Annotated in this window: 24 protein-coding genes and 1 pseudogene (2 of these 25 running past the window's edge); 21 read left to right on the top strand and 4 right to left on the bottom strand. The window is 42.7% G+C overall.

Annotation, left to right across the window (positions count from 1 at the left end):
- From PSM36_RS04700 to PSM36_RS04685, 4 genes are all read left to right on the top strand, one after another.
- On the top strand, nt 1–1,011 hold the end of the coding sequence (locus tag PSM36_RS04700) for a SusC/RagA family TonB-linked outer membrane protein (protein WP_232001517.1). 2,028 nt of this gene lie to the left of the window's left edge; the window shows 1,011 of its 3,039 coding nt (coding positions 2,029–3,039); the start codon falls outside the window, past its left edge; it ends in the stop codon at nt 1,009–1,011.
- Nucleotides 1,012–1,039: 28 nt separating this feature from the next.
- The gene (locus PSM36_RS04695) at nt 1,040–2,722 is read left to right on the top strand and encodes a RagB/SusD family nutrient uptake outer membrane protein (RefSeq protein WP_019537802.1); all 1,683 of its coding nucleotides are present in this window, start codon (nt 1,040–1,042) and stop codon (nt 2,720–2,722) included.
- A gap of 614 nt (nt 2,723–3,336) precedes the next feature.
- Nucleotides 3,337–4,497 (top strand): glycoside hydrolase family 88/105 protein, encoded by a 1,161-nt coding sequence (locus tag PSM36_RS04690; protein ID WP_076929301.1) that lies wholly within the window; start codon nt 3,337–3,339, stop codon nt 4,495–4,497.
- Between the two features lie 7 nt (nt 4,498–4,504).
- Nucleotides 4,505–5,770 (top strand): DUF2264 domain-containing protein, encoded by a 1,266-nt coding sequence (locus PSM36_RS04685; protein ID WP_076929300.1) that lies wholly within the window; start codon nt 4,505–4,507, stop codon nt 5,768–5,770.
- Between the two features lie 18 nt (nt 5,771–5,788).
- On the opposite strand, the gene PSM36_RS04680 is transcribed toward PSM36_RS04685, so the two are convergent.
- Together PSM36_RS04680 and PSM36_RS04675 are read right to left on the bottom strand one after the other, a co-directional pair.
- Nucleotides 5,789–8,896 carry a glycoside hydrolase family 2 TIM barrel-domain containing protein gene (locus PSM36_RS04680; protein ID WP_076929298.1) on the bottom strand — a complete coding sequence of 1,036 codons (3,108 nt, stop codon included), beginning with the start codon at nt 8,894–8,896 and terminating at the stop codon, nt 5,789–5,791.
- A gap of 107 nt (nt 8,897–9,003) precedes the next feature.
- Nucleotides 9,004–13,047: a hybrid sensor histidine kinase/response regulator transcription factor gene (locus PSM36_RS04675; RefSeq protein WP_076929296.1), complete on the bottom strand. Its 4,044-nt coding sequence runs from the start codon at nt 13,045–13,047 to the stop codon at nt 9,004–9,006.
- Nucleotides 13,048–13,470: 423 nt separating this feature from the next.
- Here PSM36_RS04675 and PSM36_RS04670 point away from each other — a divergent pair, with 423 nt between their 5' ends.
- The 6 genes from PSM36_RS04670 to PSM36_RS04645 all read left to right on the top strand — a co-directional run bounded on the left by PSM36_RS04670 (nt 13,471) and on the right by PSM36_RS04645 (nt 26,374).
- Nucleotides 13,471–16,524 (top strand): SusC/RagA family TonB-linked outer membrane protein, encoded by a 3,054-nt coding sequence (locus tag PSM36_RS04670; RefSeq protein WP_076929294.1) that lies wholly within the window; start codon nt 13,471–13,473, stop codon nt 16,522–16,524.
- Between the two features lie 39 nt (nt 16,525–16,563).
- Nucleotides 16,564–18,471 carry a RagB/SusD family nutrient uptake outer membrane protein gene (locus PSM36_RS04665; RefSeq protein WP_076929292.1) on the top strand — a complete coding sequence of 636 codons (1,908 nt, stop codon included), beginning with the start codon at nt 16,564–16,566 and terminating at the stop codon, nt 18,469–18,471.
- A gap of 116 nt (nt 18,472–18,587) precedes the next feature.
- Nucleotides 18,588–21,587 (top strand): SusC/RagA family TonB-linked outer membrane protein, encoded by a 3,000-nt coding sequence (locus tag PSM36_RS04660; RefSeq protein ID WP_076929290.1) that lies wholly within the window; start codon nt 18,588–18,590, stop codon nt 21,585–21,587.
- A 26-nt stretch (nt 21,588–21,613) separates the two neighbouring features.
- Complete coding sequence (locus tag PSM36_RS04655; protein ID WP_076929288.1) at nt 21,614–23,308, top strand: RagB/SusD family nutrient uptake outer membrane protein; 1,695 nt, start codon at nt 21,614–21,616, stop codon at nt 23,306–23,308.
- A gap of 124 nt (nt 23,309–23,432) precedes the next feature.
- Nucleotides 23,433–24,320 (top strand): discoidin domain-containing protein, encoded by an 888-nt coding sequence (locus PSM36_RS04650; protein ID WP_076929286.1) that lies wholly within the window; start codon nt 23,433–23,435, stop codon nt 24,318–24,320.
- Nucleotides 24,321–24,400: 80 nt separating this feature from the next.
- Complete coding sequence (locus PSM36_RS04645) at nt 24,401–26,374, top strand: family 43 glycosylhydrolase (protein WP_076929284.1); 1,974 nt, start codon at nt 24,401–24,403, stop codon at nt 26,372–26,374.
- Nucleotides 26,375–26,456: 82 nt separating this feature from the next.
- Here the strand turns inward: PSM36_RS04645 and PSM36_RS04640 are convergent, their stop codons facing one another.
- Nucleotides 26,457–30,527, bottom strand: coding sequence for a hybrid sensor histidine kinase/response regulator transcription factor (locus tag PSM36_RS04640; RefSeq protein WP_076929282.1), 4,071 nt, complete (start codon nt 30,525–30,527; stop codon nt 26,457–26,459).
- A gap of 375 nt (nt 30,528–30,902) precedes the next feature.
- Between PSM36_RS04640 and PSM36_RS04635 the strand changes: the two genes are divergently transcribed.
- From PSM36_RS04635 to PSM36_RS04605, 7 genes are all read left to right on the top strand, one after another.
- A complete protein-coding gene (locus PSM36_RS04635; protein WP_076929279.1) occupies nt 30,903–32,408 on the top strand; it encodes a hypothetical protein in 1,506 nt (501 codons plus the stop codon).
- 16 nt (nt 32,409–32,424) lie between these two features.
- Complete coding sequence (locus PSM36_RS04630) at nt 32,425–35,457, top strand: SusC/RagA family TonB-linked outer membrane protein (protein WP_076929277.1); 3,033 nt, start codon at nt 32,425–32,427, stop codon at nt 35,455–35,457.
- Nucleotides 35,458–35,462: 5 nt separating this feature from the next.
- Nucleotides 35,463–37,091 carry a RagB/SusD family nutrient uptake outer membrane protein gene (locus PSM36_RS04625; RefSeq protein WP_076932051.1) on the top strand — a complete coding sequence of 543 codons (1,629 nt, stop codon included), beginning with the start codon at nt 35,463–35,465 and terminating at the stop codon, nt 37,089–37,091.
- 82 nt (nt 37,092–37,173) lie between these two features.
- A complete protein-coding gene (locus PSM36_RS04620) occupies nt 37,174–38,757 on the top strand; it encodes a glycoside hydrolase (protein WP_076929275.1) in 1,584 nt (527 codons plus the stop codon).
- 19 nt (nt 38,758–38,776) lie between these two features.
- Nucleotides 38,777–41,272 (top strand): sugar-binding domain-containing protein, encoded by a 2,496-nt coding sequence (locus tag PSM36_RS04615; RefSeq protein WP_076929273.1) that lies wholly within the window; start codon nt 38,777–38,779, stop codon nt 41,270–41,272.
- Between the two features lie 190 nt (nt 41,273–41,462).
- A complete protein-coding gene (locus PSM36_RS04610; protein ID WP_076929270.1) occupies nt 41,463–42,464 on the top strand; it encodes a glycoside hydrolase family 43 protein in 1,002 nt (333 codons plus the stop codon).
- Between the two features lie 21 nt (nt 42,465–42,485).
- Complete coding sequence (locus PSM36_RS04605) at nt 42,486–44,384, top strand: BNR-4 repeat-containing protein (RefSeq protein WP_076929268.1); 1,899 nt, start codon at nt 42,486–42,488, stop codon at nt 44,382–44,384.
- Here the strand turns inward: PSM36_RS04605 and PSM36_RS04600 are convergent, their stop codons facing one another.
- A complete protein-coding gene (locus PSM36_RS04600; protein ID WP_076929265.1) occupies nt 44,385–46,769 on the bottom strand; it encodes a TonB-dependent receptor in 2,385 nt (794 codons plus the stop codon). It lies immediately after the preceding gene.
- Between the two features lie 397 nt (nt 46,770–47,166).
- Here PSM36_RS04600 and PSM36_RS04595 point away from each other — a divergent pair.
- From PSM36_RS04595 to PSM36_RS04580, 4 genes and pseudogenes are all read left to right on the top strand, one after another.
- Nucleotides 47,167–48,015: pseudogene (locus tag PSM36_RS04595) on the top strand (glycoside hydrolase family 43 protein); the annotation flags it as partial.
- 71 nt (nt 48,016–48,086) lie between these two features.
- A complete protein-coding gene (locus tag PSM36_RS04590; protein ID WP_076932049.1) occupies nt 48,087–52,370 on the top strand; it encodes a two-component regulator propeller domain-containing protein in 4,284 nt (1,427 codons plus the stop codon).
- Between the two features lie 366 nt (nt 52,371–52,736).
- Nucleotides 52,737–55,583: a glycoside hydrolase family 2 protein gene (locus PSM36_RS04585; RefSeq protein WP_076929261.1), complete on the top strand. Its 2,847-nt coding sequence runs from the start codon at nt 52,737–52,739 to the stop codon at nt 55,581–55,583.
- 767 nt (nt 55,584–56,350) lie between these two features.
- On the top strand, nt 56,351–57,671 hold the 5' portion of the coding sequence (locus PSM36_RS04580; RefSeq protein WP_083710929.1) for a SusC/RagA family TonB-linked outer membrane protein. It continues 1,811 nt past the right edge of the window; 1,321 of the gene's 3,132 nt are visible here — the first part of the coding sequence; its start codon is at nt 56,351–56,353; its stop codon lies beyond the right edge, outside the window.

Genomic DNA, 57,671 nt, shown 5'->3' with positions numbered 1-57,671 from the left:
AACATCGCTGCCGACTTCGGTCTCTGGAGCAACCGCCTCAATGGTACCATCGAGTGGTACGACCGTACGACCGATGGTGTATTGCTGCTTCAAAGCCTGAACACCATTTCCGGTTTTGCCGATGTATGGGACAATATTGGTGTGCTGAACAATAAAGGGATAGAACTTACCCTGAACTCCACCAATATTGATACGAAAGACTTCCGTTGGAACACCACACTTGTGTTCGCAAAGAATACCAGCAAGTGGGTGGATGTATATGGAAACGGCAAGAGTGATCTTGGTAACCGCTGGTTTATCGGGAAACCGTACGGTGTGATTTATGACTATACGAAGGTCGGTATATGGCAGGAAGATGAGATTGGCAAACCTGTCGCCGAAGGCGGCAACATCGGTTGGGATGATTCAGCTGTCGCCGGCGACCTGAAACTCGCTGATATCGGCAGTCCCGATGCAGACGGCGACGGTCTTCCCGAAGACGGGCCCGACGGCAAGATCGATGATAACGACAGGCGGGTTCTTGGCACAACCCAACCCAAATGGACAGGAGGTCTGACAAACACATTTACCTACAAGAACTTTTCATTGAGCGTCTTCATCCAGACTGTCCAGGGTGTCATGAGCAACAATGGTGTGCTTGCCACGGCTTCCGATGAGCTTGGCCGTCGCAACGGCCCGGCTGAGGTCGGTTTCTGGACACCGGAGAACAAAAGCAATGAATGGCGTTCGCTGGGGAACCACTCCAACTCACACGGTTACGGATTCCCGAGCGATGCCAGCTACACCCGTATCAAGGATGTCACGTTGAGTTACCGTTTGCCGAAGTCCCTGTTGAATAAGGCCGGTTTAGGCGATGTGCAGTTCTATGTAAGCGGGCGCAATCTCTATACGTTTACCAACTGGATCGGTTGGGATCCGGAAGCCAGATATATCACGCGTGGATCGACGAATTGGGACGTGAATTACCCTGTTACGCGCGACATCGTATTTGGCCTTAATGTCACTTTCTAAAGTATTAACCTGATAAAAATGATGTAAAATGAGAAATAAATTATTCATCTTTTCATTGGTTGCCCTGGGCATGACCCTCTTTTCATGTGGCAGCGACTATTTGAAAGAAGATCCGTATAGTTTTGATGCCACCGGTGCGACAGACAATGCCACCGTGGATGCACAGTTGGCGGGCTTGCACCGCATCGTTGCCGAAATCGGCGGTTATTCAAGCAATCAGGGTTATTGGGGCATCTGGCAGATAGGTACTGACGTTTGTTCCGCCGGCGCAACGCAAGGCGTAGAGAATCCATTCTACCAGTATGCCGACCTGAATTCCGAAAATGCGGGTGTTTCCTATCTTTGGGGCAAGCTGTATGAGTTCATTAACAATGCCAACCTGATTATTGAGGCTGTTGATGAAGTGAATCCGGCTGCAAGTGCTGAAGCACGCTTCTTCCGTGCGTATGCCTACGACCAGCTGGTCACCCTTTGGGGTGATGTGCCCCTGTTGAGCGCTCCGGTATCTGTGCCGACATTCAACTTCACCCGCCAGCCGATTGCCGAAGTGGATGCCCTCATCGACGAAGACATCACCTATGCGGTTGCCAATTTGCCTGAAGTGGGCGCCGCGGCCAAGCCAAGCCGTTGCAACAAAGACATGGCGCGTCATTTGGGCGCCCAGGCATATCTGCGCATGGGCATGCGCGACAACAGCTACTATGCCAAGGCGGAACAGATGGCTACCCAGATTATTGACGGCGGCAAGTACAAGCTGATTGAAGCCCGGTACGGCAAGTACCTTGGGGAAGGCGGCGATTATTACCGCGACATGTTCCGTTTCGGGAACCAGCGCCGTTCGGAGGGTAATACCGAAGCCATCTGGACATTTGAGATGGAATATAATGTCAATGTTACGGGCGGGACTATCGACAATCCGCAACAGCGCCGCGTGTGGCAACCCGCACTGCATAAGATTGATATCGGTTATGCCAACTGCGATTCCCTCGGAGGCCGCGGCAACGGACGCCTGCGCCTGAGCAACTTCATGAAGTATTATGCGTGGAGCGGGTTGCAGGGCGACATCCGCAATTCCAACTTCAACATCCGCCGGACAGTTTATTATAACAAACCGGGCTTTACCGGCGCAGATATTGATGTGGATGCCAATGGTTGGCGGGTAGCTTCAGGAACCGGTGTAAGGAAAGTACATGTTGAGTTGGGTGATCCCATCATCTTATACGCTACTGACAGTATAGAAACGATGTACACCTATTGTACCAAGTGGGGCGGTTATGACCCGACGGATGACTTCGGTTATGCTGTCGTAAAAGACTGGCCGATGATGCGTCTGGGCGAAACCTACCTGCTGCGTGCGGAAGCCCGCTTCCGTCAGGGCAACACTGCCGGTGCTGCCGACGATATCAACGTATTGCGCGACCGCGCATTCAAGGAGTACCGTCAGCTTGTACCCGATGCAGGTAAAGTATCAGCTTCGGATATCAATATGGACTTTATATTGGATGAACGCGCCCGCGAACTGATCGGTGAGGAGAATCGCCGTATGACATTGCACCGTACAGGCATGTTGGCTTCACGTATTCCTTTGAACGATGACCTTTATAAACCCATCACCGGTTTTGATGCAAACAAGCATACGCTGCTGCCGATTCCTCTCTCAGAGATCCAGCGTAACAAGGAGGCTGAACTGAAACAGAATCCGGGTTACTAAAAAGACAAAGTTCTGCATAGACGTTTTTGACAAGTTTCAAGGATAGCGGAAGCGGGGCTTGCTTCGGGTTTGGGGCATTGCCCCGCTTCTTTTATTCTTTGCCATCAGTATTGAAAGGTATTATTGATCGATATTGCACCCTTTCTGAAACATTTATAGGGGGTATTTCCTTAAAATAAAATCCTAATGAATAAATCATTAAACACCTAAATATCGACACGATACAATTCTATTGGAATTTATTCAACAATGATTAGGTAAAATCATTTAGTTGAAGTTTATTTGCATCGCTGATAAATCATTTTAATCGTATTATGAAAAAGTGAACGATTTTTGGCAGGGAAATTCTTTCCCCAAAGACCATGCTATAAGATACTGATAACACCCAAGGTTGCTACGGGAGTGGCGGTAAACGATACCCCTAACGGAAAGTTCGAGTGCCTGAGGATCAATTTCATATATATTTGGCTGCCGATGAGATAGACTACATGCAGAATTCGGCTTCAAGAATGATTTTGAATGATAATTAAACGTTTTTGAGTGATAAAATAACCCGATATTGAGAGATAAATGAGATATTTGCACTTTATTTTAACAAACAAACTCTCTGAATTATGAACTACAAGTTTTACGATTTGTCTGTAATGGTATTCTTCTCGGTAATAATTGTCTGCTTTACTGCATGTGCTCCGAATCAGGATAATAATAAAACACATGAAAAAACAGATGTAAAAGAAGTGATTGATATCATTACCAAAGTAAACAACTACTGGCAGGCCAATCACCCGGAACACGGCAATGCATTCTGGCACAGAGCGGCCTATCATACCGGCAATATGGCTGCTTATGAAGTGACCGGAAAAGAGGCGTACAGGGTATATTCCGAAGCCTGGGCAGAACACAACGAATGGAAAGGAGCCAAATCAGACAATAAGGAGAACTGGAAGTATTCATATGGGGAGTCTGACGATTTTGTGCTTTTCGGAGATTGGCAGATCTGTTTCCATGTATATGTTGACCTGTATAATCTGGATGAAACAAAAGACGAAAGAAAGATTGCACGTGCAAAAGAGGTAATGGAGTACCAGATGGCCACACAGCAGAATGATTACTGGTGGTGGGCCGACGGGTTGTATATGGTGATGCCCGTGATGACCAAACTACATAATATAACAGGAAATAAGCTGTACCTGGAAAAACTCTATGAATATTTCTCCTTTGCAAAAGAACTGATGTACGACGAGGAAAGCAATTTGTTTTACAGGGACGCCAAATATATCTATCCTGCTCACAAGACAAACAACGGGAAGAAGGACTTCTGGGCGCGTGGCAACGGATGGGTATTTGCCGGACTGGCTAAAGTGTTGCAGGATCTGCCTGAAAACGATCCTCACAGGGATGAATATATAAGCATATATCGTGATATGGCGAAAGCGCTTGCCGGTTGCCAGCAGGATGAGGGATTCTGGACAAGAAGCCTGTTAGATGCCAACCATGCTTCGGGATACGAAACCAGTGGAACTGCATTCTTCCTTTATGGCTATTTATGGGGAATAAACAATGGTTTCTTTGATAGAAATGAATATGACCCTGTGGTGGAGAAAGCATGGAATTACCTGGCCGATATCGCGTTGCAGGATAACGGTAAAGTAGGCTATGTACAACCTATCGGTGAACGGGCCGATCAACATACTATAAACGCGGAAACCACTGCCGATTTCGGTGTAGGTGCTTTCCTGCTGGCTGCCTCTGAGATGGTGAAACATTTGAAGTAAGAATCATATGAAACGAGCATTATTATTTATAGTATCCTCTCTGTTAATAATTATATCACTTTATTCCGCGGAAACTGTGAATGATTCACCCGTTGCATCGGCAGAGAGTGATCGTGCATACTGGACCGCGTTAGCATACAGGATCGCCGCGCCTGTACTTGAAAATATGAGTAAAGGCGAATTGAAAAAGAATATGCAGGTGGAAGTCAGTCCCACATGGGATGGACGAGATAAAGACGTTACCTATATGGAATGTTTCGGAAGGCTGATGTCGGGTATAGCGCCCTGGCTTAGCCTGCCGGATGATAATACAGCTGAAGGGATACAAAGGAAACAACTCCGGGAATGGGCATTGAAGAGTTACGCGCATGCGGTCGATCCTGAAAGCCCCGACTACCTGTTATGGAGAAATGAAGGGCAGCCGTTGGTGGATGCCGCTTATATCGCCAGTAGTTTTCTGCGTGCCCCCGAACAGTTATGGGAACCTCTTGACGAGGTAACCAAAGAGCGGTATATCAAGGAATTCCAGCAACTCCGCCGTATCGATCCCCCTTACACCAACTGGCTCTTGTTCTCGGCAATGGTCGAAACTTTCCTGATGGAAGCAGGAGCGCAATACGATATGTACCGCATACACAGTGCTATCAGGAAGATCGATGAATGGTACGTGGGCGACGGATGGTATTCCGACGGAGAGCATTTCGCTTTCGACTACTATAACAGCTATGTGATACAACCGATGTATGTGCAGGTTCTTCAGGTACTTGTAGACAGAAAAATACCGTTGAGGGACAAAAACCCGGAATCAGTTCGGAAGGATCTGGATATCGCGAAAAAACGGATGCAACGCTTCGGAATTATATTGGAGCGCTTTATTTCTCCCGAAGGAACCTTTCCGTTGTTCGGACGTTCCATGACCTACCGCCTGGGTGTATTCCAACCTCTATCCATGCTCTCATGGAAGGAACTTCTACCGGAAGAACTGGCCGAAGGGCAGGTCAGAAGTGCACTCACTGCTGTCATGAAACGGATGTTCATGAACGAAGGTAATTTCAATGAAGGAGGATTCCTGCAACTAGGATTTGCCGGCCACCAACCCAATCTTGCCGACTGGTATACCAACAACGGTAGCATGTATCTCACCTCGGAAGTGTTTCTACCACTGGGATTACCTGCGGATCATTCATTCTGGACCTCTGCCGCGGAAGACTGGACAACAAAAAAAGCATGGCACGGGAATTCCTTTCCCAAAGACCATGCTATAAGATACTAATAAGGTTATCTCAACACCTTACAGATCGTTTACGCTAATAGTGTAGCTGTAGGAATATTCCTTATCCATGAACCGGTATTGGTCTAACGGTTTTGCTCCCCACGACTGCAACCCACCTACACCTCGCTGGAACAGGTCTACGCACAGTACAACTTCGTGACGGGGTAATACATCCGACCAGTGCTGTTGTTTCTTGGTCATGCCCGGATCAAGGTCTTCAGGACGGTTGTTCGTGGCACTTACCGATAACGGCTGCGCACCATCGATTCTGACACCTTTACCCTCTTTATTTTTCAAAGTGAGCCAACGTACATCGGTTTTATTTCCTGTTTCCTGAGGGCGATAATAGGGAAAAGCCTGTTTCTCTACCTTTCCGCTCCAGATACCCATAAATGTATCGTGTTTCCGGTCCACATAGTTTTCACGAGGGCCACGGCCGTACCATGTGAAATCGTTGTAATCTTTGGGTAGGGTCATTACCATGCCAAATCGCAGCATTTCAGGCAGGTCATCGGACAATGCGTTGTAATGAGCGGCAGTGGTGAGGCTACCGTCTTTATTTACCGTGTAGGTGATGTCCACTTTGGCTTCAATACCTTTCAGCTTGACTTCATAATTTGCGTTGAATCCTTCTGATGTCTCTTTGGAACCTTTGTAACTGTATATGGTGTTGTGTCCGGCCGATTCCCAGATACGGGTACTATACTGCATCCATTCTCCGAATTCGTTGTCGGTAAGCGCTCTCCAGAAATTAAGACGGGGCAGTTCTCTGAACACATCCTGTCCTTTATTTTTCATACTTAACAAACCACGTCCGTCCTTTGATGAAAATTCATAAGACAGATTACCTGCTTTGACTATGATCTTATCGTCTTGCTTTTCAACGGCAATTTGTCCGTTTACATTTCCGGCAACGAAATAATTGTTGGGGTTAAGTGCAAATTCCTCTTTGGCTACTTCAAATCCGGAAGGAATTAATTCGGTGGCCTGATTGCTGTAAGCATATACCTGGAGAAAATACTCTACGCCTGCTTCTTCAGCCAGAGCGGGCAAATTCAAATGAACGTCTTTTCGGCTATCCGCCGGAACAGATGTGGTAAACGTGCCTTCTTTGAATTCTTCTCCATTTTTCAGGAGTACCCATTTGAAACTGTATTTTTCGGAGGTTAGGTCTGTGAATTTGAAATCATTAATTACGGTAATAATTCCTTTATTCAGATCCTTTGCTTCAAACAGGATATCCTGATATACCTTCTTAACGATATAGGTATGTGGTATATAATTCTGGTCGGGACTAATGATACCGTCCATGCAGAAGTTATCATTGTTCATTTTGTTATAGGCTTTCAGGTCGCCACCATATGCCCAGTAGAAACGTCCCTGCTCATCGTGGGTAGGATATCCATGGTTGTACCATTCCCAGATGAATCCGCCCTGCATATTCTTACTGGAGCGCATCAGGTCCCAGTATTCCTGAAAATTCCCCATACTGTTACCCATGGCATGGGCATATTCGCACATGATATAAGGTTTTCCGAGGTCTTTGGCTGCATCGCGTTTCATGTTTTCCCATGATGGGTACATGTGGCAGATAACATCTGTGTTCCTGTCCCTCTGATAGGCTTGTTCATATTGCACGGGACGGCTGTTGTCACGTGCTTTGGCCCAGTCGTACATATCGAAAAAGGCTTTTCCGTTGCTGGCTTCATTACCCAATGACCAGAAGATGACCGACGCATGATTTTTGTCACGTTCCACAAGCCGGATAATGCGGTCCATATGTTGTCCATGCCATTCGGGGAAGTTCGAAACATTGTCGGGACCGTAACCGAGTCCGTGCGATTCCAGATTGGCTTCATCGACAAGGTAGATGCCATATTCATCACACAGTTTATACCACAAGGGTTGTTGCGGATAATGCGATGTACGGACGGCGTTTATATTGAGTTCCTTCATCAGTTGCAGGTTACGCATCATTTCCTTACGTGTTACCACCTGACCCGTATGGGTATTGAATTCGTGGAGATTCACCCCTTTGAAGAAAACTTTCTTTCCGTTTACAAACAGTTGTCCGTCTGTTATTTCAATTTTACGGAATCCTATTTTGTGCGATGTGGATTCGACAATCCTACCGTTACCGTCTTTCAATGTGATAAGCATTGTATAGAGGTTTGGGGTTTCAGCCGTCCATTTCAACGGATTGGAGACATTCCCTGAAACAGTAATATCAGCGGTTCCATTCGCAGGAATACCCGATTTTTGATTACGGGAAAATATTTTTTTGCCCGATTTGTCTAATAACGAAACTTCTACCGAGTTATTTTGGAGGTTATCGGTATAGTTCTTCAATGTAATATCCACACTGAAAATGCCGTTTTTATAATTTTTATCCAGGTCGGGATGGGCAAAGAAGTCAAAAATACGGGTTTGCGCCGTGCTGTAAAGGTAAACGTTGCGGTTTATTCCCCCAAGCCTCCACATATCCTGGTCCTCGAGATAGGAGCCGTCGCTGAATTTGTGTACCTGGCAAGCCAATGTGTTTTTACCTTTTCTCACGTAATCTGTGATATCGAATTCAGCCGGACTTTTGGAGTTTTGGGTATATCCCACCTTTTGTCCGTTTACCCATACATACATAGAGTTTGTTCCGCCTTCGAAATGGATAAAAATACGTCTGCCGTCCCAACTGTCGGGAATACTGAATTCATGGCGATATGCTCCGGTAGGAGAGTCTTCCCTGTCGATATGCGGCGGTTTTGCCCTGAATCCAAAACCGGTATTCACGTACATGGGTATTCCGTATCCGTTAAATTCCCAGTTTCCCGGTACAGGCATTTCACCCCAACCGCTTATATCGTAGTTCTCTTCATAAAAGCCGGCGGGAACTTCCGATACCCTTGGAACCCAATGGAATTTCCATTTACCGTTCAGAGACTGATAGTAGGGTGATGAATCGTAGTTATCTCCTACGGCCAACTCTTCGGAGGGATAAGGCAACGATGTAGTCCGGGTGTTTTCTTTATTGACTGCGAAAACTTCCGGATCTTCCCAATCGGGAACGTTTTGCGCGAATAAATTCATGCAACCCAGAATTGAAATGAATAAAAAGGAAGATGTCTTTCTCATACGATTATTTTTATGTGCTTTATAATTTTAACAAAAATAGATATATTGGCTCTTAGAATGAAAAGAGAAATTAATCAAAAAAGAGAGATAAATCAATCAAAACAGATTTATTTCATTGATTTTGCATATTCTGAAGGAGCCATACCGTATTCGTCCTTAAAACATTTCCGGAAATAGACCACATCATTGAATCCGGACATATATGCCACTTCCGATACCTGATATGAACCGGCCAGTAGGAGCCGGAGACTATTTTTGAGCCTGATCTTCCGGATAAACTCATTGGGAGATATTCCAGTGAGTCCTTTGACTTTTCTATAGAAGGTAGAATAGCTCATGTTCATCTTTTCTTTGATAAAGGCAATATCAAGGTCTTCCATTTCAATATTATTCTCTACAATCTCGGTGAGTTTATTTAGAAACTCTTCATCCAATTTACTGATCTTTAGAGGTTCTTCCACTAAGTTATTTTCATGCCTTACTGTTCCCTTGGCGAATGTACTGATTTGCTCTGCCAGTTTCCGGCGCGATTCCAGCAAGTTGTCTATCCGGCTCCGTAATAGCCTGGCGCTAAACGGTTTTGTCAAATAGGAATCAGCTCCGCTGTCATACCCTTTTTCCTGATCAGAGAGAGAATCTTTAGCAGTAAGTAAAATAACCGAAACATGGCTGGTACGCATGTCTTCTTTTATCGTACGGCAGAGTTCCATACCGTCCATTTCAGGCATCATAATATCACTGACAATAATATTGGGTATGTGCTTTCTAGCCAGATCCAATCCCTCTTTTCCGTTTGTTGCGGATAGCACATGATAATTGTTTTCCAGAGAGGAGATAATGTATCCCCGGATGTCATTATCATCTTCAACTACCAAAATTACAGGACGGCTGTCAGTATTATCTTCCTTTTGGATGTCCTGTTCTTCTTCAATAGTATCAGTAGCCGATTTTTCTTCCGTATGTATAGCCGAAGGGTAAGTGTTTCCGGTTAATAAACGTAACCTGAACAGGGTTCCTTTACCGACAGTACTTTCCACATGCAAAGTCCCTTCGTGAAGATCGGCTAATGATTTAACGAGGGCAAGTCCTATTCCCGTACCGGACGATTGATGTCTACCTTTTGCCTGGTAATAACGTTCGAATATATGTGATAAAGCGTCGGCCTCTATTCCATAACCAGTATCGGAAACCACTATTTCGGTATAGTGATTGTCTTTCTCCTTGACCGAACGCAGAGAAAGGCGAATTTCACCTTCTGCTGTATATTTTATTGCATTTGACAAGAGGTTATTCAATATGGTAGTGATAACGTCAGCATCAAAATAGAGGATTGTATTTTTCTCGCCTATATCAACATGGATTATAACCTTATCATTCCGGGATAATTCCTTATAGCGTAATCCTGTTTCTGCAACCAGATTTGCCAGATTCCCCTTCGACACGGATAGTTTCCTGTTCTGCGTCTCGGTTTTCCTGAATTCGAGAATCTGGTTGATCAGATTTAAAAGGCGGATGGCGCTGGCGTGAATAATACCTATTTTCTTGCTATGTACTGGTGCTAATCCGGAATCCTGCACCAGATCCTCCAGTGGTCCGAGAATAAGTGTCAACGGAGTCCGGAGTTCATGGGTAATATTCGTATAAAAACGCAGTCGTTCGTCGTTTAGTTCCTGTTTGTTCTGGCTGTTTTTCTTTTCCAGTTCAAGGGATGTTTTCAGGTCGACACTTTTTTTATAGGAACGGAGTGAGAAGAAGATGATTATACAGGCTATTATTACATATAAAAGCTTGGCATACCAGGTAAGCCATAAGGGAGGATGGATGATAAAGTCCAGCGAGGCAATATTTACTTCATCCCATTCCTGATTTTTCAGACGGCTTTTTACTTTAAACGTATACTCTCCCGGGGCTATGTTCCGGAATGCAACCTGGTTTTCATCCTGCGTATTATACCAGGTATTGTCAAGTCCTTCCATCATATAGGCATACTCGACTTGCTGGTTTTGTGAATAGTCAGGACTTGAAAATGAGATCCTGAAAGAGTTTTTATCATATGCCAACTCTATTCTATGCTGTGTTGTAGGAACCAGAATTTCCCTGCTGTAATTTTCTATCTGTTTATTCAATGCCAGACATTCTATAATTTGCACAGGAACAACTTTTCGTTTTTCTTTCGTTAATTCTTCAGGATTAAAATAGCAGACACCATTGAGTGAACCAAAGAAAAGGATACCGTCTTCCCTGAGACTTGCAGCACCATTGGTAAAATCTCCGATAGGGGTTCCATCCTGGTGATTATAGTTATTAAAATTTTCACCATTCCACAAGGAAATACCGGCATTGGTGCTGATCCAGATATTTCCCTGGTTATCCTGTTGAATGGCACGGATATATGAGTTCTCAAGTCCCTGTTTCTCATCATATACTTCATATTGGTCTGTATCCGCAGTATTCTTAAAATAAGCCAATCCATTCCGTGTAGCAACCCATATACCTCCCTTGGAATCCATATAAAGGTGATTGATAGCATTAGAGATAAATCCTTTATCTCTGACTATATTGGCGATCAGATTATCATTATCGTCAAAAATAAATATTCCTTTTCCGAATGTCCCAATCCATAATTTCCCCTCTCTGTCACGCAGAATGCTATATATTGTCTTATCCTCCAGTTGGTCATCGATACGGCTTTCTTTCTCAATATTTCCATTCCGGTAAGAATATAATCCGTTTTCTGCTCCAATCCATATTTTCCCGTCGCTATCCTCATAAAATTCATGTGCATACTCTCCCCTTTTGCCGAAAGAAGTAGTTTTTATCTGATAATTCTCTGGATTGAACCTGAATATATCACCCATAGTTGTTCCTAACCATAGGATTCCATTGCTGTCATTTTTTATTTTGTTGATATATACATTTGAACTTGCTTTTGACAGATAGGGGTGAATATTGATAGTTCTTCTTATTTCATTATTCTGAAGGAGAATAATTTCATTTTCGGCACCGACCCATAATTGTTGGTTTTTATCTATACATATATCCCATATCTGCTTCTCATTCGTGTCTCTGTATTTATCCATAGAATACAAAAGAGTTTGAAAAACAGGGGGTTTATTACCGATAAAATCTATTCCACGACTGTAATGTCCAATCCAGATATTATCGAAAGAATCCTGAAATAACACTCTGACATTTGACGAAGATAAACCGTAATGGTTCTTTGTGATAGATATATTTCTGAACGTAACCATTTTAGGATCAAGCAAAGTAATACTACTGAGATCGAGAATACTGATGCCAGCCATATCAGTACTGATCCACAAAGAGCCATCTTTCATTTCCCTGATATCATAAATATAGTTTTCTCCCAGAGAGTGTGGGTTTGAGGGATCATGCCTGAATATGATAAATTCTTCAGTTTGAGGATTAAACAAAGCTAGTCCGTTATTTGTTCCTACCCAGATATTTCCCAAGTGATCCATATAAATAACACGAACAGTATTTCCGGGAAGACTTTTGGGATTTCCCGGTTCGTGGCGAATATTGCGTGCCGTTTTATTCTTTATATCGATAATGCTTATTCCATCAAAGGCATGTCCGACATACAGATTACCTCTACCATCGTCGAAAGAACACCAGTTTAGAAGTCTCAATCCTTCTATCTCCGAACTTAAAAAGCGGGTTAATTGCCTGGTACTCTTATCATAATATTCTATACCTAAATGATAATGAGTTATCCAGATCCCTCCTTCTGCTGCATGGGAAAGATGTGTCACATCGTTAGTTATCAACCCTTCCATGGTAGTGTAATTAGTAAATGACTGAGAGTTACAGTCAAAAATACTGATCCCATCCCTCTGCGAACCTATCCAAATACTGTTTTGCTCTTCATCGTATAGCAATGTATTGAGTTCATTACTCACTATAGATGAATTATTCTTTGTATATACTGTAAAGTTCTTTCCGTCGAAACGGTTTAATCCCGATTCTGTCGCTGTCCATATAAATCCCTGTCCATCCTGTATTATATCGACAATATAATTATTAGATAATCCATCTTCAACACCGAAATGTTTTAAAGCCTGTGATTGCACCCGTACATTACAATAAATGAATAATAGACAGTATAAAACAATTGCTTTTTTTAACATAATCTACAAGAAGAATCATTGTACATCCTGATACAAATTTAGAAAAATTTCTCATATATATATATATATTCAAGAGTATGCTCTAGTCAAATTTCAAAACCCTCTGAACGATAATGCATATTACTAATATACAGAAAATTATAATCTCACAACAGATAAATCTGTCATTCCTGGAATGGTTATTTTACCCCTTTAGAATGATTGATTCACCATCTGTCATTATTAATAAATGTCAATACTTTTGCCATCTAATTATTCGCACATAGAATAAAAAAATGTTTTTTCCGGAAAGAAATAATAAAAAATCCATTATAAAACATTTTTTAGCGGTATACAAAAGAGGGGGGGGGCTTATAAGAATTAACATTTTAATTCTCTAATTATATATTTAATACTCTATGTTCTAAAAAACATTTATAAATTATGCACAAATTGAAAGTATTTATTGTAGGTATCGTCATCAATGTATGCTGTATTATGACGTATGCCCAGAACCGTGTCACCGGAAATGTGTCTGATGTGAACGGTGAGTCTATCATCGGTGCGAGTATACTGGAGAAAGGCACCACCAATGGTACGGTTACCGATATCGATGGAAATTTCACCTTAAATGTATCGGAAGGTGCCACTCTTCAGATTAGCTATATTGGCTATACAACACAGGAGGTAGTGGTAACTGCTCGGCCATTGACAATCATTCTGGAAGAAGACACTCAAACATTGGATGAGGTAGTGGTGGTTGCATACGGTGCGCAAAAGAAAGTAACAGTAACCGGTGCTATTTCGTCCGTCAGTGGGAATGATCTGATCAAGACGCCTACAGGATCTATTGGTAATGCGTTAGCCGGAAAATTGACGGGGGTCAGTACCGTTCAATATTCCGGAGAACCTGGAGCTGATGCTGCAGAAATTTATGTCCGGGGTGTTACAACGTTAAACAGTTCGAGCCCCTTAGTACAAGTTGATGGGGTTGAAAGAGATTTTACACAGATAGACCCGAATGAAATTGAGAGTATAACTATCCTTAAAGATGCCTCTGCTACTGCTGTCTTTGGGGTTCGTGGCGCCAACGGGGTAATTTTGGTGACAACAAAAAGAGGTAAAGAAGGGAAGGCAAATATTTCGGTAACAGCTTCTACAGGTATTACTGTTCCTACCCGATTGCTTGAGTTTGCCGACAGTTATCAATATGCAAGTTTCTATAATGAAGCTCAAATCAGAGACGGGGTAAATCCAAATAATGTCAAATTTTCACCCGAGATGCTCACTGCATTTCAAACACAGTCAGATCCTTTATTGTATCCCAATATGAACTGGCTTGATTATATTCTTAAAGACTATGCCCAGCAATCGCAACACAATGTGAATATATCCGGGGGGAATAATTTTTTCCGCTATTTTGTTTCAGCGGGGATGTACACGCAGGGTGGATTATTTAAAACATTCGACACCGGTTATGATTTCAATTTTGATTTTAAACGATACAATTACAGGGCAAACCTTGATTTTAACTTGTCAAAATCAACAGAGTTGTCATTAAATATAGGAGGTCGTGTGGAGGATAAAAATACTCCTATCTCAGCCGAGGATCAAAATCAGTTGTTCCGTCATTTATATTGGGCTACACCCTTTTCCGGGGCCGGTATTGTAGATGGAAAGTGGATCAAGACCAATCCTGATGTTATCCCCAATCCCGGATCGGATGGATTAAATCCATATTATGGTAGAGGATATAACAACAAGGTAGGCAATACATTGAATGTAGACGTTCAGTTAAAGCAAAAATTGGATTTCATAACAAAAGGACTGTCTTTCAATGTGAAAGGATCTTATAATAGTAGTTACGCTCAAACAAAATCGAGAAGTTCGTCGAAAGCATATTATGTAGCCGTAAAAAATGATGATGGATCAATGGGTTACCGTAAATACGGAGAAGACGGAACTTTAGGTTATGGAGAATCATTTGACAAGGGACGTAACTGGTATTTCGAAACAAGTTTAAACTATAATACCACTATAAATTCCGCTCATAACCTTGGTGCATTACTGTTATACAACCAATCGAAATACTATTATCCGGGGACATTTACCGACCTCCCCAAAGGATATGTGGGAATGGTAGGGCGCCTTACTTATGATTACCTCTCCAAATACATGATCGAATTCAATATGGGATATAATGGTTCTGAGAATTTTGCTCCTGGAAAGCGATATGGCTTCTTTCCCGCAGGGTCTATAGGATGGGTGATGACAGAAGAACCATTTATGGAGGAAATAAAAAATTATGTCTCCTATCTTAAATTAAGGGCTTCTTACGGAGTAGTAGGAAACGATAACACACAGGACCGAAGATTCATGTATATTGCTGATCCGTTTTACCTTAACGGATCGGGATACAATTTCGGAACAAATGTGAGTGGTAACAGAGGGGGTGCTTATGAAGGAGCAAAATCTAATCCCGATGTAACATGGGAGAAAGCATATAAGCAAAATCTGGGAGTAGACCTTTACTTTTTGAATGACCGTTTAATGACAACGTTCGACATATTCAAAGAACACCGTAGAGATATCCTTGTGGTTCCATCTTCACTTCCCAGTTATATAGGCATGACACTCCCGGTACTAAATAATGGGATAGTCAACAGTCGTGGTTATGAAATTACACTCAGATGGGATGATAAGATCGGAAACGATTTCAGGTATTGGATCAGTCCTAATTTATCATTTGCCAGAAACAAAATTGTAGAGCAAATGGAAGTCAGACCCAATGAAGATTATCTGTGGAGAACAGGAAAGCCTATTAATCAGCCTTTTGGCAGGAAATTCTGGGGTTTCTATGACGAAACCGCCAATGAACGGTATAAAGCCCAATTTGGAAAGGATATTGCTGATCATTCCGTAGTATTAAAGAACGGGGATGCAGTGTATGTAGACATAAATGAAGATGGTGTGATCAATGACGACGATAAGATAGCCATGGGTTATACCAATGTCCCCGAATATGTAGTGGGGGCCAATATGGGATTTGAATGGAAAGGTTTTGATTTGAGTATGCAATGGACAGGTGCGTGGAATACTTCCCGCATGTTGCAGGAGACACTGAGAGAACCGTTGGGAGATACAAATAACAAAGGATTGCTGTTATATCAATATCAAGACAGATGGACTGAGGAAACCGCCTCTACGGCGAAACTTCCCAGGGCAAGTATAACCAGCAAAGCAAATAATATTGTTGATTCCGACTTGTATCTCGTGGATGCCAGATACCTCCGGTTAAAGAGCCTTGAGGTTGGTTACAATTTCAATGCGCCCTTTATGACAAAAATGAGGTTAAACTCTTTACGGGTCTATGCCAATGGGTATAATTTATTAACCTTCGATGTCCTTAAGATTACGGACCCTGAATCGAGAACCAGTGACAGACCTAATTATCCATTAACCAGAGTATTCACAGTAGGATTAAAATTAGGATTCTAAATTAAGGATGAGATTAATCGCTTTAAATAAAACAAACAGATGAAAATAAATATACAATCAACACTTATATCCTTGACTATAGGAATGGCCATATTCTGTTCATCCTGCGTTGATGATTTGAAATTCGGAGATAGTTTCTTAGAGAAAGCTCCCGGAGTGGATGTAACCCTTGACTCTGTTTTTGCCAAGGCTGAAAATGCACGTTATTTTTTGTGGGATACCTATGGCAAGTTATACTACGCTCTACCGGTTTACTGGAATGACGTGGATAACAAGATGAATATGGGTATGTTTGAAACTTTGTCCGATTCATGGCATAGCCATTTAAGTTGGGATGGAGTCAACAGGTCCTATTATAACGGAACTTATAACGCGAACAGGGAGGACACTAGTAATGATACCAAGTTTGGTTTCTCCAAGGAAAATACATGGGAAGCCATAAGAAAAGCCTGGTTGTTTATTGAAAATGTAGACCGGGTGCCTGATATGCAACAATCTGAAAAGGAGAGATTAAAGGCGGAGGCAAAAGTTATTGTGGCTTCCCGTTATTTCGATATGTTCCGGCATTTCGGCGGATTGCCGATCATTGATAAAGCATACGATTTCTCTCTTGATGAATCGTACTATCAAACCCCCAGGGCAACTGTTGAACAAACGGTAGAGTTCATGACTACCCTTCTGGATGACGCTTCTAATGTACTTCCCTGGGCACTTGATGAGGGTGAAATATCTAACTGGGACGGGCGTTTCACGAAAGCGGCCGCGATGGGGCTAAAATGCAAAATATTGCTGTTTGCCGCTAGCCCCCTGTTTAACGATTCAGAGCCTTATTCCAGGGAATCACCTCAGGATGCCGTTACCAACCATAGTGTATGGTACGGAGGATACCAACCGGAGTTATGGGAACAAACGCTGGAAGCTTGTGAAGATTTTTTCAGAGAAGTGAATGCCCAGGGACGTTATGGTTTGGTTCAACCTTCAGCGGCTACCCCCTCAGCCTATAGAGAGGCTTTCAGAAAAGCTTATTATACAAGAGGAAGTGGAGGTGATAATCCGGAGCTATTGATATCGACAAGAGTGCGATATACCTATGGGGATGATTACCAGTGGAATTATTACTTCCCCCAGTCGGTGATGAACGGTGCATTCACTCCTACATTGGAATACGTTGATATGTTTCCGTTATCCGATGGAACTCCTTTTGACTGGAATAACCCGGATCATGTTGATGTGATTTTTTCCGACAGGGATCCCCGTTTGTTTGAAACAATATTGGTCAATAATGCGTCCTACCAGGGGCGTCAGGTTGAACTTTGGATCGGTGGACGCGAGGCGCAACAAGGTCCGAAAACTGAGCAGGGACAGTTTGCAACAGGTTTTGGATTATATAAGTTTATCTTGGATTTTTCTTCAGCACGGAATCGTCCTACATTATGGCCCTACCTGAGGATTGCTGAAATCCATCTGATTTATGCAGAAGCATTGATGATGGCCGGTCGGACAGATGAGGCTATCAATGAAATTGACAAAGTGCGTGGTAGAGTGGGGTTGAATGGTTTGAGAGAATCTAATCCCGGCATTGATTACAGTAATCAATCCTTGCTGCTTGAAGCCGTTTTAAATGAGCGTGCGTGTGAACTTGGGTTTGAGGATGTCAGGTTTTTTGATCTTATAAGGCATAAGAGAGCACAGGATTTCACAAAAGTATTGCATGGATTAAGAATTTATCGTTTGGACGAAAACGGGAATGTGGTAGAGGTGTCATGGTCGGACAAACCCGCCAATGAAAGAGGTCCCCGCCCCACAGAATTTAGATATGAGAAATTTCAACTTGAAAATTCAAGGCGATCCTGGTGGACAAATTTCAATTCCAAATGGTATTTGTCTGCTTTCCCCACCTTGGAGGTGAATAAAGATTACGGATTAACACAAAATCCCGGATGGTAACCAGCTTATAAATTACAAAACGAAGTAAAGATGAAACGAGCATAAAAATGATTTCATCCAGATTCATGAATTATCGCGAGTTACATACACCGAAAAGAAAAAAATAAAATAATCGTATGAAAAATAAAATATTAATGCTTTTGGTTTCAATAGCAGTTTCATTTGTCGCCGTAGGACAAGATACTTCAACACTCAAAGGCAGGGTTGTTGATAGTAAGGGAAATCCTGTTTCCGGCGTTGCGATCTATAATGCAATTAATAATCAGCTTATTGCATCTACCGATTACAATGGGAATTTCGAGGTAAAAACAATAGAAGGTGATCAGTTATTGATTGAAGCTTCAGAAGGATACAGAAAAGAAGTAACAGTAACCGATTTTTCACAGGAATTAACCGTAACGATGGATCTTAGTGCAAGTTTGGTTGACATCGGATTTGGATTTGAACGGGAACTGGCACTTTCTACTGCCGCCGTTTCACGTACCGATATTGAAGATATCGATAAACGTTCAGCGATGAATCTGGCCAATTCATTGTTTGGTAATGTGTTGGGATTAACCTCATTACAGAATTCTGATGTTATCTGGGGTACACCTGCCTGGTTCAGTATCCGTGGGTTGCAGACTTTATCGGACAATAACATTCTGGTGTTGGTTGATGGATTTGAAAGACCCATTAACACACTGACACTCGAGGAAGTCGAGTCTGTTTCTGTGCTTCGCGATGCCGCTGCCGTTGCTCTATATGGATACAAAGGTGTAAATGGAATTCTTTCCGTAAAAACAAAAAGGGGGAAGATAGATAGCAGAGAGGTAAAAGTGAGCTATGATCACGCTTTTACATCACAATCTCGCCTACCTGAGTTTGCGAATGCCTATACGTATGCCAGTGCATTGAATGAAGCATTGGCTAACGACGGACTACCTGACCGCTATAATCAAAACGAGTTGAATGCTTTCAGGGATGGCACATATCCGTATCTCTATGCAGATGTGAATTGGTTGGATGAGGTCTTCCGCAATAATGGCGCCTCGAATATGTATAATATAAGCTTCAGAGGTGGAGGTACGTTTATGCGATATTTCACCGTAGCCACTCTACAGTCTAATAGCGGATTTATCAATGAAAATAATGCTGTAAGTGATTACTCTACCCAGATGAAGTTTTCAAAACTAAATCTCAGAACCAATCTGGATATGGATCTGACCAATACGACAAAAATGCAGGTTAATCTGCAAGGGGTATTAAGTGAATTTAACCGGCCGGGATTAGGTTCTGATAATCTGATGACAAAATTATATACGGTACCTTCTGCTGCATATCCGGTACAGACCCACGATGGTTTTTGGGGTGGAAATTCTATATGGGGTACCAACATGAACCCCGTAGCGTTAATTCAATCGAGAGGTTTTTCAAAAGGACACAACAGAGCTTTATATGCAGACGCCAAACTTACGCAGGATTTATCAGTATTGACGGAAGGATTAAGCGCCTCTGTCAGGGTAGGATATGATAATTTCGCCGCTTATTGGGAAGGTTCTATCAAAGATTACCAATGGGCAAGCGATGCCGTTGATTTATCTTCCGGGATACCTGTGGATACGTCTCGTGTTCAGGGAGGAAATATTGGAAAATTAAATTATAGCAGTTCGCTTGATTACCAGACCCGGCATTTTAATTTTGTCGGGAACATAGATTATAAAAAATCATTTGGTGAACACGACCTTTTCACCTCCTTCATATATTCAACTGATAAAAAGGTGCAGAAGAACCGTTACAATACCAACTTCCGGCAGAACTTTGCTGCATATCTCAATTATATCTATAAAGAGAAGTATATTACGGATATGGCATTGGTCTATTCCGGCTCCAACAGATTGGCTCCCAATCATAAATATGCTTTCTCTCCAACCCTTTCCGCAGCATGGGTAGTTTCGCGCGAAGAATTTATGCAAAATATCGATTTCATTGATTTTCTGAAATTAAGGGCATCAGCCGGATTAATCAATGCTGACTTCATACCTGCAAACGATTACTGGTCTCAAAACTTCGGTGGAGGGAATGGTTATCCGTTAGGGAACAATGCTGCCTGGTATGATGGAACACGGGAGTATTATCTTCCTACGGAAAATATTAAAAACGAAAGGGCGCTAAAATATAATTTCGGGATAGATGCATCCATCTTTAAAGATATCAACCTTTCGGGAGATATATTTTTCGAGAGAAGAGATAATATATTTGTTTCGGGATATTACACGGTTTCAGCCGTATTGGGTAATTATCCATCCTTTGCCAATGAAGGGGTAGTGAACAGTCATGGCTTTGAATTAGGTGCATCCATCAATAAGAAAGTAAGGGATTTCTCTTATAATCTGGGTGGAAAATTCACATTGGCGAAAAGTAAGATCATAGAACAGTTGGAAGAGGAAAAACCTTATGAATACCTGAGAAGTACAGGTAAACCGGTAGGTCAGTTGTTCGGTTTGGAAGCCATAGGTTTCTTTATCGATGAGAATGATATTCTCAATAGCCCCGCACAGGAATTCTCTACCGTACGTCCCGGAGACATCAAGTACAAGGATCAAAATGGAGACGGTGTTATCAATGATTACGATATTGTACCCATCGGCTATAACAGTGCTATCCCCGAAATGTATTTTTCTTTTGATTTAGGTGCAGAATGGAAAGGAATAGGAATCAGTGCCAGTTTCCAGGGCGTAGGTAATTACAGTACGATGCTGATGACACCCAGTGTTTACAAACCTCTGATAGATAATACCACTATTTCCACTCATTATTATGAAAACAGGTGGACACCGGAAACAGCAGGCACAGCAAAATATCCGAGATTGACAACATTGGCTAACGAAAACAATTACCGGAATAATACGGTCTGGTTGGCTGATGCCTCTTATCTGAAACTACGCAACTGCGAGGTTTATTATAAATTCCCCGAACAAGTTATATCAGGAATAAACATAAACAATGCCCGTCTTTATGTCAGAGGTGTAGATTTATTGACTTTTGATAAAATAAAAATTGCTGATCCCGAATCTACCGGAATTGCTTTCCCCCTGACAAGATCAGTACATGTTGGGCTTGCCATAGGTTTTTAATGATAACATATTAATAAGATAAGAACATGAAATCGAAATTTATATATTATATAATTGCAACCGCTTTATTTTTGTTCTTTTCCTGTGAGGACGAGATGAACTACACGGAAACGACAACTAATAGCAAGGAAGAAGTGTTTTCCAGTTTTTCCAGAACGGCCAATTTTGTGACGGATATTTATGGAAGACTGGATTATGATTACGGAAACTATGGTGGCGCAATGTTGGCATCCGCATCCGATGAAGCGGATTATGCATGGTCAAACTCATCCATCCACGATTTTTATAATGGGTCATGGAGCCCCATTAACCCCAAAGCAGGTGTTTGGTATGACAGCTATGCCGGCATACGTGCGGCAAATTTCTATCTGGAAGCATCAGAGGGACAAACATTCGATGGCAACAAATATGATCAGGACTATGAGGAACAGTTTGTCCGCTTTCAGCGCTATCAATATGAAGTTCGTTTTTTACGGGCATATTTTTATTTCAATCTGGTAAGGCAATATGGAGATGTTCCTTTAGTGACAACTGTTTTGACATCAGCCGAAGCAAACAGTGTTACACGTACTCCCGCCGGGCAGATATTTGATTTTATTATTGATGAATGTGATGCTATTGTAAATCATTTGCCTGTCAGATATACCAATCTGGCTGACAGGGCCAACAATGAAACCGGTCGTGTAGGGCGCATTGCCGTGGTTGCCTTAAAAGCAAAAGCTTTACTTTATAGGGCAAGCCCACTGTTTAATACGAATAATGATAATAGTTTATGGAGAGATGCGGCTTTAGCCAGTAAAGCGGTTATTGATAGCTGTGCAGTACATGGTATTTCACTCGGGGCTTATACGGATCTATGGGGCACAGAAAGCTATGTGGCAGGAGAAGGTATTTTTATGAGGCGAATCGGAGATTTGAATTATTTGGAAGCATATAACTATCCAATAGGTGTTGAAGGCGGTGGTTCCGGAAATTGTCCTACGCAAACCCTTGTAGACGCTTATGAAATGAAAGAAACCGGATTGTTATGGAACGAACCCGGCAGTGGATATAGCGACAGTGACCCATATACCGGCCGAGATCCCCGTTTTGCTATGACCATTGTTAAAAATGGAGACGAGAAATGGCCTATTTACAATGAAAATCCTATTGAAACATTTGTAGGAGGCAGAAATGCTTCTCCTTTGGCCGGAGCTACTACTACAGGATACTATCTCCGTAAATATCTTGATCCGTCGGTTGATCTCCGCGTCGGAAATACGAATTCGAAAAGGCACTCCTGGATTATTTTCCGGTTAGGAGAATTTTATCTGAACTATGCAGAAGCATTATTCAATTATCTCGGATCTCCGGATGCTACAGATGATACTTTTACCCTATCAGCCGTAGATGCGGTAAATGTAGTAAGAAACCGACCTGGTGTTGGAATGCCTCCTTTTGCTACAGGAATGGCGAATGAAGCTTTCCTGAAAAAATATAAAAACGAACGAATGGTAGAATTAGCCTTCGAGGGGCATCGTTTTTGGGATGTAAGACGTTGGAAAGATGGTGAAGCCTTAAGGTCTATCACACGTATGGAAATAACAAGAAATCCCAACGGAACATACGATTACAACCGTGTAACTAAACAAAGGAGTTGGGATGATAAAATGTATTTCTTCCCGATTCCGGATAGTGAACGTAGAATTAATTCTAATCTGTACCAAAACGAAGGTTGGTAATATATTGATGTACAAAATATTTCAAAATTCAAATCAGTATGAAACGAGCAGGACAATCATTTTCACACTAGTACATGATTAAAGCGAGTTCCATATACAGAAAAATAAAAAATAAAATAATCGTATGAAAATAAAATCATATATCAGTTATTGTTTAGGAGCAATACTATGTCTATCTTCCATAACAGGCTGTAGTGGAGATTACAACTCTTTTGTCGACTCCGACCAGAAGATAACGGGAAAGCCGTCATCTGTTTCAAATATAACATCAGACGAATTGCCGGGACAGATTAAATTAAACTGGGATATTCCGGCCGATTCGAACTTCTATTTTCTGAAGATAACCTATTTTGATCATTTGACACAAACAGAAAAAACGAAAGTTGCGTCTGTGTACACCAATGAACTTATTATCGATAATACAAGGGCTAAATTTGGAAATTATCAATTCACTTTCCAGACTTTTAACAGCAATAATGAGGGAGGTGATATTACATCGTTAAGTGCAAAATCCGGTATAGCTCCAACAATTGAAACTATAACTTCCAGTAAGTTGAAATTGGACAACAACCAGTTCAGTACCGATAATCAGGAACCAAGTGAGGGTCCCATCAGCAATCTTAACGATGGAAATCCAAATACGTTTTTCCATACACGATGGTCTTCCCCACAGATACCACTTCCACAGTATATACAAATTGACTTATATGAGCCGCTTACCAATTTTTCGTTCTCGTATCAGAACAGAAACGGAGCACAGGTTGGCCCCGAACATCTGAAAGTATTGATAAGCAACGACGGCACTGACTGGACTGAGATAGCCGAATTCACATCGGGTTTACCATCTGCTTCGCAGGCAATCTATAATTCTCCTGTGATCAGGAATTCTACTTCGTTTATATATGTCCGTTTCTTAGTAACAAAAACATACGGTGATAGAAATTACTTTAACTTAGCAGAATTCATGTTATACGATGTACAGATCGATATTTATGATCCGGAATCTGATTAACTCAAACCATAGTATTATCAGTCGAGAAACCAATATGGTTTTTCGACTGATATTGTTAAATATTTAAATGAAATAATTGAATGAAAAAATATCTTGCCCATCTATTTATCTTGTCCTGCATTTTATTTTACAGTTGTGTACAGCAGAGCAAATCTTCACAACCGAAGAATGATGCTCCGGGGGAGTTGATAGTACCCGGAGAACAATGGTTCGATACCGATGGAGACATCATCAATGCCCACGGAGGGGGTATTCTCTATCACGAAGGTAAATACTACTGGTTCGGGGAGCATAAAGGCGAACGGTCCAACGCTGCATTGGTGGGGATAACCTGTTACTCGTCATCCGATTTGTATACATGGAAAAATGAGGGAATAGCCCTGCCAGTGAGTGAAGATCCGGAAAGCCCGATAGTAAGAGGCAGTACCATCGAGCGCCCTAAAGTGATCTATAATGCCAAAACCGGAAAATTCGTGATGTACTTCCATCTTGAACTCAAAGGTAGGGGTTATGATGCTGCTCATGTTGCGGTGGCGGTAAGCGACCAGGTAACAGGTCCTTACAAACTGGTGAAAAACGGCCGGGTAAATGCCGGAAAATGGCCGGAAAATATGATGGAAGCACAGCGGAACTCACCGGTGAAATCAACCGATTTTAAAGAGTGGTGGACACCCGAATGGATGGCAGCCATAAAAGGCGGCCTGTTCGTTCGCCGTGATTTCGAGGGCGGACAAATGTCCCGCGATATGACCCTGTTTGTGGACGACGATAACAAAGCCTACCATATCTATTCGTCTGAAGACAACCTTACATTACACATAGCAGAATTAACCGACGATTATCTGGATTATACCGGAAAATATATCCGCGTAGAACCGGGAGGGCACAACGAAGCGCCGGCTATCTTCAAGAAAGACGGATGCTATTTCATGATCACTTCCGGTTGTACAGGGTGGGATCCCAATGCTGCCCGTTTGCTGACAGCCGACCATATTATGGGGCAATGGACATTACATCCAAATCCCTGCAAGGGAGAAGATGCGCAGCTTACATTCCATTCACAAAGCACCTTCATTCTTCCCGTACAGGGAAAAGAGAATGCCTTTATATTTATGGCAGACCGCTGGAGACCTCAGAACCCTATCGACGGCAGGTATATATGGCTCCCTATTCTTTTCGAGAACGGATTACCGGTGCTGAAATGGTTTGATAAATGGGATCTGGGCATCTTTGATAAGATAAATGCAGATACTTCTGTTCCCAAAGAGGTAGAAGGTTATAAACTTGTGTGGAATGATGAATTTGATAACCCGGGCGCTCCCGACAGGGAAGTGTGGTCTTTTGAGGAAGGCTTTGCCCGTAACCATGAGTTGCAGTGGTATCAGGAAGAAAATGCAGAATGCCGTGATGGCCTTTTGGTGATCTCGGCACGCAGGGAAAAAAGAGAGAACCCGCTATATGAACGAGGCAGTAATGACTGGCGCCGGAGCAGGGAATATATCGAATATACTTCCTCCTCAATAAAAACAGAAGGAAGGAAAGAATTCCAGTACGGTCGTTTCGAGATTCGCGCGAGGATACCGGTTGCCGGTGGCTCGTGGCCTGCCATATGGACGCTTGGTACGGAGATGGAGTGGCCCTCCAACGGGGAGATCGATATCATGGAGTATTACCGGATAGACGATGTACCGCACATCTTGGCGAACGCCGCGTGGGGTACCGACGAGCAATGGAAGGCAAAGTGGGACTCATCGGCCACCCCGTTTACCCACTTTACCGATCGTGATCCGCGTTGGGCCGATAAATTCCATACATGGAGAATGGACTGGGATGAAGACGCGATCCGGTTGTACTTGGATGACGAATTGCTTAACGAGGTAGACCTGTCAGAGACGGTGAACGGATCGTTGGGTGACCACAAGAACCCGTTCCAGCAGCCCCATTACCTGTTGCTGAACCTGGCTATTGGCGGGCAGCACGGGGGCACACCGGATAATTCCGCGTTCCCCTTGCATTACGAGATAGACTACGTGCGCGTATATCAGAAGAAATAATACCCGGGAATTTTAAGAGGATTATATTGAATTGCCCCCAAAAGTTTTTGTCCAACTTTTGGGGGCATTGCATATATATCCTTTATTCCATTTTGATCTTTTTCAGGTATTCCGAAGGAGACAGACCAAATTCTTCTTTAAAGCATTGTCTGAAATAAACAGGACTGTTCATGCCGACTCTAAAGGAAACTTCCGAGATATTGTATTTTCCTGTTAACAGGAGGCGCTCTGCATTATTCATCTTTACTTTGCGTACAAACTCATTGGTGGAAATACCCGTCAGCGCTTTCACTTTTCTGTAAAGGGTGGAATTACTCATAAAGAGTTTACCCGATAAATAACTAATATCGACTTTCTCCGACTGGATATTTTCCTCGATCAGGCGTGTCAGGTTCTCCAGAAACTCATTATCGAGTTTGTTCAGTGACTCTTTAAACAGAGCGCTTTTTTCATCTTTCCCCGAATCGAGCACGAACTGTGTGGCCAGTCTTTTTCGGGTCTCCAGCAGGTTGTTGATGCGGCTGTGAAGAAGAGACGCGCTGAATGGTTTTGTTAAATAAGAATCGGCCCCTGATCTGTAACCCTCTTCTTTATCTTGTAGTGAATCTTTTGCGGTGAGCAGGATAACCGGGATATGGCTGGTTCTTACATCCGCCTTTATCTTCTGACAAAAAGTGATCCCATCCATACCGGGCATCATAATGTCGCTTACAATGATATCAGGAATATGGGCGAAGGCTGCATTGCACCCCTCTTCACCTTCACCTGCAGTAATAACATGGAATGAATCCGATAATGAATCAAGTATATATTCACGGATCTCCGGGTTATCCTCAACAACCAGCAAAATAGGTTTTCCGTTCGACTTTGTCTCCTCCGCAGATTCATTTATACTTTCTGCTGATTCAGGAATCTCTTCTTCCCGGTCATTGTGTAATGCATTCGGATATATATTATGCGTGAGCAATGAAAAATAGAAACTACTGCCTTCGTTTATTTTACTTTCAACCCTGATCTCTCCCTCATGCAGGTCTGCAAGATTTTTCACAAGTGCGAGTCCTATACCCGTACCCGGGACTTGCCGGGTGCCTTTTGCCTGGTAGTATCTGTCAAAAATACGTGTCTGGTCTTCTTTTGATATTCCGTAACCAGTATCCTCCACTTTAATTTCGGTATAGGAAAGATTATTACGCATTGTTGTGTATAAAGATATTTTTATTGATCCTTTGTCAGTATATTTCATTGCATTGGAGATGAGGTTATCCAATATGATATTCACAATCTCTTTATCGAAATAGAGAAACATCTCCTCATCTTCAATATTTATCCCAAATTGGATATTTTGTTTTACATTCAGTTCCATGTATTTAAGTCCGGATTCTTTTACCAGGACAGCCAGATTGGATTTACTTACACAGAGTCTTCTGTTCTGGGTCTCTGCTTTCCTGAATTCAAGTATTTGGTTGATCAGATTCAACAGTTGGAGCGCACTCTGGCGTACAATGGATATCTTCTGCTGCTGTCTGGATAATAATTGACCATCCTTTTGTAAATCTTCCAAAGGGCCTAATATAAGTGTCAACGGCGTACGTAATTCATGAGCGATATTCGTGTAGAACCTCAATCGCTCATTATTCAATTCCTGCTCCTGCTCACGATTATTCTTCTCCAACTCATAGGAACTCTGCATTTCCAATCTCTTTTTATAAGCCAGCAGGAAAAAGAACACGATGAGCAGGCCTGCCGCCACATAAAGAGTTTTAGCCCACCATGTAAGCCATAAAGGAGGCTGTATATGAATGGAAAGAGGATAAATGCTCTCCGGAGACCACTCCTGATTTCTTATTCGTGTGTTAACCAGGAATTTATAATGTCCCGGAGGGACATTGCGGAACATAACCGTATTGTCATTTACAGTATGCCATACTTCATCCAATCCTTCCAGCATATATGCATAATCTACGTGATTGGTCAACGAATAGTCCTGAATATTGAAAGAGATACTGAATGTATTCTGCTTATGATTCAAAACGATATGTCTGTTTTTTTCTACAAACGAGTTGATGTGCTGATCATTTTTTGGTGCTACTCCCGATTCATAGATTTTCATATCAGTTATAACAACCTGAGGTACAATACGCTCTTCCAATACAAATGCCGGATTAAAATAGCACACCCCTTTGTTATACCCGAAATAGATGCTCCCTTTTTTATCTTTTGTCACGGCACCGGATGAGAAACTACCCATCGGCGACTTATCGAGGAGATTGTAATTATAGAATTGTTTTTTTTCTCTTACATAGCAAGTGATCCCGTCGTTACTGCTGAACCAGATATTTCCCGCACCATCCTCTGTGATAGCCCGGATATTGGTATTATGTAAACCATTGTCACGCTGAAATACTTCGTAGTGAAACGAATCGTGTTCTGCAAAACGTACCAGTCCCTCCCCCGTAGCAATCCATATCTCTCCATATGAATCCCGGAAGATCTGATTTATAGTATTGGAACAAAAATTGTTATACTCATTAAAATCGGCCAACAACTGCATATCTTTCGTATAAACGGCAAGTCCTAGCCCAAAAGTACCAATCCACATCCGTCCGAGATGGTCCTGATTAATCGCTCTTACCTGATCCTCCGGTAACTGGTTGTTTTTTGTATCATAGTGATGTATCATCCTCCTTGTTTTCCCATCCAACACCCAGATACCTTCCTGAGTACCAACCCATATATTTGCATCTGCATCCTCAAAGAAACAGCGAACATCCCAATTACGACCACCATTCACTACAATAGGTTGAAATCTTTTGCTCTGGTGATCGTAAAAGTCTATCCCCGTCAGAAAAGATCCAAGCCAGATATTCCCCCGGCTATCTTTCATCATTGTCTGTATCGTATTATGGGTAAGGGTACCCCTCTCCTTATTGTATATCCGGATGCGCTGTCCGTTCTCAAAAACATTGACACCGCTTCCGTCAGTACCTATCCACAGCTTTTCATCATTATCTAAACACAAACTTAACGCGATACGGTTGTTCAGGCTATTCACATCGTCCGGTAGCGGAGAGTACCCGTAAGATTCGAATAGCGGTTGCGTGTGACCGATAAAATTGATTCCTCCACCATAGGTGGCTAACCATATATTCCCGAATGAATCCTGAAAAATAGATCTGACCGTTGCAACAGAAAGGCTATATTTATTGTGTCCTGCCATGTAATGTTGAATGGAAGGCTGGCCCGACGGCATAAAAAAATGTTGCTTTATATCAATTACAGCAATACCGTTGAGTTCTGTCGCTACCCATAACTTATGGTCGTTCATCTGCCGGATATCGAATATCCTGGAAGTTAGTATTCCCTGGGAGGAACTGTCTACCGAAATAAATTTGCCCGCATCACTGTTAAAAAGAGCCAAACCCTTATCGGTACCTACCCAGATATTGTTGTTGGGATCTTTGTATATGCACCTTACCTCGTTTCCGGGGATACTCTCCTTGTCGGAAGGGTTATTCCGAAAGTTGACAACCTGTCCGTCATTCAATGATAAAACGCTCATTCCATGCTGTACATGTCCGATGTAAAGATTTCCGTTATGGTCGTCTAATATTGTCCATACCATATCCGATACCAGATCAGGCAAAGTTTCTGTATTATAGTGGGTAAATTCTTTTGTACGCTTATTAAAATATTCTACCCCCCGGTAATAGGTACTGATCCACAGGTTGCCGTCAGCAGCAGGAGTAATTGATGTGATATCATTTGTGATAAGACTTGAAGGTGACTCATCATTATGTGTAAAAACTTCTAAAGTGTTATGCTCATAGTTGTATGCATCCAGTCCGGCGCGTTGAGTCGCTATCCAAATGACAGGCTCAACCGGATCGGCGTAAATATAATTGAGTTCATTGCCGCTGATATTTCCGGTATGTTTGTAATAACTGGTAAAACGGGTTCCGTCGAATTTATTTAGTCCCTCTTCAGTGGCAAACCAGAGGAACCCATCTTTATCCTGTGTAATACTTACCACATAATTATTGGATAATCCCTGCTCCCGCCCCAGTGAAGTAATGACAGACGGCTGTGCTTGTAATCCGGCCATCGTAACGACTAAAATCAGTATCAAAAATGTTTCTCTCTTTATACCCTTCATACTATAAATTAGCTTCATAATTCAAATATAACACTAATTTATATTCCAGGGATGTTAAATCATGCATTGCACGATTTAACGTCCTTCTTTGCATGATTTTTGTCTCATCCCTAGTTGCAATTTGTCATAATTTTGCTTCAGTTATGATATCATCGAAAGAAACTGTTATCAACGTTTAATTGAAATATTATGATGGAAAGCTATTCTAATGCTATGGTTTTCATCATCGGGTACAAAAAAGAGGTGAGGCAGACAATAACGTGAATAACAGGTTTCCTGTAGCCTGTGCTAATTTTTAATACATTAAGAATCGAGGTCGGATGAGCATTTGTATATAATTTAAAATTGTGTTATAATCTAAAAAAGCATGAAAGAATGAAAACAAAGAATTATTTTTTTACTACCTTCCTGCTATGGACTTTTTCATTATCAGTCTTATGGTTTACAGGATGTAATGATGATGATGGATATCCAGAGGTTGACGGTCAGAATCCTGTGCTGACATTGACAACAAGCCATATTCAATCCGGGGTTGGGCGGACAATCACCATTGAAGGGAGTGTCAGCGACAAAGACGGGATTTCAGCGATCAGACTCGAATGTGACGATCTTAATCTCGATAAGACCATTAACCTGATTGAGATCTATGAAAAACCGCTCGAAACGTATGACCTGAGCTACAAATTCAATATCCAGAGAGATGAAACCGGAGAACAATTTACTATTAAAGTTACGGTGACCGACGTGGGAGGGCGTACTGTCTCGGAAGATTTACTGGTGACACTGGACGGTGACTTTGAGAAACCTTTATTCACACTCTCTCCGGACAAGAATGTTACGGTGCTTATTAAAGCCGAGACTAAATTTAATCTGCGTTTTTCTGTTTCAGACGATCGTGCCTTAGATTATGTGACGATTGAGATTCCCGGTATAGACGGTTTTACATCACTCCGACTGGAAGCCAACGGAGAGAAAACATTTGATTTCGTAGAAAGAATCACTTTGCCGAATATCGAGCAGATGTACAATGTGACGATTACAGCTGTAGACAGAATGGGAAATGAATCTGTAGCCGGCAGTATCATCTCCGTGTCTGAAATGCCCGATTTCGAAAAAATGTACTTGGCAGACGTTGCCACGGTGGAAGAATTGAACAGTGACGTATTCGGGGTTCCAATGCGTATCGAACGTACAGGCGCTTATCAATATAAGGCCAATTACTATAACCAGCAGGCCGGTACGAAAATCTTCTTCCTGCCGCAAAAGAGCGATTTTTCTCCGATTTGCTTCGGACTCGATCCGGAAGATAGCAGCAAATTGACAGACGATCCTGAAACAGTAAAACCGATCGTACTGGAACAGGCCAATATTTACTATGAGATTACATTTGATACCCAGAATAGTACTTACAGTATCAGGACTTATCCGATTGCCGAAGCTATTAATCCCATACCTCATAAATACGGATCAACAAGTCTCGATACATGGGGAGACGGCGGTTCCTGGCTGCAGGAGTTTTATTTTGGTTACATGACAAGCAATCCCCGGGAGGTAGAACGGTTCTCGCAGGATGCGACAAACCCGAATCTCTTTTATCTTGAAGAACCATTATTCCTTGAAGCCGGTACTCAGATGAACTTCGTTATCCACAATTGGCATTCTGATGGTTGGTGGAACTATTGTACATGGCGTGTGGATAATTCGGCTGAACCTGAAATCTTCGGATATTACGGCAAAGAGGCTAAATACACCAATCCCGCGTGGACAAAACCTGACCATGTAGGTGATAACTGGGCGAAACCGGTCGTGAATACCACTGGAAATTACAAACTTATATTTGATGCTCATCTTGAAAGGGCCAAATTGGTTCCCGCTAATTAATTAAGTAACATTTGATATGAAAAAACAGATATTATTATTGTGTCTTGCCTTGATAAGCCTGGGTGCTCATGCGCAAATCACTGTAAGGGGTAAAGTCACTTCAGCAACAGATAATGAGCCGCTGATCGGTGCAACAATACAGATAAAAGGTTCCGGTAACGGGACTGTAACTGATATGGATGGTAATTACACATTGAACAATATCGCTGAAGATGATATACTTGTCTTCTCTTCGATAGGTTATGAAACACAAGAGATCCGCGTAGCTAATCAGAATACAATCAATGTGGTGATGGAAGAGGCACAGGAACTTCTTGAAGAACTGGTGGTGATCGGTTACGGCACTGTGCGGAAAAGCGACCTGACCAGTTCCATCTCTACCATAAAAGGAGAGGAGATCACCAAGGTAACTACCGGTAATGCCATGGATGCCCTTCAGGGTAAGGTGAATGGCGTGCAAGTGACCAGTGGAGGCGGACCGGGTACAACTCCCAAAGTATTGATTCGTGGTGTCACTACAGTGAATGGCAGCGACCCATTGTACGTGGTGGACGGAATGCCTGTAGGTACGAACATCAATTTTCTGAACAGCAACGACATCGAATCCATGGAAGTGTTGAAAGATGCTTCGGCTGCTGCTATCTACGGTACGCGTGGTTCTAACGGCGTCATCCTGATTACTACTAAAAAAGGTTCTGCCGGAAAGACTTTGTTCAATTTCACTTCTTCAGTCGGTTTCCAGAATATAGCCAATCCGAATATGGCAAAAGCTTCGGAATATGAACAGGTTTTCAAGGCCCGTTATACAAACGACGGACGTACACCGGTATGGAACAGCAAAGACAATATCACCGATGCTGAAGGTACCGACTGGTGGAATGAAGTTGTCAATAAAACGGCGCTGGTACAGAACTACGCGTTCAGCGCTTCGGGAGGAAACGACAAACTTGTGTATAATTTGAGCCTGGGCTATTTCCGTAACAATTCACAGTACGATGTGGGCTACTGGGATAAGATCAATGTCCGGTTGAATACGGAATATACATTCAATCAATATATAAAGATGGGCTTTGATATTGCTCCACGTGTAGAGTCGTGGGATAATACTCCAAATTTATTTTCAGCGGCGATGTCTATGGATCCCACTACGCCTATTTTTAAACCGGAGGAAGAATGGGTGGACAATCACTATAACAATTATGCGCGCTCTTACAACAACCAGGAGTGGAACCCCGTAGCATCACTTGCGCGCCAGAACGCTTACTCCCGTGAGTACGGCGTAATTGTTAATCCCTATTTACAATTAACGCCTTTAGAAGGATTAACACTACGCACCCAGTTTGGTGCCAATGCCCATATCCGTCGTTCGGACGCCTTTACTCCGGAATTCGAGATCGATCAGCTCGAAAAATCCACTTACAGCAATGTTTCCCGGGAGATGAAAGAATGGTTAGACTGGAACTGGACGAATACCGCGAATTATATGCGGACTTTTGACGATAAACATAATCTTAACCTCATGGCGGGTTTTACCGCAGAACGCTTTGCAGAATACTGGGTAAAGGGAGCACGCGACGATACTCCCAATAATTCCGAAAATTTGCAGGAGGTAAGTGCCGGCACACTGAATCAACAAGCCACAGGTAATACTGCATACAGCACTTTACTTTCTTATATCGGGCGTGTGATGTACAATTACGATGGTCGTTACTATCTGACCGCTTCACTCCGTACAGATGGCTCTTCTAAATTCCCTGAGGGCAACAAATATGCAGTATTCCCATCTGTTTCGGCAGCCTGGCGTTTAACCGGAGAAGAATTCATGCAGGATCAGGACATTTTCAACAACCTGAAAATACGTGCCGGTTGGGGACGCGTAGGTAACCAAAATATCTCCAACTCCGCTTACCTGACCCTTCTCTCAAGCGCTGACGCCGTATTTGGTAGAAACCCAAGCCGTGTAACCGGTACGACTATCTCTTCTGTCGGTAACAACAGGCTGAAATGGGAAACTGTAGAAGACTATAACTTAGGATTGGATATGTCTTTTTTGGATTCCCGCCTGAATGTAACGTTTGACATCTATCAAAAAAAGTCATACGACATGCTTTATAGAAAACAGAATATTTTTGCCGTAGGATATCCGGACTGGAATAGCCAGGTAACCATGAATATCGGGAGCATGAAAGCCACCGGTTGGGAATTGAGCTTCGATTGGAACGACAGGATCACCAATGATTTCAGTTATAATATCGGCCTGAACCTTTCAGCTGTAAAAAATAAAGCAGTAAAACTTTCCGGAGACGGCCCTGTCAATACCGGCGGTTTCAACTCCGATCAGATCATCCGTAATGAAGATGGTGCAGAAATCGGCCGCTTCTATGGATATGTAGCAGACGGACTGTTCCAGAATTTAAGTGAAGTGTATGCACACACCGATGAACATGGAACCATCCTCCAGCCTAACGCACAACCGGGTGATATCCGTTTCAAAGATTTGAACCATGACGGTGTGTTGGATGAAAATGACAAAACTTATATCGGCAATGCCTATCCCGATTTAATGGCGGGACTGAACTTGGGTTTGAACTATAAGAGTTTCGATTTCAATGCTAACTTTTACGGTACATTTGGTAACGATATTTTCAACACCACCAAGAGACTGTATGCCGGCACGAACGGCAGCAACGTGTATGCCGGTACACTGAACAAGGTTTGGCACGGCGAAGGAACCAGTAACGATATTCCCCGCTTAACGGTTAACGACAATAACTTAAATTACACCCGCGTCTCCAGCTTCTATGTGGAAGATGGGTCGTATTTCCGCTGTAAGCTGCTCCAGGTGGGTTACACGTTGCCAAAGAATATTATTCCCGGCACAAACCTTCGCATCTCATTCTCTGCCCAAAATCCTTTCACGATTACCAACTATTCGGGAATGGATCCGGAACGTCCACAGATGGGTGCAAGCGTCATTGAAACCGGAATTGACTGGATAGCTTATCCGAATCCGCGTACTTTTTTATTCGGTATTGATTTAAAATTCTAATGATTATGAAGCAGATATTTATTATATTGGCACTCTTTGCCACCGTATCCTTTTCAGCATGTTCCGACTTCCTGGTGGAAGATGTGAGGGGACAAGAGAATCTCGACACCTACTTTCAAAGTGAAAACGATGCAGAATCGTTTCTGACTGGCTGCTACAATGCGATCACCTATCATGGTTGGTGGCAGATTGAAAACTTCTGGATTTTGACCGATATGTGTAGTGATGACCTCTGGATGGGTAACACCACACAAGACCAAAGCGGATATATTTCACTGGCACATTACCAGGGTGTCGGACAAAGCAATGGTACCATATCCAACTTCTGGCAGTACCGTTATAAAGGTATCCTGCGTAGCAATATCGCTATTGAACGTATACCTGAAGCACCTATACGGGACGAAAGAAAAAAAGAACGCTTAATTGGTGAAGCCAAATTCCTGCGTGCTTATTTCTATTTTGAACTGGTAAAGAACTTCGGCGATGTGCCTATTATAGAAGGATTTTTATTGCCGGAAGAAGTGAGCGGCATCACGCGTTCGAGTACGGAAGACGTGTATGCTTTGATCGAACAGGATCTCACAGATGCAGCCAACGTACTTCCGCAGCGCAGTGAATATAGTGCCGATGACATGGGGCGTGCAACTCGCGGTGCCGCTCTTGGGATGTTGGGGAAAGCATATCTTTATCAGAATAAATTTGAAAAGGCCAGGGATATCCTCAAAACAGTCATCGATGAAGGTGAATATAAGCTGATGACTAATTTCGGTGATGTATGGAGTATAGATGCCGAAAATAATGAAGAGTCCCTCTTTGAGGTACAGAATATGTATGATGAGACGTATGAACTTGGCGGCAGCTTGTCTATCGTAACAGGCAACCGTTCCGGTGGCGATCAGGATGGATGGGCCTGGGGATTACCCACTGCCAATCTTGAAAATGCTTTCATTGAAGCCGGAGACACAGAACGACTGAGATGGACAATTATCAAGCACGGCGCAACAGAAATAGCAGGGGAAGACAATTTCGACGAACTCATTGCTGCTCAGGGTAACCAAAATGGTGACGGCACTTATTGTATTGATCCGGCCAAACATAAGCCGGCCCGCATCAATCGCAAATTCTGGTTGCCTTTTACTAAACGTCCCGCAAATTATAATCAACCGAGAGTGCCTTTGAATCATCGCATTCTGCGCTATGCCGACATCCTTTTGATGTATGCTGAGGCTTGCAATGAGACCGGTGACGATGCAACTGCCCGTAATGCTTTAAACCAGGTACGCAATCGTGTTAACCTTGAGGCTGTAACCGCCAGCGGAAATGAACTTCGGAATGCCATTCGCGCAGAGCGTCGTCTTGAGCTGGCATGTGAAAACCACCGACTTTATGACATTCGTCGTTGGACGGACGACAATGGGAAAAAGGTGATTGCCAATATTATGGGAGTAAACGGATCATTTGTGCAATGGAATACGAGTGAAACAACTGCTGATCCTTACGAATGGGAGAATCAGTATGAACCGAGTAATAAAGGGATCACATTCAACGAAAACCGGGACTTACTGTTCCCGATTCCGCTATACGAAATCACCATGTCCAATGGTTCGATTACACAGAATCCGGGTTGGAATTAAATGTTCTCCAGGGTAGTCATGTCTCTGCCGCGGATAGTTCGGAAAAATTATTCGGGGCAGTTTTATTAAAATAACAGTTATTATGCAATTTAAATATTATTTCTGCTTACTTTTAATATTTGTAATTTCTGCATGCAACGACAGGACAGATCCAGAACCCGGACAGTCCGGTACAAATGTGGAAAAGACGGTTACAATTGATATCGGAAAAACGTTTCAGACGATAGACGGATTCGGTGCTTCCGACTGCTGGACGGCCAACTATGTTGGAAGAGACTGGGAGGCAAACCAGAAGGAATCGATAGCCCGTTTATTATTTTCACAGGATATCAATAATGGTACCCCTGAAGGAATAGGCTTGTCGATGTGGCGTTTTAACCTGGGAGCAGGAACGGCTGAGCAGGGTGATGATAGTGGTATCGACGACAAATCGCGCCGTGCAGAATCTTTCCTCAATGCTGACGGGACTTATGATTGGAGCCGTCAACAGGGGCAACAGTATTTCCTGGAAAAGGCGCGTGAGTATGGTTGCGGGTCATTTGTAATGTTCAGCAATTCGCCGCCGGTTCACTATACCTACAACGGAAAAGGATTTTCGGCACGCGGAGCACGTAGTAACCTGAAGGAAGAACACTACGATGATTTTGCTGCCTATATGGCCAACGTAGCTGAATATTTCAAAAATAATAAAAATATTACATTCTCATACATAAGTCCAGTGAACGAGCCTCAATACAATTGGGAAAGCGGCCAGGAGGGAAGTGGCTGGCAAAATGCCGAAATAAAACGCCTGGTTATGGGACTGGATAACGCCCTCAGCCGGAAAAATCTGGATAGCAGGATCCTTATTACGGAATCGGGAGACTGGGAGTACCTTTATAAAATAAAGGGTGATGCTGCCCGCAGCAATCAGATAACCGAGTTTTTCTCGCCCGAGTCAGCCAATTATATCGGTGACCTCACGCATGTAGAACTACTGATAGGGGGACACAGTTACTGGACAGACGGAAACTGGGATACGATGAAAAGTGTCAGAAGTCAACTGGGAGCAGCGGCGTCAGCAAAAGGATTAAAAATATATCAGACCGAATGGAGCATGCTTGGAGATCATTTCAACGACAAAGATTACCCCGGCCACGAGTCGGCTACTCCTCTTGACATAGCGCTTCACATGTCAAAAGTTATTTATCACGATTTAACCACTGCCAATGTCAGTTCATGGTCGTTCTGGACCAGTATGGACATGGCACGCTGGGATCATAAGAACCGTTTTCTGCTGATCGATCTGGTTCCGGGAAGCGGTATTTACGGAGATATTTCCGAAAGCGGCAGGCATGAGGCTACCAAAAGTTTGTGGGTACTGGGAAATTACAGTCTGTTTATCAGACCGGGTTACCAACGTGTCGATCTGAGCATAGAGAATCCGTCGAGCTCGTTTTTCGGATCTGCCTGGATGTCCCCCGACAAAAAACGGCTGGTGGTGGTATATACCAATATGACCGGAAAATCTATCGCCATTAATCTGAACGTTACAGGGCTGGGAAGGCATTCATCAGTGAAACAATATACAACATCCCGGACAAAAGACCTGGGAGAAAATACTCCTTCCGGGGAGGAAACAGTAATTGACCCTTTGTCTGTTACTACATTCGTCTATGAATTTTAATTAATTAAAAAATAATCGCATGCGAAAAAAAACTCTGTCAATCGTTATTTTACTGGTTATGTGCATTGCCCCGTCTCTCCAGGCACAGGTATCTTTCGGGTCGCCTGAAAAGATCAATGGCAACTGGAAATTTGTCCTGAACGATGCGCAGGACGGACAATCGGTCACGTTGGACGACACAAGGTGGCAACCCATATCGTTACCCCATGACTGGAGTGTAAAAGGTCAGTTAAGTCCTACGCTTGCCAGTTGCACGGGATACCTTCCGGGAGGCATTGGATGGTACCGTAAAACAATCGATATTCCAGCCGACAAACAGGGGCAGAAAGTATATCTCTATTTCGAAGGAGTTTATAACCGCAGCGAAGTATTCCTCAACGGGCAATCGCTTGGCAAGCGCCCTAACGGGTATATCTCGTTCATGTATGATGCGACTCCCTATATTCAATACGGTCAGGAGAACGTAATTGCAGTACGGGTCGATCACAGCCAGTATGCCGATTCACGATGGTACACCGGTTCGGGTATTTACCGCGATGTATGGGTGGTATATGCCAATCCTGTACATATTGCCCAGTGGGGTGTATATGCCTATCCCGAAGAAGTAAGGAATGGCTACCAGTTGAATGTGGAAGTCGATATTAATAGAGAAGAAGTAAATAACACTTCATTAACTATTGTGAACGAACTGTTCTCTCCGGAAGGTAAACTTGTGGCGAAAGATTCGAAGAGGCTTACCGCAAAGCCGGGCAATGACAACAAACTGATTACTTCTTTAAAGATCAATAAACCGGCACTGTGGTCCCTGTCCGATCCTAATCTCTATGAGTTGAAGACGACCATACTCAGAGATGGTGTTGAAACCGATCAGACCACAACCCGTACCGGATTCCGCACCTACACCTTCGATCCCAATAAAGGATTTGCTTTGAACGGGGAGTGGATGAAAGTGAAAGGAGTATGTATACATCATGACGCAGGTGTACTGGGTGCGGCTGTTCCCCGGGAAGTATGGAAAAGACGTTTACAGACCCTGAAAGAGATAGGGGTGAATGCAGTCCGTACGAGTCACAATCCGCAGGCCACCGATCTGTACGAACTCTGTGATGAAATGGGGATATTGGTACTCAACGAAATGTACGACGAGTGGGTATTCCCCAAACGCAAATGGATAGAAGGCTGGAATGTAGGGACTCCCGGCTTTCAGGGCTCTTATGATATATTCAAGGAATGGGGGGAGATAGATCTGGCCGACCTGGTACGGCGCGACCGGAACCATATCTCTGTTTTTGCATGGAGTATCGGTAACGAGGTGGACTATCCCAACGATCCCTATTCGCATCCGGTTCTCGGAGGAGAGAAAGCGGGATTTACGCAGGCCACCTATGGCGGATATAATCCCGATGCCCCTGATGCAATGGAACTGGGTGATATTGCAAAGCGTTTGGTCAAAGTAGTAAAAGAATACGACCGGGCACGTCCCGTGACCGCGGGATTAGCCGGAGTGGCCATGTCGAACGAGACCGAATACCCGGGAGTATTGGACATTGCCGGATATAACTATACCGAAGACCGGTACGATAGCGACCATAAGAAGTATCCCGACCGGGTGATCTATGGAAGTGAGAACCGGCACGATATGGCAGCATGGAAAGCCACGCGCGACAGGGAACATATTTTCGGCCAGTTCCTCTGGACAGGGATCGATTATCTCGGGGAGTCGGGCAGATGGCCTTCAAGAGGCTTCTATTCGGGACTGCTCGATTTCGGTGGATTCATCAAGCCCAGAGGATACTTCCGGCAGTCATTATGGTCTGACAAACCGATGGCCTATCTGGGAACATATCCCACACCGGGCAGAGGAAGCCGGAACCAGTCAAGGGACGTATTGTCGCAGACGGAAACCGGGAATGTCTCGAACTATGTGGAAAGAGCACCCTCGATGGATGCATGGCCTGTATGGAACTACAGTGAAGGCCAATCGATCCGGGTGGTATGCTATACCAATGCCGCCAAAGCAAAACTGTTGCTGAACGGGACAGAGGTCGGCGAGACAAAAGAGTATGACGACAATACCGGCATTATATTCTGGGATATCCCCTACAAAGCCGGAAAATTGGAAGTGGTGGGTATGGATAAGGATAACAACCCTGTTTCCGGCTATACCATACAGTCATCGAAACGTCCCCATGCCTTACGGATCGTCCAGGCTGACAAACAGATAAAAAAAGAGAAAGGATTTTCCCATATTGTGGTACAGGTAGTGGATGAAGACGGCATCCCGGTGATGCTGTCGGACGACGAGGTTACCTGCCGGATAAGCGGTCCTGCCAAACTCCTCGGTCTGGAAGCCAGCAACAATTCCGATATGACCGACTATACCGATAACAGGCACCGTGTATTCCACGGCCGTATCCTGGCCTATGTACAGGCAACCGGTGAGCAGGGCGAAATAAAGATAGACTTTACTTCTCCCTGGCTAGAACCGGCAGAAATAACATTGAACGCTGAATAGTTAATACTTCAGCCACCCATACGATTCAAAGAACGGTCAAATGGAATTAATTTGTTATTTAGAGTGATAACTCAACCTTTTTAAGTGATAGTTCGAGTTTGTTTATATGCAGCCAGTCTACCTTTGAATTCTGTGTAAACATTTTTCAGATACAAATGAATAACGACTCACAGATAAAACTTAATTTGTTATGAGAAAGGTATTTATGTTTTTTGCGGGATATTTATTGGCATCCCTTGTGGTTTTTGCACAACAAGGAAACAGAAGATATTCCCTACGGGAAAATATACCGTTAGACTCTATCGTGTTAAGCGATCCGGCTATTTTGGCAGATCAGAAAACGAAAATGTATTATATGACCGGTACCGGCGGCAGGTTATGGAAAAGCAAAGACCTGAAGCTATGGACAGGCCCCTATCAGGTGGCAGAGACCGATCCGGATTCCTGGATGGGACCGAACCCAATGATATGGGCAGCCGAGTTGCACACATATAAAGACAAATATTATTATTTCGCCACTTTCACGAACAGGGCTGTAATTATCGATACGGTAAAAGGAAATCCCATTGAGCGCCGTGCCAGCCATATCCTGGTTAGCGACCAGCCAGACGGCCCCTATGTGCCGATGAAGGACCCTATCTATCTGCCGGCCGATAAACCGACATTAGACGGAACTTTCTGGGTGGATACAGATGGAAAGCCTTATATGGTGTATTGCTACGAATGGTTACAAAACTGGGACGGAACAATGGAGAAGATAGAACTGAAACCCGATTTAAGCGGATCGATAGGTGAAGGACAATTACTATTCCGTGCCAGTGATTCACCATGGAGTTGCGAAAATGATGAAAATGGCGGATTAAGGCGCAGTAAAGTAACCGATGGGCCCTTCCTGTTCCGTACAGGTACCGGACGGTTGGGTATGATATGGACAAGCTGGGTGTTTGACATATATATGCAGGGAGTCGCCTATTCGGAAAGCGGCACATTAGACGGACCATGGATACATGAAGAAAAACCTATCACCCCGCCGAATTTCGGACATGGGATGTTATTTCAGACTTTTGACGGCAAATGGCTGATGTCGGTACATAGTCATGAAAACAGAAACGGGCATTACCACAGGATTCCACATTTGTTCGAGGTAGATCTTTCCGGTGACAGATTAGTAGTGGGGAAAAGATACCGGTAATACAATGAAGTAACTGGATACATGAACAGAATAATTATTTTTTTAGTTGTATGCTTTGTAGCATCGGCGAATGCCTATATCTGGGCTACCACGCAAGTTGACAGCCAGGGTATCGCGGTGAACACCATAACGGGAAAAGGGGCCTGGTGCTGGTTTGCCGATCCACGTGCTGTCTATTATGAAAACCAAAGTGGTACGATTAGAAGCACCTATATCGGTTATATTGATGTACATGGCAATATCAAGGCTACGCAAATAGATCATCTTACCAACAAAACCAGTGAGGTTTTGATCCGCTCGTGGTTCCAACCCGATGATCATAATAATCCCACATTCATTGTGCTGCCCGACGAACGGGTCATGATTTTCTACTCACGTCATACCGATGAGCCTTGTTTTTACTATCGCATCTCCCGGAAACCGGGTGATATCTCTACATTGTGCAAGGAAATACGCTTGGAAACAGCTGATAACACCACCTACCCCTCTCCTTTCATCCTCTCCGATGATCCTGACCATATCTATCTCTGCTGGCGTGGAATAGGATGGCATCCCACCATTGCCAGACTCACTATGCCCGACAAGGAGGATAAAGTTCGCTTTGACTGGGGCCCTTATCAGATCCTGCAATCACAGGAAGGCGGAAGAGGAGTAAGGCCTTATGCAAAATACATGTCGAATGGAAAAGACAAAATATATCTGGCCTACACTACAACCCATCCTGACAATCAAAGCGTCAATTATATCTACTTCAATTATATCGATATCAACACCTATGAACTGAAAGATATCAAAGGCCAAAAATTAGCGGAGGTAGGAAGTGGAATTTTACACAATGTGGAAGCTACTGCAGATTACAGAAAAAGCTATCCCGATGCGGTTGCTGAAGACTCTCCTTACCGCAACTGGTTGTGGGAAATTTCAGTAACGGATGAAGAAAAACCGGTGATCGCCGTGGTGAGGATAAGTGAGGATAAGAGTTCTCATGAATATTACCATGTAAGGTGGACAGGCACAGAGTGGCGTAAAACATTCCTGTCGCATGCGGGAGGCCATTTTCACCAGACTCCCGATTTAGAGAAATGTTACAGCGGCGGTATGGCTATCGATAAAGCCGATCCGTCAATTATCTACGGCTCAGTACCGGTGGAAGGGAAGCACGGGCTTGTATATGAACTCAAGAAGTTCACCGTTACATCCGAAGGGACAGTGGCATTCACGGAGCAGTTGACATACGATTCTCCCAAAAACAATATCCGTCCCTTTGTCATAACCAATGAAGGAAAGAATCCGCAAATGGTGTGGATGAATGGCGATTATTATGACTGGATTGTAAGTTCCGCGCGGCCAGGTTATCCCACCGCCATACATACCAATATACATATTCCTTCAGGTGAAATCAATCCCGATAACGGTCTTCTGTATCAACATCCGGAGGACGTTGTTTCCCCGGGCGATTTAAAAGTTATCGACATACCTAAATCGGATAAGTTTACCATTATTGCTACGGTTGCTGTCGATCATGATGCATATTACGGCGAGATTTTAAAAACCGATGCTTTCGCATATGGCCTTAAAGAGGGTGAACAGTCAAAACCTTATATAAAAATGGGAAATAGTGAAATAATCAGCAGCAATATATTGGCTAATTCCGACGCATGGAAAATGCAAAACAGGGGAACAGGAGGACATTGGTACGCTCCTGTGAAACCGGAATCATTTCAATTGGCCATCACCTACGAAGATGGTGTTTTAAGAACTTATATCGACGGGCTTATCGATCAACATGCCGAAATAAAGGAATTATCCCTTTCAGAAGTGGTCTCCGGTGGATTTAAAGGCGTTATACAGAACATCCGGATTTATAACAGGTCGTTGTCTCAGGATGAAATAAACATGATAACTATTATCTCTCCCTGATCACATCTTAATAATCAGTCCGATTGTTGGAAGAATTGTACCGCTACTGTTCTCGAGCACTCTCAGTCCCTGTTTGGAAAAGTCCCCTCCCGGATCGGAAATTATGTCTCCGTTTTGATTCCTATTTGTATATATCGGAGGTCTCTGACTTTTGAAGTTGTAAACATTCTGAATGTCAACATAGAGGTTGAGCAGCCATTTATTAAAATAGAATTCCTTGTCAACCCGGACATCGAGTTGGTGCGAATCGCTTAGCCTTAGCGTGTTGAAGCGGGAGTAATCAATATAAGCCTGGTTTATTACATCCCACGCTTCCCTATCCGATGAGAGCGATTCATCAATAGGAGAATAGGGAGCCCCTCCCACATATCTCCATCTGGCCGCAATGTTCCAATTATTTGCGATACGATATCCCACAATAAGATTGAGCAGGTGCCTGGTATCCCATGAAGAGGGACGATAAACCAGGTTATTATCGGTAAATTCACTCCTGAACCATGTATAGGTAGATGTAAGATTGAGATTTTTCCATTCTGTAATTTTGTACATGATCTCTATACCGTAAGCTCTTCCCTTGCCCGTAGAAATAATCTCCTCATCGCCTACCTGTCCGTAATCGGTGCCCTTGCTGGCGATGCTCAAACCGTCTACAACCGAGAGAGGGTATTTGTCATAATGCTTATAGAATCCTTCCATTGTCCATCGCATATTTTCATGTGGACGATGTTCGAAACCCAGCACCAGTTGATCGGAGACTATATACTTTAAATTTTCATTGCGATTTACAAATTTACCTTCTCCATCTTTGAATCCCATTGTCGTATAGGCCGGTTGGGCAGTATAACGTCCGAGATTTGCATTGATACTCCAACGTCCCGACAAGGAATACGAGGCAGACAATCTCGGAGAAAGTTGATTCAACGGATTCTGCATATTTTTATTGAAATTATTTCCTACCGTATTAAGTCCAAAGGAGAGTTTCAGGCGGTTGTCCATATACTCGTCAGACACCTGCGCAAACAGTTGATAACCAAAAAGGTTTAGTTCTGTGTTATACCGAAGATCAGTTACGCTACCGTTTCTGTATAAACGTCTGTAAGTGTCATTTACATAGCGAGAGTAGCGTAATCCTCCTCCTACTTTAAGTTGTACCGGCAGGGATCGGAAATCACGTTCAAAACGAAGTTTATTTTCAGCTTCGTCCGAGAGGTAGTCTGATGTCTTTTGTTTTGATTCATTGTTGTCTTCAAACTTGTAATTCTTATTGCGAAGCATATTCCTGCTGAGGACCCATGTGTCGAGATGGTTATCACTAAAACGTTTATAGACCGCACCTACCGTGTAATTCCATTGTTCATAGATTGGCAGGTAGTTGAGAATATACTTTTGGCTTTCGGTGCCGGTTGTTTGAAGCTCTTTGTTCAAAGTCATATGATCAATCGCTCCGATTCCGATAAACGTAATTTCGTTTTTCCTGTTGATGTCATATTTATATTTTACCTGAAAATCATTATAGGTAGGCAAGAATGGCAATTTAAGTGCCTTGAATAGTAATTGCAGGTAAGACTGCCGTGCCGACACGATGAAGGTGGCATTGTCCCCGGCAGGACCATCGATTGTCAATGCTGCATCAGAAGCACCAACCGATAGCTTTGTATGAATACGATCCTTGCTACCCTCTTTTTGTCGTATCTCCATCACCGAGCTCAAAGCGTTGGTACGGTTAGCAGGAAAGGCCCCGGTATAAAAATCTATTTCACGTACAAAATCGGGATTTATCACTCCGATAGCTCCCCCTGATGATCCTTGTGTGGCAAAGTGGTTGATTACCGGGATTTCAATTCCGTCGAGATAAAAGACATTCTCGGAAGGTCCCCCGCCGCGTACAATAAGATCGTTCCTGTTAGGATCCATGGCTCCGACTCCGGGCAGTGTTTGCAATGCCTTAGACACATCACGGTTAACCCCGGCACTTTTTTCTATCTGCTGCACATTCACAAAAAAAGAGGAGACTGGACTTTCAATACGGCGCGTCTCAAAATTGGGGCGTACGACCACTTCTTTTAATGCAATTTCGTCTTCAGCCAGCGCTATATCGATGAACGCCGTTTGGTTTCCCTGTACCTGAATTTCAGGAGAAACTACACTTTTGAAACCGACTGAGCTCACGATAAGCCTGAAGAATCCGGGATTTACCTCCTGAAGGGAGAAGACTCCCGTACTATCGGATACTGTCCCACGGTCAGTCCCCTGTATCAGTATTGTCGCATACTCAATAGGTTCATTGGTAGTACCATGATATACCCGTCCGGTAATCGCGCCTTTTTGTGCAGATACATTGCATACTGCCAAAAGGAAAAAGAGAATTCCTGTCAATCTATACATTTTGCTGGGATTTATCTTACTGCTACCATTTGTTCGAACTAGAGAACAAAATACAACCTTCCTTTGTTTGAAAATTGAAATTCTTTCTCTTTTAATCACTCTTCGAGGAGTTGCTTTTTTAACATCAAAACACGGCAAGGATACTATTAGTATTGCAGAATGAATAAAAATCGGCTATTTTTACCGAATATTTTTATGTATCTTTGTTTTAGAGGATGGAGAACAGGAGCTAGCATACGCAAAATGGTTTGTGACAGCCATAAACCGAAATCTACTGTCTTCACTGAATACTATAAACCTTTCAATTGTAAATATGAAAAATTTAATCGGATTAGCACTCTTATTACTATGCCTAAGCGCTTGTAACAACAAGCAAAATACGAAAAATGAAAAAGAAATCTATCTGTTCTCTTATTTTAAAGGAAATGGTGACGGGTTGCATTTGGCTTACAGTGAGGATGGGCTGAAATGGGAAGCTTTATTTGACGACTCTGTTTTACTGAAACCCGAAATAGGAAAAGATAAACTGATGCGCGATCCAAGTATCGTCCAGGATGAATCGGGTACTTTCCACATGGTGTGGACCACTGGATGGTGGGATCTGGGAATTGGTTATGCCTCATCCCGAGATCTTATACATTGGTCTGAACAACAAAATATCCCGGTGATGGAAAAATTCGAAGGGACAAAGAACAGTTGGGCACCTGAATTGTTTTATGATAAGAAAAGCAAAACATTCTATATTTTCTGGGCATCCACCGTCCCAGGCGCCTTTCCCGAACTGCCAACCTCAGAAAGTGAACAGGGTCTTAACCATCGGCAATACTATGTAACCACCAAAGATTTTAAAACATTCAGTGATACCAGACTCTTTTTTGAACCCGGCTTTAGCGTAATAGACGGAGCCATATTGGAAAAGGATAGTCTGTACTATCTGTTTGTAAAAAATGAGAATTCGGCGCCTGCCGAAAAAAATATCCGGGTAACTTTTCATACAAAACCGTATGATTTTCCTACTGAAGTATCTGCCCCTATTATCGGTAATTACTGGGCGGAAGGGCCTGCACCTCTTCTGGTAGATGATTATGTGTATGTCTATTTCGATAAATACAGGGATCGGAAATACGGAGCTGTACGTTCAAAAGATATGCTGCATTGGGAAGATGTATCCGATTCTATCTCTTTCCCTGGCGGAACAAGACATGGAACAGCATTTAAAGTATCGGAAAGTATACTTAGAAATCTAAGAAGATAAATAGAAACGTTTTTGTAAGTTTATTCACATTGTTGTGCCTGATGAAATATAGAGATAAATACATGAAGGAATTAATTATATTATCCTGCATTTTAATGCATGGTTTGGCTCTGTTTTCTAATGTAAGAGGCGATATCCGGTTTCATCAAATCAACACAAATAAAGGTTTGTCTCAAAACACGGTCAGAGCCATTATTGAGGATAAGAAAGGATTTATCTGGGCGGCAACTTTAGGGGGATTAAATAAATATGACGGGTATAAGTTTGTTACATTTTTACCTGAGCTGGGCAATCCCTATTCTTTGATTGACCATCAGATAAAGGATGTACATCTGGACCGTGATGGCTATATCTGGATAAAAACATACGATAATGAATTTTGTTGTTACGATCCCTATAAAGATTTGTTTTACAGCAAAAACAGAATAAGATTACACAACAATCAATCGCTTTATTATACGGATTATTATGAAGCTGAAAATGGCGATATCTGGTTATGGGGCAATATAAACGGCTGTGTGCAAATAATAAAAAGAGGCCAATCCTTTGTTACAAATCAGTTTTTCACGGAACCCAAAATTGATTGCACGTTTCTTTTCGAGGATTCTAAATCTACCGTCTGGATTGGAGGTGACGGTTGTGTATTGGGGATAAAGGACGGAAGAGAGTTTACATCATACAAGAAAAACAATACTTTCATAAATGCCGTAGAGCAAAAGAACAAGATTTATTTTATTACAGATGAACGTTTTATTATAGAATATGACATATCGAAAGAAACATTCAACGAAATAGATACCCAATTCTATGATCTCTTTACGGATATTGCCGTTATTTCGGATTCGGAATTACTCATCATTACTGAAAACAATAAGCTTTTAAATTATAACGTAAGGAATAAACAATTGGAGATCTCTGTCTGGATGAACGATAAAGATATGCAAAGAGGCAATATCAATTTAATTACGGATAAGAATGGCGGTTTATGGTTGTATAATCATTCGGGATATATGTGGTATTACAATATATCAAACCAAAAACTGAAGAAACTTCCCCTGATTCCTAATGATATTTTAAAATCAATTGATCTGGAACGCTATAATGTATTTATCGATTCAAAAAATTATATTTGGATCACAACATATGGAAATGGTATTTTTCTTTACGAACCTGATTCTGAAAATTTACAGCATTTCAAGTATTCCTCCAATAAAAATAGTCCGGCCTCCGATTATCTCCTTTCCATAACCGAGGATAGGAACGGTAATATATGGATTGGTAGTGAATATGCAGGTATCATAAAAGTCGTTGAATCGGATTACCATGTACAGACTATTAAGCCAGAAGAAGAATCTTCTGTCGGAAAAAATAATAATGTACGATCCATATATGAAGATAATTTTAACAATATATGGTTTGGAACGAAAAACGGCAATCTTTATTTGTACGATAATGATTTGAGAACCGGCAAATCTGTTTACGAAGACATTAATCCCTATGCAATTACCCAGGATGCATCTGACAGGCTTTGGGTTGGCACCAAAGGCAAGGGATTATATATAATCGATCCCCAAACAAAAGAACAATTACACCATTTTTCCGTCAATCAGACCGTAGATGCGGTATTTTGCATCATGAAAGATCATAAAGACCGTATGTGGCTGGGATCGTTTGGTAGAGGATTGATCCTGGCCGAAGAGACGTTGGATGATATTCATTTTAAATATTTCTTTCACAATGAAGGCAATAGAAGCTATATAAGATGTATCTTACAGGATTCCAACGGAATATTTTGGGTAGGAAGTCGGGATGGTATACTGCGCTTTGATCCCGATAAGTTGATAAACGACCCTCAGGCTTATACCGCCAATAAGATGAATCTGTTTGATGGTCAGAATGGATTAAATTGCAATGATATAAAAACAATTTTTGAGGATAGCGAAGGTACAATATGGATAGGCACTGCGGGAGGAGGATTGAATAAATACATCCCTCCCACGCAGACCGAAGAAGAGTCATTTAAAGCATATACGGTTGAAGATGGTTTATCCGGTAATTTTATTACAGGAATACTGGAAGATGAAAACAACAATTTATGGATCAGTACGGAGAGCGGCATAACCAAATTCGATAAAGACAATCAATCCTCCATGGTCTATCAGTTTGCAGAAAAGTCGCATGGGAACCAATACAATGAGAATGCGAATATCTATTCTACCAACAAATATATGTTATGGGGCAGCCTCAACGGCCTGCTCTATTTTAACCCGGAATTATTTGTACCCGGCACGAATGTCTGCGATGTAACATTAACAGGCTTCTATGTAAACAATCAGTCGCTTAGCGGAAATACCAGAAATCCGTCCGTAAAAACCGCAATAAGCTATGCAACCGATATAAAGTTAAATCATAAGGAAAATAGTATAAGGATCGAATTTGCTGCACTCGATCTGAAAGATTCCCCCAATAACAAATATACCTACATGCTGACCGGATACGATAAAACATGGAGTATAGTAAGCTCTACAAATAGTGCAGATTATAAAAACCTGCCTCCGGGAAAATATCTGTTTTTAGTAAGGGGAACCAACAGCAGCGGTATATGGAATGAGGAAGTAACCAGTTTAAACATAGAAATAACACCCCCGATATGGGCATCGTGGTATGCCTATATGGTGTATTTGGTATTAGCCTTAACTATGGTATATATAGTTATAAGGCTAATCAGAAAATTCAACAAATTAAACAATAACATAGAGATAGAAAAGGAACTGACAAACCATAAGCTCCGCTTCTTTACCAATATATCCCATGAGTTCCGTACACCGCTGACATTGATAAGGGGAACCGTGGAAAATTTGAACAGCCTGAATGATACTCCCGAACCTATAAGACAGCAACTCAATGTGCTGGATAGAAATTCGACAATATTAACCCGTCTGATCGACCAACTGCTGGAATTCAGGAAATTACAGAATAACATACTCACTCTTGACCTGGAAGAAACAGATATCGTTGAGTTTTCAAAAGAAATTTTCAACAACTTCCAGATAGCAGCGGCTCAAAAGAATATACACTATACATTTTATTGTGAAGAGAATCAATTTAAGATGTTTATCGACAGTCGGAAAGTGGACAAGATCATCTACAACCTATTGTCCAATGCGTTTAAATATACCCCCCGGGGAGGAGAAATTGAATTAGCCCTAAAATTTAATCCGACTCAGGAAACATGTTTAATATCCGTTAAAGATAACGGAATTGGAATACCGAAAGAAAAACAACATATTCTCTTTAGCAGTTTTATGCAGATTAACTTCTCATCTGAAGGTACAGGTATCGGCTTATCTTTGGTTAAAGAATTTGTGGAGGTACATAAAGGTAGGATCTGGTATGAGAGCAATCAGGATCAAGGCTCTTTGTTTAATGTTGAATTATCCACAAATGCCCAAATATATGAAGGTGAAAATTTTATTACCCCCCTGCACCACGATATACTGCCTTCTGAGTGTGACAATAATAAGTTATCACTGTCCAGTCCAATAATGGAGAATATCCGGTTGCCGGAAATCGATGATACCACATTGTCGAATTACAAATTGTTGATTATTGATGACAATGATGATATCCGTAATTTCCTGGTAGATGAATTCAGTAAATATTTTATGGTGGATACGGCAGAAGAAGGCAAATCGGGTTTGGAAAAAGCAATACAAACAAATCCTGACATGATCATTTGTGATGTGATGATGCCGGGAATGGACGGATTTGAAGTCACCCGTAAACTAAGAGAAGAGTTTGAGACATGTCATATCCCTATTATCATGCTGACCGCCCATTCTTCGCTTGATCATCAGGTGGAGGGTATCCAAAGCGGTGCCGATGCATATATAACCAAACCTTTCAGTATAAAATACTTAGTGACCAGGGTATTTAAGCTGATAGAACAACGCGAACAATTAAAGAAACGATTCTCCAAAGATCATGTTTTCGATGGAAATTTAATAACCTCCACCGACCAGGACAAAAAATTCCTTCAATTGATCGACAGTATCCTAGAAGAACACCTTAGCGATACGCTGTTTTCCGTAGATAAATTTGCAGAGCTGGCAAAGCAAAGGCGTACTGTTTTCTATAAAAAAGTAAAAGGAATAACAGGAATGTCACCCAACGAACTGATCAAGATAAAAAGGCTTAACAGGGCTGCCAAATATCTTCTCGAAGAGGATCTGACGGTCGCAGAAGTGTCTTACAAAGTCGGATTTGAAGATCCTTTCTATTTCAGCAAGTGCTTCAAAACACATTTTAACTGCTCCCCTTCAAAATACGGGCAAATGATTAGTTGAAGAACAAAAAACAGCACCGAATAAATAGTTTGATACCATTCACCCATTATTCATAGGGCGCTTATTCGGCAACAGTGAATATAATACTAGACCTGCATTAATATGCAAGATGCTTTAATGTGTACTATTTTACATAGAATCGCACGGAAATTACAGGTGGTTTCACACTTCAAACCGTAATTTTGTAATAACAAATTTTTAAAATTGCCATGTGACCATGTGCAACATCGATCTGCGGTGCGATCTGTTTTTGTCGTGAAAAACGTAACGGTTAACGGGAAGAAAATCGGGAATGCGCTAAACAAACAGCAGTTTTAAACGGGATGTATCCATTCAAAAATGCAAATAACTAAAAATAAAATAAACATGAAGAAAGGGATTTTACTTTTAACGCTGTTCCTCTCCCTCCATGCAGCGGCACAGCAAACGGAAACGCTTTATCTCTCCGGAACAGGCCTGGGAGATACCAAAACATGGGATTTCTATTGCAGTGACGGTATGAACAGCCAAAAATGGTCGAAAATAGAAGTCCCTTCCCAATGGGAACTGCAAGGTTTCGGCGAATACAGTTACGGCAGGTGGTACACCATCAAGGGAGCCACACCGCCAACGGAAACGGGTATCTACCGGACCTCTTTCCTGATACCGTCCGACTGGGAAGGAAAGCAGATAGTCATTGTTTTTGAAGGGGTGATGACCGACACGGAAGTTCTCGTGAATGGAAGCCTTGCCGGAGATATCCATCAGGGAGGTTTCAACCGTTTTTCGTATGATATCACCGATAAGATCAAGACCGGTAAGAACAACCTGGAGGTAAAAGTCAGCAAAGAGTCGTCCGACCGGTTAGTGAATGCAGCCGAGCGGAAAGCCGACTGGTGGATCTTCGGTGGAATTTACCGCCCGGTCTATCTGGAAGCGAAACCCGCAGTGAATATCGAACGGATTGCCGTAGACGCGAAAGCCGACGGCTCGTTTTATGCGGATGTTTTCACTACCCCGTTGGAAGAAGGATATAAGATAAACGCCAATATCACTCCCGTGAAACTGTACGGTAACGATCAACCATCGACTTATAAAAAACAATCCGCTTCATTAAAAACAGGTACCAAACATGAAGTTAATTTCAGGTGGGATGTTGTTAAACAGTGGAACACGGAAACCCCCAACCTCTATAATATAGAACTGGAGCTTATTGATAAAAACAACAGCACCGTGCATGTGCATAAAGAACGGATCGGGTTTCGCACCGTCGAATTCCGCGTGAAAGACGGCCTCTATGTAAACGGCACAAAGGTTGTGTTGAAAGGGATCAACCGCCATTCGTTCCATCCCGACGGAGGGCGCACTACCAGCAGGGAGATCAGCCTGATGGACGGGGAACTGATTAAAGAAATGAATATGAATGCCGTACGCTTCCACTACGCTCCGGATAAGCACTTTATGGATGTCTGCGACTCGCTCGGAATTTTTGTCGTGAACGAGCTGGCCGGATGGCAAAATTCATATGGCACCGAAATCGGATCAAAATTAGTGAAGTCGCTGGTTACCCGCGATGTCAACCACCCCTCCCTGATCCTGTGGAGCAATGGAAACGAAGGCGGTTTCAATTATGACCTCAACCCGCTGTACCGCAAATACGATCCGCAAAAACGTCACGTAATCCATGCCTGGGCTGATTTTGACAATTTGGATACCCACCATTACCCGACTTATCTGACGGGAATCGCCCGTTTTACAAACGGATACAAGGTGTTTATGCCGACCGAATTCCAGCACGGGATGTATGACCAGGGGCACGGGGCAGGTCTGGAAGATTTCTGGGACAGATATACCGCCCACCCGCTTTTTGCAGGAGGATTCATGTGGGATTTTTCGGACAACGCCGTAAAACGTACAGACAAGGGCGGGCTCCTGGATTCGGACGGCTCCAATGGAACCGACGGTATTCTCGGCCCCTACCGTCAAAAGGAGGGAAGTTACTATACCGTTCGTGAAGTCTGGGCACCTATCCGGTTCGAGCCGCTCTTTATTACATCTTCATTTAACGGAGAATTTCTCGTTCGCAACGACTATTTGTTTTCCAACCTGAACACCTGCCGGATGGAATACAAGGTGCTGAGCGCCCCCTCTCCGTTAAGCGGGAGAACCGGACAGGAAGTAATCTCCTCCGGAGACGTCCATCTTCCCGCCATTGACCCGCGCGAAGCCGGCAGGGCAAAAATAAGTGTGCCGCCCAATTTTTTCGACGGGGATATTCTGGAAATAAAGGCATGGGACAGTCACAATAAAGAGATATGTACGTGGACATGGCCTATCCGGTATGCCGGAGAATACACGCAAAAGCAGTTGAGACAAGCCATTCAACCGGGTACAGCCACGGTTCGCCAAGAAGGTGATAAAATAAAACTGTCGGCCCCGGGCGTAATCGTCAGTTTCAACACCACAGACGGGCTGATCCACGAAGTACGGAATAACAACGGTACCCTATCATTCAATAACGGGCCGTTGCCTGTCGGCATGAAAGCCCGTGTAAAAGAGGTAAAACATCGTCAGGAAGGCGACAACGCCGTTTTTACGGTCTTTTATGCAGGTGCGGTCGATTCCATCCGCTGGGAAATGACACCTGCCGGACTGTTGAACATGCACGCCGTTACGCTGAACAACGCAAGGGCGGGAATAGGATTCGATGAAGCTGTTTTTGAAGACAATATACCCATTTTCGGGTTCACATTCTCTTATCCCGAAGAAAACGTAAAGAGCATGGAATGGTTCGGGCGCGGCCCGTACCGTGTTTGGCGGAACCGTATCCGCGGAGCCAATTACGGGATTTGGAATAAAGATTACAACAATACCATTACCGGAGCCGACTTTGAGAATATGGTTTATCCCGAATTCAAAGGCTATCACGGCAACCTGTATTGGGGCACACTCCTCACTTCCGAGTCTCCTTTTACGGTCTACAGCGCAAGCGACGGCGTGTTTATGCGCGTCTTTACTCCGGCGGAACCGGCAGACAACAAAACCAATTGGAGTGCCAATCCCGCATTTCCGGAAGGAGATATATCGTTCCTCTATGAAATACCGGCCATACGCTGTTTCAAACCGGTTTCACAACAAGGTCCGAACAGCCAGCCCTCCAATATCCGGATAAAAATAGGAGACGAAGGGGTACACATGAACCTGTGGTTTGATTTCAGCGGGCGCCATTTATGAATTCGGCACATTCATTTCCATTTTTGAAAAATCAATAATTCTGTCCAATGGTAATTTATACCGGTCACAAACTCCACGTCTGCATCCGTTAAAGCAAAGGCTCCCACCTTTGCTTTTCTTATGCCTGAGTATACGGTTACCCTGACAAGAATTCTACAAAATTAGAAAAACACGCACTTTTCTTTTTTCATACTACAGTTCTGCCCGTGCACAATATTCCGGTTTTTTATCCGTAATAGAAATATCAATGCGCCGATTTGAAGTTACGCTCAACAGCACCATCTGCTAACTTAAATATTGTTAATCCATTATTCATGAAGCGCTTATTCAGCAATAATGAATATTGTACAAAACATGTAATAATGTTCAGGATGCTTTAATGTGTACAATTTTACATGAAATCGAACGGAAATTACAGGTGGTTTCCCTTCTTCAATGCTATTTTTGCAACGATAAATTTTCAAAATTTCCATCAATTATTATTATAATTATAATGATTTGATTTATTGGTTAACGACTTAAGTTGTAATAAAATGTATAATCGGAATTTTATCTAACCATAGAGTTTTTTTCAAATTTAATACTTTAAATAATGGCTGAAGTTATTACTTGAAAGAACTGAAAAGAGAAAAGGGACGCTATAACAACTTTATCATTTACCATTAGAATATTATATGTAATTCACACAAAATCATAATGATTATATTTCAGTAATAGCCCAAATTGAAAATGAATTAGTATTTAATCTAAACAAATTGAGAAATGAGATGAAAAGAAAAATTTTTAATCTGACGAAAGGAATATTATCCGTACTGATATGGGCAATTTCCGTAGGTGCATTTGCCCAGAATCTTACCGTAAGAGGCACAGTTACCGACCAATCGGGAGAAGCTTTGATCGGTGTGACTGTTCAGGTACAGGGGACAACGACCGGAACAATTACCGATGTGGATGGAGGATTCGTACTAACCAACGTACCTTCCGACGGGACATTGGAAGTGTCTTACGTGGGTATGCGTTCACAATCGATCTCTGTTAACGGAAGGACATCCATAAACGTAATACTCGAAGAAGATACGGAATTATTGGATGAGGTTATCGTAGTCGGTTATGGAACCATGCGTAAGAGTGATGTGACCGGAGCTTTAGCAGTTGTTTCAGCCAGGGATCTGTCAACAAAACCGGTAACCAATGCTTTTGAAGCTCTACAGGGTAAAGTGGCTGGTGTGGATATTACTTCCGCCCAACGTCCAGGAGAACTAGGGTCGATTCGTATTCGTGGTAATCGGTCTTTAAACGCGACCAATGCTCCTCTTTATGTGGTTGATGGAGTAGTATTAAGTTCCGGTGGTATAGAAAGTATTAACCCCCGTGATATTGAAAGTATTAATGTGCTGAAAGACGCATCTTCCACTGCTATTTACGGTTCGCGCGGCGCTAACGGGGTAATTCTCGTAACAACAAAACGAGGTAAATCAGGCTCTTTCCAACTGAATTATTCAGGAACTTTCACTTCCGAAAAAATACACGATTTGGCTCCTGCAATGAGCGCCAGCGAATACATTACCTGGCGGCGCTGGGCTCATTACAATGCCAATCCCAGCGATTACTCCACTGGTAACCAACCCTCTAAAGAACAAGATGAAATATTCTTCAGTGCATTAGATAAAACAGCTTACGACAACGTTATGAAAGGTTGGTCGGGCGGCAGTTGGGACAGTTCAAAAGTTACGAATACGGACTGGACGGATTTTGTTACTCAAACCGGGGTAACCCAGGAGCACACCATCAGTGCAGGCGGTGGAACCGATAGGATCAAGTCGTTCTTTTCACTCGGTTATTTAAACAATGAAGGAACTCAAATAGGACAATCATTTCAAAGATACAATGCAACCATGTCTACTGATATCAGTCCGACAAAATGGTTTGACATAGGTGGTTCAATCAATGCTGCCTGGAGTAACCAAAGCTATGGTTTCTCCAGAACAGGACAATCCTCAAATTCCGGTCCTACGGAAATTTATGCGGCAGCAAAACAAATATTCAATGTCGCATTACCTTATGATGACAATGGTGAAATTATATTGA

Origin of the sequence: Proteiniphilum saccharofermentans, from assembly GCF_900095135.1 — a bacterium.
Classification (GTDB): domain Bacteria; phylum Bacteroidota; class Bacteroidia; order Bacteroidales; family Dysgonomonadaceae; genus Proteiniphilum; species Proteiniphilum saccharofermentans.
This window is presented reverse-complemented; position numbering and strand designations above follow the sequence as displayed.

What these genes read in the sequence shown, in the direction of transcription:
- PSM36_RS04695 (WP_019537802.1), top strand. Translation starts at nt 1,040, where the DNA reads ATGAGAAATAAATTATTCATCTTTTCATTGGTTGCCCTGGGCATGACC.
- PSM36_RS04690 (WP_076929301.1), top strand. Translation starts at nt 3,337, where the DNA reads ATGAACTACAAGTTTTACGATTTGTCTGTAATGGTATTCTTCTCGGTA.
- PSM36_RS04685 (WP_076929300.1), top strand. Translation starts at nt 4,505, where the DNA reads ATGAAACGAGCATTATTATTTATAGTATCCTCTCTGTTAATAATTATA.
- PSM36_RS04680 (WP_076929298.1), bottom strand. Translation starts at nt 8,896, where the DNA reads ATGAGAAAGACATCTTCCTTTTTATTCATTTCAATTCTGGGTTGCATG.
- PSM36_RS04675 (WP_076929296.1), bottom strand. Translation starts at nt 13,047, where the DNA reads ATGTTAAAAAAAGCAATTGTTTTATACTGTCTATTATTCATTTATTGT.
- PSM36_RS04670 (WP_076929294.1), top strand. Translation starts at nt 13,471, where the DNA reads ATGCACAAATTGAAAGTATTTATTGTAGGTATCGTCATCAATGTATGC.
- PSM36_RS04665 (WP_076929292.1), top strand. Translation starts at nt 16,564, where the DNA reads ATGAAAATAAATATACAATCAACACTTATATCCTTGACTATAGGAATG.
- PSM36_RS04660 (WP_076929290.1), top strand. Translation starts at nt 18,588, where the DNA reads ATGAAAAATAAAATATTAATGCTTTTGGTTTCAATAGCAGTTTCATTT.
- PSM36_RS04655 (WP_076929288.1), top strand. Translation starts at nt 21,614, where the DNA reads ATGAAATCGAAATTTATATATTATATAATTGCAACCGCTTTATTTTTG.
- PSM36_RS04650 (WP_076929286.1), top strand. Translation starts at nt 23,433, where the DNA reads ATGAAAATAAAATCATATATCAGTTATTGTTTAGGAGCAATACTATGT.
- PSM36_RS04645 (WP_076929284.1), top strand. Translation starts at nt 24,401, where the DNA reads ATGAAAAAATATCTTGCCCATCTATTTATCTTGTCCTGCATTTTATTT.
- PSM36_RS04640 (WP_076929282.1), bottom strand. Translation starts at nt 30,527, where the DNA reads ATGAAGGGTATAAAGAGAGAAACATTTTTGATACTGATTTTAGTCGTT.
- PSM36_RS04635 (WP_076929279.1), top strand. Translation starts at nt 30,903, where the DNA reads ATGAAAACAAAGAATTATTTTTTTACTACCTTCCTGCTATGGACTTTT.
- PSM36_RS04630 (WP_076929277.1), top strand. Translation starts at nt 32,425, where the DNA reads ATGAAAAAACAGATATTATTATTGTGTCTTGCCTTGATAAGCCTGGGT.
- PSM36_RS04625 (WP_076932051.1), top strand. Translation starts at nt 35,463, where the DNA reads ATGAAGCAGATATTTATTATATTGGCACTCTTTGCCACCGTATCCTTT.
- PSM36_RS04620 (WP_076929275.1), top strand. Translation starts at nt 37,174, where the DNA reads ATGCAATTTAAATATTATTTCTGCTTACTTTTAATATTTGTAATTTCT.
- PSM36_RS04615 (WP_076929273.1), top strand. Translation starts at nt 38,777, where the DNA reads ATGCGAAAAAAAACTCTGTCAATCGTTATTTTACTGGTTATGTGCATT.
- PSM36_RS04610 (WP_076929270.1), top strand. Translation starts at nt 41,463, where the DNA reads ATGAGAAAGGTATTTATGTTTTTTGCGGGATATTTATTGGCATCCCTT.
- PSM36_RS04605 (WP_076929268.1), top strand. Translation starts at nt 42,486, where the DNA reads ATGAACAGAATAATTATTTTTTTAGTTGTATGCTTTGTAGCATCGGCG.
- PSM36_RS04600 (WP_076929265.1), bottom strand. Translation starts at nt 46,769, where the DNA reads ATGTATAGATTGACAGGAATTCTCTTTTTCCTTTTGGCAGTATGCAAT.
- PSM36_RS04590 (WP_076932049.1), top strand. Translation starts at nt 48,087, where the DNA reads ATGAAGGAATTAATTATATTATCCTGCATTTTAATGCATGGTTTGGCT.
- PSM36_RS04585 (WP_076929261.1), top strand. Translation starts at nt 52,737, where the DNA reads ATGAAGAAAGGGATTTTACTTTTAACGCTGTTCCTCTCCCTCCATGCA.